Here is a 57,671-nt window from a genome sequence, read left to right as displayed (position 1 = left end):
GTGTTTAAGATAAGTTTCAGAAAGTAGAGAACGATTATAATCCGAATCATAATCAATACTTTGATCCGTTTGTAAACTCCAAGGCAAATCAATAAATTGTATATCAGCCTGTTGCTTTTTTGCCATTTGCATTGCCAACCACTCCGGTGAGTAATGACAAAATGGATAAAATGCTGAATAGGTAATTGATTTAGGTGTTATATCGTCGGTATCATCAGTATCATCTTCCGTTTCTGGCTCGGAACTTGTTATTAGTTGATCAATGTTTTTTTTGGTTTGACATAGTACGGCGATAGGTGGCTTTGTGTCACTATGTAATAATTGCGCCATAATAGCCTCAAAGCTAGATGGCGCTTCTATCAATATATGTGTTGGCTGAACTTCCTTTATCAACTGTTTTAATGCATAGCTGCATGCGGGACTATGATGGCGCACTGGCGCAAAATAGATCTGCTCTTGCTGTAGCGCTTTTAGGCTTTCTACCGCTTTTGATAACCGTTCTGGTAATAGTGAATGGCTGATTGTCATAGCGATTTGTTATTTCCAAAAAGTTTTTGATACTTGATAAAAACTACGCCAAATATCGGATTTTTTAGCACGTTCACGTACCACATTATCCATATAAAACTGGATTCTTTTAATATCATCCGCATTGTCTTTCAAAACAACGCCAATCAGTTGTTTGGCAATTTGTTCACCTGTCAATGTTCCATCACCAAGATAATGGGCATCTAACGCAGATGCATAGGCAATGTTCACTGCCTCGGCCGTTGACATAACTGCATCGGGTGTTTTTAATTTAGCACCCTCTGTGGTTTGACCTTGTCTGAGTTCTTGAAAGGTAGTTACCAACAATTCAATGACATCAATAGGGATAACGATTTGTGAAGTTAATTCGCCTAACTCTTGATTAAGCTGGCGTTGTATTAATTCAATTTCAAAACTTTTATCAGCAATAGGATTAACGGTTTCGAAGTTAAAACGACGCTTCAATGCCGCAGACATTTCATGCACACCACGATCTTGTAAGTTTGCTGTACCAATAATATTAAATCCAGGTTTAGCTTTAATAACGCTGTTAGACCCCATTTCGGGAATCATCATTTGTTTTTCGGACATAATCGATACCAGCATATCTTGAATTTCAGGTTGGCATCGGGTTATCTCTTCAAAGCGGACTATTTTTCCTTGTAACATACCTTGATAGATAGGTGAGCCAATTAATGCCCGTTCAGTTGGTCCTTCGGCAAGCAGTAAAGCATAATTCCATGAATAACGAATATGATCTTCGCTGGTACCTGCTGTCCCTTGAATGGTCAAATTCGAATCACCACTTATTGCTGCTGCCAGTAATTCAGATAACATGGATTTTGCTGTGCCGGGTTGCCCCACGAGCATTAAACCTTGTTTTCCTAATAGTGATACAATTGCACGATCAACTAACGGGTCGTCACCAAAAAATTTACGGCTAATGCCTAATGTGTCGTTACCTAAAATAAATTGGCGAACGGATTTTGGTGATAATAGCCAACCTTGGGGTTTATTATTGTCATTATCGGCTTTGCTTAACGTTGCCAATTCTTGGCTATAACGCTCTTCTGCAGTGAATCGTATTACTTGTTTCTGATTTACCATCTTTTTCATCCTTTCAATCTAAATCAAATTCGCTTGATACGTTGGCAACCACCATATAATCAACAAAACGCTCGGCTAATAACCCAAGCGAGATGTCATTAGTATCGATTTTTGCTGTTATCATTACTTTGAGCAACAATATCAGGCATACTAAACAGTCTATAAATCCGTTTATCATATTTATTCGTTTTTGATAATACCTTTAGATCATCAAGAACCATGGCATCTTTGTCATATAAAATTTAATGACAAATCCATTCAGGTATTAACTGTTCTAAATCATGTAAACCCGCATTGCAATCAAGAAAAACATGATCCCGCAACTTCTAGTCATGTATCCCATATCACTTTATTTTGCCAATTAGGGTCAAAACCATTGGATGCGTCGGCTACTGCTATATAGTTAGCATAACCTTCGGCTAATAACACTTTGGGTAGTTTATCAAGCGCGATTGCGCTATCTTTGAAACCTTTTTTATTACTGAAATAAAGGGTATAGAGTACTGCTGGAATATTCTCTTCAGGTAGCATGTTGCCACTGAATTCAATATTGATAAAGATATTGAGACTGTCAAAGTATTTATAGTAACTATAAAAACATCCGCCATCTTCAGCATTATCACGCTCGTAACCCAATTTCTTTAAAACATCACGTAAGGTAAAACTATCGGTTAACCAACCTAAACGGTCATCAATAATACCATTTTTAAATTTACTCATATCGGGTAATGAAGTACTAAACTGATCAAACAATGTATTTACTTTGTATTCTTTAAGATACGCTTGCCATTGTGCGGTATCATCACTTGAGAGTAAAGCTGAATGAGCAACGGTAATAAATTGATTTTCATAGAGTAAAACTTCTGCACCATATTCATTTGTCGTAAAGTAGCCTTTTTCATTAGACCTAAAACCATTGATGATCTGACCATTTTTATCTAATTGTAACCAAACTAAATCTTGAATTAATCGACTTACCAGTGGATGATGTTGTAAATATTTTTGCCAATCCTTCACTCGCCATCGACGCTTGGTACACATGGCTTGGTAAAAACGGTTAATTAAGAGTGACACCGCTACATTTTCTTCAATACCACAGGTTAACGCTAATATTCCTTTTGCTTTAATGGCTGAGCCAAGATAGGTTGTTAATGTTTCATTTTTAATTTCTTCAAAAACCTGCTCATAAGTTATATCTTTATAGTCAGAATAAAATTCTGGATAACGCTGATAACTTAAAATACGTTGTTGCAATCGTTTATCAGCCTCTGAACTGGCTTTGGCTTCCGCCTCTTCCAGTGTTGGCGTTCGGGTATCTTGATTAATGAAACTGTGTAAAATAAATTCGCCTAATTGCTGCTGACTTTGGGTGCTTAACAAGCGATTATAGATCGTTAACAGCGGATTAATCGGATCTTTTAATTTGAACGCTAAACAGATCCACCACTCAATAATTTGTGAATCAACTTTATCACCATTTTGCCAAGTTAACGTTGGTATTAAGTTAAAATCAAACCAATCAAGCCCGGTGGGTATTTTACCTTTTAAGCCTTGTTGGGCATCCGCCAATAACTTTTTCGGGGTTAAGTGCTGACTAATGTCTTCACCCATTTTTTCCAATGCAACCAATATCGCCGCTTGTACTGTTTCGCATTTTTCTTTTTTTAGCACAGCATTTAATGCATTAATTGAGCTTTTTTGTCCTAACTCGGCCAACCAATTAGCTGCGGCAATACGTACCTTTTGTTTCGGAGAAGATAAAGCTTGTTCAACTTGAATATGTATATTGGGGATCGGTTTTAAAGCATCTTGCGCTGCATATCGTACTTGATTATCTATATCGGGGATCAGTCTTAAGATAAAATATGGTTGCTCTTGTGTATATTTACTTTCGTTTAAAGCTAATTCAAACAGGTAAGCGACATATTTCGCTGGAATCGTTGGAAACATCTGTAATATTTTTATGGGATAAGCTTTATTAATAAAATAAGCTGTTTGTTGAGGAGCCAAACCCAATGCTTCATCAATTAAAAATTCATTTTCAGCAAAAAAAGCCCATAATTTATAGGGTTCATTCTCATAAATGTTATAAAAATAATCACTAGATAAAAACACCCAAGCGATTTTGTAATTAACATCAGGAATATTATTAATTTTTAACAACACATCAGCTACTTGTCTAAGATCGAAATTTTTAACAATGTCATATTTTGTATATACATTTTGAAAATAGTAATAATCATGTCTATCTTCAATTAAGAGTGTCATTCGAAATAAGTGGTATAAAGAAAATTCAGGTAAATTTGATAGTCGATCTTTAGTAGCTAAAAAACTAAAATCAATTTTCTTATCAAGTTTTTTGAATAATGTTGAGTAGTCGATTTTACCATTCAAATAATCAAAGATAATATCCAGAGACTTTGATGTCACTGTTTGCAACAATTTATAACGTTTTTTTTCATAATCCCATGATGTATTATTTTCTCTGTTTTCCGCTAGCTCATTTTCCATCAATTTTTTACATTCGATAAGATGTTCGTTAAAATTCTGCTGTAAAATATTACGAGCTGTGATTGGCAATGGCGTGTCAACAAGTGGTTCAAAATCGGGAATAATTAAATTAGCTTGCTGTTTAACTGTATTGCTAGTTTCTAATTTCAATAAAGCAATTTTAATAGTAGCAATAACTGTTTTATTAGTTTCGTTAGCTAAAGCTTGCTCTAAAATTGTCGGTTCAAGAATGATTCGAGAGAGCAATATTGTGGCATTTGCACGCTCTTTAGTCGTTCCTGAAGTTAAAAAGTGTTGTAATTGGGGTTGAATCAGTTCATGTGGTAAATTAAATAGCATTTCTGTGGCTAATTGGCTAACCTGCTTGAAAGAATTTAACGCCTGCATGGCAATAAAATCAACCAATTGCAACTGAAGCTTTGGATATCGTTGAATGTATCTAAGTTGTTCTATCTGCCCTAAAGGCGCTAAACCCAGTGAGGGGAGTTGTTTAAATAATTCAATGCGTTCTTGAATATAAGTCAATAACCCATCCAACTGCGTAAAATATCCGAAGAATCGATAACGTTCAACCGCAATAAAAGTAATATATTTACGATCAAAAATCGCGAACAGCAACTTATCGCCTAATCCTTCTTGTTCAATTTCAAGTAATTGATGTAATTTGTGGACTGACCAACTTTTGCGCAAATAAATTCCGTTTATACAATATTCTTCATAATATGGTGGTAACTGAGTAATCAGTCCATCATATAACAGATAGATAAACCATGATGGAGTTTGCTTACTTATATGTTTAATAAAATCTAAATGGTCACATAAAATGGCTAAAACCCGGGCAAATCGAATGATTTGCTCTGGTGTATAAACATCCATCCAAAAATTATAAAAATCAATACGGGCTTTTTTCGACGGATGAGTTTTTGGTTCAAATTCATCCCATGTACTATAATAATCAGAAGGTCTTCTCAATAAGTCATAAATGTCATTAGCATTATCGGGCATTTGGCATAATTTATCAAAATCGTCTAACACATCAAGTTCATCACCATGCAAGATATATTGCGTTATCCGTTCTGGTAAAGACTTGTCTAATTCACTTAATGGGTTAAAGATAGTAATGAGTAGTCCATCACATAACAGATAGATAAACCATGAGGGGATTTGCTTATCTATATGTTTAATAAAACCTAAATGCTTACATAAAATGGCAAAAAACCGGTCAAATCGAATGATTTGTTCTGGTGTATAAACATCCGTCAAAAGCTTATAAAAATCAATACAGCCTTGTGTCGACGCATGAGTCTTTAATTCACATTTATCCCATGAATCATGATAACCATAAAGGCTTCTCAATAATTGATAAATTTCATTAGCATTATCGGGTATTTGGCATAATTTATCAAAATCGGTCAACACATCAAGTTCATCTCCATACAAGATATATTGTGTGATCCTTTTTGGGAAAGATTCGTCAAAGTTACTTAATCGGCCAAAGATAGTGCTAATTAAGTGTCTAGATTTATGTGGACTTGTTGATAATTGTTCAGTTGTTTTCATATTCCTTTGTTTTCTCATTAAGATTCAAATCTTAAGTATCCATTTATAATTTCAGGATATTTATAACTTTTAATCGCTATTCATTCCAATCTAATGTCGCCATTTAAATAAACATAAAACTATTTAAATTAATACACATCAATTTTTAATGTTTGATAAGTTTATTGGACGTTATCAAATAATGGCTACGAGCTGGAATTTTATATTCCTTATTATGTTTAGTTTTATTCAATAAATTTATTTTTTACTTTATTGTTTTGCATAATATTTTTACGCGATCCATTTCTGTTATCTACTTAAAACTAAAATGTTTAACATCGAAAATGGTAAATAAGTATTACTACTTTTAGTAGCAATACTTTTGTACACTAATCTCGACAATCATATAACCCATAACCAAATCAAGAATGATGTGTTTCATCAGATTTTGACCATGTTTTACCATATTAATTTATCTTTCCAATTAGGATCAAAACCACTACTAGCATTTGCAACAGCCCTATAATTAGCATAACCTTCGGCTAATAACACTTTGGGTAGTTTATCAAGCGCAATTGCACTATCTTTGAAACCTTTTTTATTACTGAAATAAAGGTTATAAAGCACTGCTGGAATATTCTCTTCAGGTAGCATGTTGCCACTGAATTCAATATTGATATAGATATTGAGACTGTCAAAGTATTTATAGTAACCATAAAAATATCCGCCATCTTCAGTATTATCACGCTCGTAACCCAGTTTCTTTAAAACATCACGTAAGGTAAAACTATCCGTTAACCAGCCTAAACGGTCATCAATAATACCATCTTTAAATTTGCTCATATCGGATAATAGAGCACCAAACTGCTCAAACAATGGATTTACTTTGTAATCTTTAAGATGCGCTTGCCATTTTGCTGTATCATCACTTGATATTAACGCTGAATGGGCAACAGTAATAAAATGATTTTGATCAAGTAAGATTTCGTCATCTTGATTGGTTATTAAGCTGCCATCCTCAGTTGGTCTAAAACTATTGACGATCTGACCATTATTGTCTAATTCCAACCACACTAAACGTTGAATCAATCGTCCTACAATCGGATGTGGTTGCAGATATTTTTGCCAATCTTCCACTCGCCATTGACGCTCGGCACACATGGCTTCGTAAAAACGGCTTATTTGCATAGTGAGCAATTGGCTAAGCTCTTTTTTACTGTTGCTGAACTGTTTTTTGGCCTCTTTAACGAGTTCAGGATTTTCACTTTTACGTGCTTCTGGTAATGCTTTGATCTTTTCTCCATCAGCATTTTTTAATTGCCACTTAAATTTATCATCTAAACTAGCAGTAAAGGTACGCTCACCGTAATCAAGAATTAACAAACCATTATCATCTAACCCTGCGGTCGATATGGTGCGATCGTCCAGTTCATCTGTTGTCCATCCTGAGCGCTCGGCAATACTTTCTACCAAGTGTCTGGCTTTTTCTTGAATGGATGCCGTACGATAGCGACGTGCTAATGATAATAATAGTTGAATGATCATCGGATCATCACTGTTTGCCAGTGGTTCAAGCATCGCTTCAATTTGTGCACGACGTTGATAATGATTTTTCATAAAACTACTTAAAAGTGACACAGCAATTTGGCCTTCAATACCACAAGTTAAAGCTAACATACCTTTTGCTTTAATGGCTGAGCCAAGATAAATTGCTAATGTCTCTTTTTTGATTTCGTCAAAAACTTGCTCATAAGTAATATTGTTATAGTGAGGATAAAGATTCGGATAACGTTTATAATATCCAATATATTGTTGCAATCGCATATTAGCTTCTAAACCGGCTTTGGCTTCTGCTTCTTCTAGTGATGGACTTAGCGTATCTTGCTTAATGAAACTTTGTAAAATAAACTCGCCTAATTGTTGCTGACTTTGAGGGCTTAACAATTGATTATAAAGAGTTAACAACGGATTAGCCGGATCGTTTAATTTGACCGCTAAACAGATCCACCACTGAATAATTTGTGAATCAACTTTATCACCATTTTGCCAAGTCAAAGATGGAATTAAGTTAAAATCAAACCAATCTAGTTCGGTTGGCATTTTACCTTTTACCCCTTTTTGGGCATCAGCCAATAATTTTTTTGCAGTTAAGTGCTGACTAATATCTTCACCCATTTTTTCCAGCGCCACCAATATTGCCGCTTGTACCGTTTCGCGTTTCTCTTTTTTTAGCGCAGCATTTAGTGCTTTAATCGAGCTTGTTTGTCCTAACTCAGCTAACCAATTAGCTGCAGCAATACGCACCTCTTGTTTTGAAGAAGATAAGGCTTGTTCAACTTGATTATGTATATTAGGTATCTGTCTTAAGGCATGTTGTGCTGCGTAACGTACCGGTTTACTTCCACCTAAAGCTAATTCAATTAGGTAAGCAACATATTTAGCTGGAATGGTTGGAAAAAGTTGTAATATTTTTATGACACTCTCTAGACGACTAAGGATTTGTAGAGGAGCAAAACCCAAAGCTTGATCAATTAAATATATATTTTCAGCAAAAAAAGCCCATAATTTATAGGGTTCATTTTCATAAATATCATGATAAAAATCACTGGTTAAAAACTCCAGAGCAATTTCATACTCAACCTGTGGATAGTTGAGTTTTACCATGACATCCGCTATCTGTCTTAAATCGAAGTTTTTAACAATTTCATAATAATTATATATATATCTAAAAGGATAATTACTATTTAGACCGCTCAGTAACTGAGTCATGCGAAGTAAGTGAAATAAAGAAAATTCAGGTAAATTTGCTAGTCGATTTTTGGTAATTAAAAAGTCAAAATCAATATTCTTATCAAATTCTTTCAATAATGCTGAACGATCAATTTTACCATTCAAATATTCAAAGATCTTATCCAGAGACTTTGATGTCACCGTTTGCAACGGTTTATAACGGTCTAGATAATAGGTTGATCGTCTTTTATATTTTTGGTTTTTCTCTTGCTCATCTTCCATCAATGTTTTACGTTCAATAAGGAACTCGTCAAAATTTTGCTGTATAACATCTCGAGCAATTATGGGCAATGGCGTGTCAACAAGTGGTTCATAATCAGGAATAACTAACTCAGCTTGCTGTTTGGCTGCATTGACGGTTTCTAATCTCGATAAAGCATTTTCAATGGTAGCAATAACTGTTTTATTGGTTTCATTAGCTAAAGCTTGCTCTAAAATTGTCGGTTCAGAAATGATTCGTGAGAGCAATATTACGACATTAGCTCGCTCCTTAGCAGAACTGGAAGTTAAAAAGTGTTGTAATTGAGGTTGAACCAGCTCCACTGGTAAGTTAAATAGTATTTCTGTAGCTAATTGACTTACCTGTTTGGAAGTATTTAAAGTCTGCATGGCAATAAAATCAACCAATTGCAACTGAAATTCTGGATGTCGTTGAATGTAATTAAGTTGTTCTATTTGTCCCAAAGGCGCCAAACCGAGTGAGGGAAGTTGCTTAAATAATTCAATGCGTTCTTGAATATAAGTCAATAACCCATTTAACCGAGTAAAATATTTAAAATCACGCAAAGAACTTTCAAAAATATTTTGACGGTCAAAAATCGCGAACAGTAACTTTTCACCTAATCCTGTCTGTTCAATTTCAAGAAATTGATGTAATTGTTGGATTGACCAATTTTCACGATCATCAATTTTATCTTTATTTTCGCTATAAGAGGGTAAAGTAGTAATCAGTCCATCATATAACAAATACATAATCCAAGAAGGAATTTGTTCGCTTATGCGTTTAATGAGACTTAAATGATCAAATAAAATAGCAGAAATTCGGGCAAATCGAATGATTTGTTCCGGTGTATAGGCATCCGTCCAAAGCTTATAAAAATTAATGCGTGCTTTTTGCAACGGATGAATCTTTTGATAATTATATGAACTATAAAAGGCAGCGGGTCCTCGCAATAATTCATAAATTTTATCAACATTAGCTGACTTTTGACATAGTTTATCAAAATCGGCCAACACATCAATTTCATCACCATGCAAGATATATTGTGTGACCCGTTCTGGTAAAGATTTGTCTAATTCACTTAATGGTTTAAAGATAGTATTGATTAACTGTTTAGATGCATGTGGACTTGTTGATAATTGTTCAGCTGTTTTCATATTTCCTTATTCTCCCATTAAGATTCAAATCTTGGGTATCCATTTGCAATTGCAACATATTTGTAACTTTAATCGCTACTCATTTTAATCCAATTTAGCCATTTAAATAAATATAAAACTATTTAAATCAATACAAATCAATTTTTAAAACTTGATAAGTTTATTGGACGTTATCAAAAAATGGCTACGAGTTCGAATCTTATATTCCTCATTATCTTTAGTTTCATTTAATAAATTTATTTTTTGACTTTATTGCAATGCATTACATATTATTCGTACTCGATCCATTTGTGTTATCTACTTAAAACTAAAATGTTTAACATCGAAAATGATAAATAAGCATTACTATCTTTAGCAGCACTCCATTGATACATTAATTTCGACAATCATATACCTATAACTAAATCAAGAATGATGTGTTTCATCAGATTTTGACCATGTTTTACCATATTAATTTATCTTTCCAATTAGGATCGAAACCACTACAGGCTTTTGCCACCGCCATATAATCAGCATAACCTTCTGCTAATAACACTTTAGGTAGTTTATCGAGCGGAATTGCTCTATCTTTGAACCCCTTTTTATTACTAAAATAAATATAATAGAGTACTGCTGGGATATTTTCTTCAGGTACCATGCTGCCACTGAATTCAATATTGATATAAATATTTAGACTACTAAAGTATTTATGATAACCATAAAAACTTCCGCGAAATTCAATATCGTCACGCCCATAACCTAATTTTGTTAAAACACTACGTAGAGTAAAACTGTCGGTCAACCAGCCTAAACGATCATCAATAACGCTATCATTAAATTTACTTATCTCTGGAAATGCATGACTAAACTGCTCAAACAATGGAGTTATTTTGTAATCTTCAAGATGCGCTTGCCATTGTGCTATATCATCACTTGCTAGTAACGCCGAATGGGCAACAGTTATAAAGTGATTTTGATCAAGTAAGATTTCGTTATCTTGATTCGTTATTAAACGGCCATCCTCAGTTGGTCTAAAACTATTGACGATCTGACCATTATTGTCTAATTCCAACCATACTAAACGTTGAATCAATCGTCCCACAATTGGGTGTGGTTGCAGATATTTTTGCCAGTCTTCTACTCGCCATTGACGCTCGGCACACATGGCTTCGTAGAAACGGCTTATTTGCATAGTGAGCAATTGGCTAAGCTCTTTTTTACTGTTGCTGAACTGTTTTTTTGCTTCTTTGACGAGTTCAGGATTTTCGCTTTTACGTGCTTCTGGCAATGCTTTGATCTTTTCTCCATCAGCATTTTTTAATTGCCATTTAAATTTATCATCCAAACTAGCAATAAAGCTACGCTCACCGTAATCAAGAATTAACAAGCCATTATCATCTAGACCTGCGGTTGATATGGTGCGATCAGTTAGTTCCTCAATAGTCCAGCCTGAACGCTCAGCAATGCTATCTACCAAATATCTGGCCTTTTCTTGAATGGATGCCATGCGATAACGACGTGCTAATGATAATAATAGTTGAATGATCATAGGATCATCACTGTTTGCCAATGGTTCAAGCATTGCTTCAATTTGTGCTCGACGTAGATAATGATTTTTCATAAACGTACGTAAGAGAGATACAGCAACCCGACCTTCAATACCACTAGTTAACGCTAATATCCCTTTGGCTTTAATGGCTGAGCCAAGATAGGTTGCTAATGTCTCTTTTTTGATTTCTTCAAAAACCTGCTCATAAGTAGTATCTTTAAAGATAGAATAAAATTCCGGATCGCGTTGATAATATCCAATATATTGTTGCAACCGTTTATCAGCCTCTAAACCGGCTTTCGCTTCCGCATCTTCTAATGTTGGTTTTCGGGTATCTTGCTTAATGAAACTTTGTAAAATAAATTCGCCTAATTGTTGCTGACTTTGGATGCTTAATAATTGATTATAAATAGTTAACAGCGGATTAGCCGGATCTTTTAATTTGACCGCTAAGTAGATCCACCACTGAATAATTTGTGGATCAACAGCTTTACCATTTTGCCAAGTCAAAGTGGGTATTAAGTTAAAATCAAACCAATCGAAATCGGTTGGTGTTTTACCTTTTAAACCTTTTTGGGCATCAGCCAATAACTTTTTCGGGGTTAAGTGCTGACTAATATCTTCACCAATTTTTTCCAGCGCCACCAATATTGCTGCCTGGACTGTTTCGCGTTTCTCTTTTTTTAGCGCAACATTTAGTGCTTTAATCGAGCTTTTTTGTCCTAACTCGGCCAACCAATTAGCTGCGGTAATACGTACCTCTTGTTTAGTGGACGATAAAGCTTGTTCAATTTGACTATGTATGTTGGGGATCTGTCTTAAAGCATCTTGAGCAACATAACGTAGTTGCTTATTTTCACCTAAAGCTAATTCAAACAGGTAAGCGACATATTTAGCTGGAATCGTTGGAAACAGTTGCAATATTTTTATGGTGCGAACTTTATCTACATGAGCATAATAGTGAGTAATTTGTAAAGGAGCTAAACCCAATCCTTGATCAATTAAAAAGTCATTCTCAGCAAAAAAAGCCCATAATTTATAGGGTTCATTTTCAAAAATATCATGGTAAAGATCATGATAAAAATCACTGGTTAAAAACGGCAAAGCAATTGTAAGTTCAACCTGTGGGTGGAAGTTTATTTTTAACATGACATCAGCAATTTGTCTAAGATCGAAGTTTTTAACAAAGCTAAAGAATTCATCTATTATATTATAATAATAAATATTATCTTTACGATTGACCAATCGTATCATTCGAAATAAATGAAACAAAGAAAATTCAGGTAAATTTGATAGTCGATTTTTAATAAATAAAAAGCGAAAACTAATTTTCTCATCAATTTTTTTGAATAATGCTGAACGATCGATTTTACCATTCAAATATTCAAAGATATGATCCAGAGACTTTGATGTCACCTTTTGCAACGGTTTATAAAGGTCTAAATAATAGGTCGATTCCATTTTATATTTTTGGTTTTTCTCTTGCTCATTTTCCTTCAATATTTTAAGTGCAGTAATAAACTCGTCAAAATTTTGCTGTATAACATATCGAGCAGCTATTGGTAATGGTGTGTCAATAATTGGTTCAAAATCAGGAATAACTAGCTCAGCTTGCTGTTTGGCTGCATTGGCACTTTCTAATCTCGATAAAGCACTTTCAAGGGTAGCAATAACTGTTTTATTGGTTTCGTTAGCTAAAGCTTGTTGTAAAATTGTTGGTTCAGAAATGATTCGAGAAAGCAATATTGTTGCATGAGCACGCTCTTTAGCCGAGCCTGAAATTAAAAAGTATTGTAATGGTGGTTGAACCAGCTCCAATGGTAAATTTAGTAGTATTTTTGTAGCTAATCGACTCACCTGCTTGGAAGTATTTAACGCCTGGATTGTAATAAAATCAGCCAATTGCAACTGAAGTTCTGGATATCGTTGAATGTATTTAAGTTGTTCTACCTGTCCCAAAAGTGCTAAACCAAGTGAGGGAAGTTGCTTAAAGAGTTCAATGCGGTCTTGAATATAACTCAATAATCCATTTAATCGAGTAAAATATTGAAAATTATAATAATAATCGACACTAATATTTTGACGGTCAAAAATCGCGAACAGCAACTTTTCACCTAATCCCGCTTGTTCAATTTCAAGAAATTGATGTAATTGTTGTATTGACCAATTTTCACGATCATCAATTTTATCTTTGTATACAGTATTAGAGGATAACGTAGTAATTAGTCCATCATATAACAAATACATAAACCATGAAGGAATTTGTTCGCTTATATGTTTAATATAACTTAAATGGTCAAATAAAGTAGCTAGGACTTGGGCAAATCGAATTATTTGTTCTGGTGTATAGGCATCCGTCCAAAGCTTATAAAAATCAATACGTGCTTTGACTAACGGATTAAACTTGCGATAATTGTATGAACTGTGAAAGGATGCTGGTCCTTGTAATAACTGACTAATTTTATTAGCATTACCCGAAATTTGACACAATTTATTAAAATCGTCCAACACATCAATTTCTTCACCATGCAAGATATATTGTGTGACCCGTTCTGGTAAAGATTTGTCTAATTCACTTAATGGTTTAAAGATAGTATTGATTAATTGTTCTGGTGATAATTGTTCTATTTCATTCATATTCCTTTATTCTCCATTAAGATTCAAATCTTGGGTATCCATTTGTAATTGGGTATCATAGCGATTGGTTATTTTCAAAAAGTTTTTTATACTTGATAATCACTACACCATATATCGGATTTTTGGACGCACTCATGTACTATATTATCCCTATAAAATTAGATTCTTTTGATATCATCCGCCCTATCTTTCAAAACAACGTTAAACTCCACTTACATTAAACCTTGTTTTCTAATAGTGATAAATTGCACGGTCTACAGACAGATTGTCACAAATAAATTACCACTAATGCCTAATGTTCCCAACCTAACTAAATTGAGGAACTGATTTTAATGAAAAAAACAATCTTAAGGCTTATTATTGTCATTATCGACTTTGCTTTATGTTGCCAGTTCTTAACTATAACGCTCTTATACAGTTAGTTGCGTTACTTGTTTCTTATTTACCATCTTTTTTATCTTTTCAATCTGAATCAAATTTGCTTGAAGCATTAGCGACAGCCATATAATCAGCAAAACTTTCGGCTAATAACACCGGGGGGATGTTGTTAGCATCAATTTTGGGTTTTGTATAGACCCTTTTTTGACGAAAAGAGAGATAATAACGTTCTACTGAAATATTGTCTTGAGAAATATAATTCCCACTAAATTGAATGATGGTATACAAATTTAGGTTACTATAGTATTTACAATAATAATCTAAGCATTCACTATCTTCAATATAATCATGTTTATAACCTCTTTTAGTAAGGACATTGCGAATGGTAAACGCGTCCGTTAACCAACCTGTATAATTATTTACTATACCATCATCAATCCATTGGCTCTTTGGTAAAGGGTTAGCAAATTGGTCAAACAATGGCGTAACTTTATAGTCTTTAAGATGTACTTGCCACTGTTTTGTATGACTGGCTGGTAACAAAACATTATGAGCTAGAGTGATATAGTGATTTTGATTCAAAGTGATCTCTTCATCGTGTAAATTAATCAAACTACCATCTTCAGTTGGCCTAAAGCTGTTGCAAATCTTACTTTGTTCATCAACCGCTAACCACACTAATCTTTGCACCAACCGACCGACAATTGGATGGGCAAATAGATATTGTTGCCAATTACTTACTTGCCAACGGCGTTGGGTGCACATGGCTTCATACAAGCGTTCGGTTTGTATTGTAACAATTTGTGCGAGTTCTTTTTTATAATGTGAAAACTGTTTTTTCACTTCTTTGATCACTGTTGGATCTTCATCTTTACGCCCTTCTGGTAAGGTTTTTATATTGTTACCTTCCGAATTTTTTAATTGCCATTTAAAGTTATCATCAATACTGGCCGTAAACATTCGTGCGCCGTAATCAAGTATAAGTTTGCCAGAATCATCCAGCCCAGCAGTTAAAACAGTACGTTCAGTAAGATCATCTGTTGTCCATTTTTTCTGCTCAGCAATTTGGTTTACCAAAGATTTTGCTTTTTCTTGAATAGTTTTTTTGGGATTACAGTAAGGAATAGATAACAAAAATTGTATTATGATGAAATCATCATTAACGGCGATCGCTTCTAACATTGCTTCAATTTGCTCTCGTCTAGTGTAATGATTTTTCATATAAGCTTTTATTATCGATACGGCTATATGGCCTTCAATTCCACCCGTTAAAGCCAATAAACCTTTTGATTTAATTGCCGAACCAATTAAACGAGTTTGCACTTCTTTTTTGATTCTTTCAATAACTTGTTGGAGAGTGATATTTTGATATTCAGGGTATAAGTCAGGATGATTTTTATAACTATTTAAATAGGACTGTAGTCGCACTGGTGCGGTTAATTTTGCCTCATTTTCTGCTTCTATTAAGGTTGGGGTTAAGGTATCTTGTTGGATAAAACTTTGTAATATAAATAAACCAAGCTGTTTTTGGCTTTTATCACTTAACAGACTAATATAAATAGTTAATAAAGGATTGGCTGGCTCTTTTAGTTTTACAGCTAACCACATCCACCAAGTAATAATTCTGCGATCAACCTGATCACCATTTTGCCATGTTAAAGCAGGGATAGTATCACTAACTAACCATTCAATACCCGTCGGTTTTTTACTTTTTAAGCCTTTGATTGCATCATCAAGTAATCGAGATGGTGTTAAATATTGGCCAATATTTTCACCTAAACTTTCTAGCGCGGATAATAGTGCTGCTTGTACCGCTTCTTGTTTTTCTTGATTTAAAGCGGTATTTAAAGCAGCAATCGAAGATTTATTGCCCAATATTACCAACAAGTTAGCTGCTAAAATACGCTGTTTAAATTTATTAGAAGTTAATGCTTTTTCAACTTGACGATGTATACAAGGTGATTTACTTAATGCTTGTTGGGCCAATAAGCGAGGTATTTTGGTATCGCCTAATGCTAACTCTAATAAATGAATATTATATTTAGCTGGAAGTTTTGGAAAAAAAGTTAAGATTTTTAGTCCACGCTTTTTATCAAAAGTATAACCACTATTTTGTGGCTCAAGGCTGGGGATTAATCCCAATGCTTCATCAAGATAGATAAGGTTTTCAGCAAAAAAAGGCCAAACACAATTTGCGTCACTCTCTAAGGTTAGATCATAATAATAATTCATCAAATATGCTGCGGCAACAATACGTTTGACATCGGGCATATCGGATATGTTATTTAAAACCTGAGCGACCAAGCGTAAATCGGTATGCAGCAATATTTCATGTTTTAAAAAACTTAAAGCTAAACAAAACGCTTCAATCTTAGTATAAGTAATTTTTTCTGCGCGTAATAAGTGATACAAATTAAATTCAGGAAATGCTTGCAAACGCCCTTTATGTAAAATAATTTCATTAGTTAGCTTATTTTTAATATCAGATTGCGTTAATTCCCCCTTAGCGTTTAGATAATTAAAAATCGTATCTAAATCATTGTCAGTGAAAGTAGTTAATTGCTCGTAACGTTCCTGCTCATTCGTATATCGGCAATGATATCTTTGATTATCGAGTTTTTCTTGTTGTGCTCTATTTTGCGATTGTATTAACAATTCTTGATAATTTTGTTTCAATATATCGCGCGCTTTCACAGGTAAATCAATTTCAGTAATTGGCATAAAAGGAGGAATGATAAATTCATCCTCTTGCTGCCTAACTAACTTATCATCGTTAACGGAAAATAAAGCACTTTCGATACTTTTAATTACTATTTTATTCGTTTCTTCAGTTAGTATTTTTTCTAATATTACTTTATCAACAGACAATTTAACTAATAGCGCAATTTTTTGACAACGTTGCTTTGGTGTACCTTGTGCGAATGAAGCAATTAAATGATTTTGCGCACTTTCTGTAGAAACACTAAACAATAGCGTTGTCGCTAACTCTCTTATTTTTTTGATGCTACTGGTGGATTGTTTGACTAACAAATCCACTACTTGTTCTTTAAGTTCGGTATGACTGGCAATATATTGCAATTGTTGCAATTGACCAATTGTGGATAATTCTTGATCTGGTAAAGATTTAAACCATTCTAAGTTTTCAGTTATATATAATTTCAACCCTCTAATCGCAAAAACAGTATTAAAATAACGATTGTAATATTTTGGTACTTGTTGTCGATCAAAAAGAGCAAACATAAGTTGGTTTCCCAACCCTGTCTGCTCAATTTCGAGTAATTGATGTAATTGCTCAATGGACCAATTATCACGCTCAGCGATATTTTGCTCAGCATTGAAATTACGCCCTAAAAAAGTAGTGACCAAACCGTCAATAAACAGATATAAAAACCACAAAGGCAGTTTTGGAGTGATAACATTAATATTTATTTTCTCATAATAAACTTGTCCTTGAGGCAGGTCCGGAATATCAGTTGCTGCTAAAATTTTACCAAACCTGATGATCTGTTCAGGTGAATATTGACTCGTCCATAATTGATAAAATTTAGCTCGTACTTTTTGCAGTGGTTCATTACTTTCATCAGAAAAACCAACAAAACCTGGCATACCAAGCAATCTATAAATCTGTTTATATTTATTCGTTTTTGATAATACTTTTAGATCATCAAGAACCATGTCATCTTTGCCATATAAAATATAATGACAAATCCGTTCAGGCATTGACTGTTCTAATTTATTTAGACCTGAGAAGCAATCAAAAATAACCTGTTCCATCAAGTTTTGTTTATGTTTTACCATATTAATTTATCTTTCCAATTAGGATCAAAACCACTACAGGCGTTTGCCACCGCCATATAATTAGCATAACCTTCGGCTAATAACACCTTAGGTAGTTTATTGAGTGCAATTGCTCTATCTTTGAATCCCTTTTTATTACTGAAATAAAGGTTATAAAGTACTGCTGGAATATTTTCTTCGGGTAGCATACTGCCACTGAATTCAATATTGATATAAATACCTAAACTGCCAAAGTATTTATGATAACCATAAAAACATCCGCTATCTTCAGTAGTATCACGCTCATAACTCAATTTGGTTAAAATACCACGAATGGTAAAACTGTCGGTTAACCAGCCTAAACAGTCATCAATAACGCCATCGTTAAATTTGCTTATCTCTGGAAATGCATGACTAAACTGCTCAAACAATAGGGTTATTTTGTAATCTTTAAGATGCGCTTGCCATTGGGCTATATCATCACTTGCTAGTAACGCCGAATGGGCAACAGTTATAAAGTGATTTTGATCAAGTAAGATTTCGTCATCTTGATTGGTTATTAAGCTACCATCTTCAGTTGGCCTGAAACTATTGACAATCTGACCGTTATTATCCAATTGTAACCAAACTAAACGTTGAATAAATCGTCCCACAATCGGGTGTGGTTGCAGATATTTTTGCCAATCTTTCACTCGCCATTGACGCTCGGCACACATGGCTTCGTAAAAACGGCTAATTTGCATAGTGAGCAATTGATTAAGCTCTTTTTTACTATTGCTGAACTGTTTTTTTGCCTCTTTGACGAGTTCAGGATTTTCACTTTTACGTGCTTCAGGTAATGCTTTGATCTTTTCTCCATTAGCATTTTTCAATTGCCATTTAAATTGTTCATCTAAACTAGCAGTAAAGGTACGCTCACCATAATCAAGAATTAACAAGCCATTATCATCTAACCCTGCCGTCGATATGGTGCGGTCTGCCAGTTCTTCTGTACTCCAGCCTGAACGTTCAGCAATACTTTCTACCAAGTATTTAGCCTTTTCTTGAATGGATGCCGTACGATAGCGACGAGCTAATGACAATAATAGTTGAATAATCATAGGATCATCACTGTTTGCCAGTGGTTCAAGCATCTCTTCAATTTGTGCTCGACGTTGATAATGATTTTTCATAAAACTGCGTAAGAGAGACACTGCAATAGAGCCTTCAATACCACAGGTTAATGCTAATACTCCTTTTGATTTAATGGCTGAGCCAAGATAGATTGCTAATGTTTCATTTTTGATTTCTTCAAAAACCTGCTCATAAGTAATATTTTGGTATCTAGAAAATTGTTTTGGATAGCGCTGATAATATCCAATATAGTCTTGCAATCGTTTATTGGCCTCTAAGCTGGCTTTGGCCTCTGCCTCTTCCAGTGTTGGTGTTTGGGTATCTTGATTAATGAAACTTTGTAAAATAAATTCGCCTAATTGTCGCTGACTTTGGGTGCTTAACAATCGATTATAAACTGTTAACAGTAGATTAGACGGATCTCTTAATTTGACCGCTAAGCAGATCCACCACTCAATAATTTGTGGTTCAACTGTCTTACCATTTTGCCAAGTTAACGTCGGTATTAAGTTAAAATCAAACCAATCAAAATCGGTTGGTATTTTACCTTTTAAACCTTTCTGGGCATCAGCCAATAACTTTTTCGGCGTTAAGTGCTGACTAATGTCTTCACCAAATTTTTCCAGTGCAATCAATATTGCTGCTTGTACTGTTTCGCGTTTCTCTTTTTTTAGTGCAGCATTTAGTGCTTTAATCGAGCTTTTTTTTCCTAACTCGGCCAACCAATTAGCGGCAACTATACGTACCTCTTGTTTTGCGGAGGATAAGGCTTGTTCAATTTGATTATGTATATTGGGGATCTGTCTTAAGGCATCTTGCGCAGCATAACGTTCCCGTTTAATTTCGCCTAAAGCTAATTCAAATAGATAAGCGACATATTTAGCTGGAATAGTTGGAAATAGCTGTAATATTTTTATGGTACAAACTCTATCAATACGATCATAACGAGACTGAGCGAATTGTGGAGGAGCAAAACCCAATGCTTCATCAATTAAAAACTCATTTTCAGCAAAAAAAGCCCATAATTTATGAGGTTCATTTTCATAAATATCGTGAAAAACATCACTGCTTAAAAACGGTAGTGCAATTGTATATTCAACATCTGGAATGATATTAATTTTTTTAAACACATCAGCTATTTGTCTAAGATCGGCATTTTTAACAACGTCATAGTTTTCGTATAATCGATTAAAATAATAAGTAACACTTGAATCATCAATTAATCGTCTCATTCGAAATAAGTGAAATAAAGAAAATTCTGGTAAGTTTGATAATCGATTTTTAATAAGTAAAAAATCAAAATCAATTTTCTCGTCAATTTCTTTGTATAATGCTGAGCGATCGATTTTACCATTTAAATATTCAAAGACCTTATCAAGAGACTTTAACGTCACTGTTTTCAACCTTTTATAACGGTACTGATTATAACTCCATGATGTATTATTTTCTTTGTTTTCCTCTAGCTCATTTTGCATCGCTCTTTTACATTCGATAAGGAACTCGTCAAAATTTTGCTGTAAAACATCACGAGCAGTGATTGGTAATGGTGTATCACTAATTGGTTCAAAATCAGGAATAACTAGCTCAGCTTGCTGTTTGGCTTCATTGGCACTTTCTAATCTCGATAAAGCACTTTCAATGGTAGCAATAACTGTTTTATTAGTTTCGTTGGCTAAAGCTTGCTGTAAAATTGTCGGTTCAGAAATGATTCGAGAGAGTAATATTGCGGCATTAGCGCGCTCCTTAGCCGAGCCTGAAGTTAAAAAGTGTTGTAATTGGGGTTGAACCAGCTCATGTGGTAAGTTAAATAGTATTTCTATAGCTAATTGATTCACCTGTTTGGATGTATTTAACGCCTGCATTGCCAGAAAATCAACCAGTTGCAACTGAAGTTCAGGATATCGTTGAATATATTTAAGTTGATCAATCTTCCCAAAAAGTGCTAAACCGAGTGAGGGGAGCTGCTTAAATAATTCAATTCGTTCTTGAATATAACTCAATAATCCATTCAATCGGTTAAAATATTTAAATAAACCAACACGTATAACAGGAATATTTTGACGGTCAAAAATGGCAAATAGTAACTTTTCACCTAATCCTGCTTGTTCAATTTCAAGAAATTGATGTAATTGTTGTACTGACCAATTTTCACGTTCAATAATTCCATTTTCGTTTTCGCAATCATCATAAGATGGTAACGTGGTAATCAGTCCGTCATATAACAAATAGAGAAACCATGATGGGATTTGCTCGTTTATACGTTTAATAAAATGTAAATGGTCAATTAAAGTGGCAAAAACTCGGGCAAATCGAATTATTTGTTCTGGTGTATAAATATCGGTCCAAGACTTATACACGTCAATGCGAGCTTTAAATGATGGATGAAGTTTCTCATAATTAAAGTAATAAAAACGTGAACGATAAATACCTGAGGGGCTTTGCAATAATTCATAAAGATCATTTGCCTTATTAGGTATTTGACATAATTTCTCTAAATCGACTAATACATCAATTTCATCACCATACAAGATATATTGTGTTATCCGTGTTGGTAAAGATTTATCTTGTTCACTTAATGGCTTAAAGATAACGGTAATTAATTCTTCGGATGTGTGAGTTTTAGTTGATAATTGTTTTATTTCTTTCATATTCCTTTATTTTCCTATTAAGGCTCAAATCTTGGGTATCCATTTGTATTTGCAACTTATTTGTAGCTTTTTAATCGCGACTTATTCTAATTCAATTTTGCCATTTAAATAAATATAAAACGATGTAAATCATTACAAATCATTTCATAAGACTAGATAAGCTTATTGGGCATCATCAAAAAATGGCTACGAGTTAAAGCTATATATTTTAGACTATTTTTTAGTTCTATTTAATTAAGTTATTTTTTCTTTATTGTAATGCATTAAAGATTATTTGTACTTGAACCATTTATGTTATCGAGCCAAAACTTAAAGTTTTTAATATGTAAAATGATAAAAAAGTATTACTGCTTTTAATTACACTCCACTCACACATTAATGTCGACAATCACATCTAGGTATAAAATATTCATGTAATGGATGGATAAATTGAAAAAGTGAAGTACAAGCAAATGCTTCACGACTAAAATAAAATATTACTGGAGGTTCATTTTTTAAAATTCTTCTGGCCCATTAAAATATTTCTTTATTATCATCTATTGGGTTGCTCAATGGTAAAGCATTCCCCCTCATAATAACCATGGCTCTCATTTGATAGATATACCTGCCAAATTGAGCAATTTAGTACGGTATGAACCCGTTAGTAAATATTATTTCTTTTTATAAATTTTTCTTTCAGTTCTCGGAATTAAATGGACACTCTATTGGTGTTTGTCATTATATAAATGAATATTTTCAAATATTGAACGTTATCCAGCACCAAGACGCGCGGTTTTTATTTTTAAAAAATAACCATAGCCATTCAATTAATTTTATTTATCGTTTATACTTTCACCTAAGTATTTACTTTGTTTTTAGTAATACTAAATTATTCACACCAAAAATAATAAATTAAAACTTAATATATTTGCTATTTATTGATTTTTATTGCGATTAAATATCTATTATTGATAATTAATTGATATGATAAGGAATATCATGGATATAATACGTTTCATTCTCCGTCTACCCTACCGCATCTTTTGTATCGGTCTAGAAGCGATTCTCTATTTTGTACTGTTTCTACTAATTGTTTTACGATCCATATTATGGCTTATAAGCCCGATTATTGGTCAAATTAATTGGTCGATACCTAATTGGTATCCACGAGCTAAAGATATCTATCAATCATCAATTAAAAGACTCAATAACTATAGTTTAATTATTGGTTGTGTTGTTATTTTGGGAATTGTTGCCTATTTCAGTGGTAATTATGCCTACCATTGGTACTTAAATAGACCAAAACCTATTGAGCCAGCTCCCGTAATTGTGAATACGTATGGTATTTCTTTTTATGCGCCTAAAGAATCCGGTACGCTTACTAATCCTAATCAATCTTATTTAAAAATCAAATTTACTGGACATAGACGATCACCTGCTCCTTTAGATAAAATTGGTAAGGAAATAACTGAGGGTATTCAAATTTCACCTGAAATTAAAGGGACTTGGAGTTGGTATGACGATGAAAATATCTATTTTAAACCAGAACAACCATGGACAATAGGTGAAACCTATACGGTTAAATTGGATGATTCAAAATTACTTAATCCTAACAATTTAATCAGTAATGAAGATAATATTTTTACATTCAAGACAACCGGTTTTTCTTTTGAAATTATAAGCCGTGAATTTTATCAAAATCCTATTGATGCTGAAGAAAAACTAGGTATTTATGAAGTAAAATTCTCTCATCCTGTCGATCCGACAACCTTTGAAAATAATTTAAAACTATCTCTATTTGAAGATACTGATCAAAAATATAAACGTTATGAATTTGTTCGAAATGTAAACTTTACAATTAATTATAATAAAGATAAAACACGTGCTTATATAAAAAGTGATAAATTAGAAGTAGCTGATAGGAATCGGTATTTATCATTAAATATTGCAAAGGGTATAACATCCTCAATGGGAGGATTGCCAACAACCTCAGAAAGTTCGAAAGATCTCCATATACCGAATAAATATAATCTTAATATCAATTCAACTAAAATTTCCTTTGTTGAACTGTCGAATAATGAAATACGCCAAATTATCACAATTAATTTAGATTATAACGTTAAAGCTAGTGATTTACAAAAAGCATTATCAATCTGGCAGTTACCCGATCCAAACACCAAATATAGTGAAGAATATTACGATAAAATCGATAACACATACAAAACTAAATATTTTATTGATAAAAAGGTCTTAGATAAATCGAAACGATTAACAACTAGATACATTGAGTCTGACGACAATAGAACTTATCAAAATCAATTTAGCTTTGAAATAAACGGTGATCAACGTCAACAGATATTTATTACTGTTGATCCATCTTTAACATCCGAAGGTGGCTACACATTTAAAAATAGATATGAGAAATTAATGCAAATTAATGAATTTGATAAATTGCTTAATTTCGCTGCTACAGGTTCCCTATTATCGCTGTCAGGTGATAAAAAGATTCCTGTCGTTTCTCGTAATGTTAGTCAAATAAAGTTAGAACTCAAACGTGTTATCCCATCCCAATTACAGCATTTGGTCTACGATAATGAAAGTAATTTTAGTTCAATGAGTTTTGAAGATTATAAAAGTGATAATTTTGTTGAAAAATATTCAATTATAAAAGATGTTAAGGGTAAATCAGGTGCTGTTCATTACTCTGACTTCGATTTGACCCCCTACCTTAACAAAGATGTGAAAAAAAACGAAGCTAATCGTGGAATATTTTTATTAAATCTCTATGCCCAAAATGATGATGCAAATGAAAGTGATGAACCTTACGATTATTTCACTTCTCGATTCATATTAGTGACAGATTTAGGCATTATAAATAAAAAATCACTTGATGGTTCTTATGATCTCTTTGTGCAATCTATCAACAGTGGATTACCTGTTGCCGGTGCTAAAGTTTCCATACTCGGTGCCAATGGTATTGAAATTACATCTTCAATCACCGATAACACTGGTCATGTCCATTTCGCACCATTATCAGATTACTATAAAGGCATTAAACCGTTGTTATTCTTAATTGAAAAAGGTAAAGATATGTCATTTTTGCCAATTTCTAAAGGTTATCGCTATTATGACAGAAAACTTAATTACTCTCGTTTTGATGTAGATGGTCAATACGAAACAATTGACCGAGGAGAGTTACGCGCGCATCTATTTTCTGATAGAGGAATCTATCGACCTGGCGATACATTCCACATAGGGATGATTATTAAAGCAGATGATTGGACTAAATCATTGAATGGAATTAAGTTAGCCGCCAACATTTATGATGCTAAAAATAATCTTGTTACAACTAAAAAAATCAAAGTTGATGATTACGGTTTTAATGAGATTTCATTTAAAACGGAAGAAAGTTCTCCAACTGGACAATGGCACGTATATCTATACATTGATGATGATAAAAATTATTCGGAGGATGATGATCAAAATTTCCTAGGTTCTACTTCAGTGACTATTCGAGAATTTGAACCAGATAAAACTAAAGTTACCGCACAAATAGTAACTGAAAACAAACAAGGGTGGATTAATCAATCGGATATAATTGCCAAAGTGACTGCAAAAAATCTCTTTGGAACCGCAGCCCAAGACCGTCGAGTTGAGAGTAAATTATATTTACAACCAACGAGATTTAGTTTTAAAAAATATGAAGATTATCAGTTTTATCGCGTAGGTAATAACCGTAGTAATTTCAAAATTGAACTTGAAGACAATTTTACAAATGAAGAAGGAATTGCTGATATTGATCTGCATATTGAAGACTTTGAAGGTCAATATGTAGCCAAATTCTTGACTGATGTATTTGAACCAAATAGTGGTCGTAGTGTTGCTGCAACTGATTCAATTTTGATTTCTGCATCTGATTATTTAGTTGGGGCAAAATCTGATGGTCGGTTAAGTTATATCAAACGGGATAGCAAGCGTTTGCTTAATCTCATTGCAATAAATCCAGCTTTAGATCAAATTACACTAGATAACCTCAAACTTGTTACCCTTGAGAAAAAATATCTTTCAATATTAGTTGAACAGTCCTCAGGTGTTTATAAGTATGAATCTAAACAAAAAGATGTGGAAATTTCACAAATTCCTTTTGAAATTGATAATAAAGGAACTGTTTATCAGATTCCAACTAAAACCCCGGGTAACTATATTCTTCAATTGTTAAATAACCAAAATGAAGTAATTTATCAAACCGAATATACGGTAGCAGGCTCAGCAAATGTAACACGTTCATTAGATCGTAATAGTGAATTAATGTTAAAAATTGATGCTAATGAATATAAACCGGGTCAAGATATAGAAATTGCAATAACCGCACCTTATATCGGTAGTGGTATCATCACTATCGAAAGGGATAAGGTTTATGCATGGAAATGGTTTAAAACAGATACTACCAGCTCAGTACAAAAAATCACTTTACCTGAAGAAGTGGAAGGAAATGCCTATATCAATGTGCAGTTTATTCGTGATCCAAATTCAGAAGAAATATTCATGAGTCCGCTTAGTTATGGTGTTGTTCCATTTAAGGTTTCAGATGATAGATTTATGGAAAAAGTAACATTAGAAACACCTGAATTAATCAAACCTGGAGAGACAATTCCAATCACAATTAAAACCGCTAGTGAACAACGTGTCGCAGTTTTTGCAGTTGATGAAGGTATTTTACAAGTTGCTGGCTATCAATTAAAAAATCCAATTAAAAACTTTATACGTAAAAAAGCCTTATCTGTAAGAACGGATCAGATTTTAGATCTTATCTTACCTGAATATAAACGTTTACTAACTTTATCTGCACCAGGTGGTGATCAGGAAAGTGATGATCTACTTAATGCTCATTTGAATCCATTTAAACGTAAGACAGATCAGCCTGTTACCTACTGGTCCGGAATTATAGACGTTAATGGTGAAAAACAACTTAATTATAAAGTACCTGAATTTTTCAGTGGAAAAATTAGAGTGATGGCTGTGACAGTCGGTAAGAAAACAATGGGTGTTACACAAACGTCTACTACAGTTCGTAATGACTTTGTATTAAGCCCTAATGTACCTTATTTCGTCACGCCAAACGATGAATTTGAAATAAGTTTATTAGTTGCAAATAACATCACTGAAATCGGTAATGAAGAAATCCCAATTAAGGTTAAGCTAACCACAACGCCTCATCTAGCTGTTTTAGATGAGTCAATTAAAACTATCAAGTTAGCGTCAATGAAAGAAGGTACTTTGAGTTTTCGTTTAAAAGCAACCGAACAATTAGGTAGTGGTGATTTACTCTTTACAGCAACTTATAAAGATAAAACGATAACAAGACAAGTAAGTACTTCTGTTCGTCCGATAACTCCTTATCGAATAAAAACAATTATGGGGCGAATGGATGGTAAAACACAAACATTTTCTGGGTTAAGACAAATGTATCCAGAATTTAATGAACAAAATGCTAGCGTCTCTTATTCTCCAATGATCTTAGCTAAAGGTCTTACCGAATACTTAGATGGTTATGAATATTTCTGTTCTGAACAGATTGTTAGTCGTGCTTTACCACTGGTGATTGGCAATAAATATCCTGAATTCAATTTAATAACCGATAAAACAATACCATTTACCGCAGTAATACAAAAACTACAAAGCCGCCAAAATAGTAAAGGCGCAATTGGTTTATGGTATTCAACATATAATGTTGATCCATTTATTACACTTTATACGGTTCACTTCCTACTGGAAGCAAAAGATGCAGGATTAGTAATACCAAAAGATCTACTAGAAAATGCAAATAAATATGTCAAATTAGTTGCTTCTGGTAGTTTAACTGATAGTTACAACTTACGGTTACGAGCTTATGCAATTTACTTGCTAACTAGACAAAATATCATTACAACTAATCAAATTGCTTCAGTCATTGAGGATTTAAATCATAATTACAAATCTTGGTCTACTGATATTACGGCATTGTATTTAGCATCATCATACAAAATGCTGAAAATGGACAAACAAGCTGATAATCTTTTAAAACCAATTTGGAAGGATCTCTCCAAAGCCTATGATAATGCATGGTGGAATCACAATTATTATGATCCATTAGTCATTGATGCTGGGAAAATCTATCTAATTTCAAAACATTTTGATAATAAAATCGATGATATACCTGCTCAAGCGCTTGAAAATATGACGTTAATGCTAAGTGAGGAACGTTATACTACTCAATCGGCTGCCATGACTATGTTGGCTTTAGATAGTTATAATTCTGCAATTAAAGCTCATGGGTTAGATGAAAACGATCTTACTGTCACAACAAAATCTAACGACCAACAGGCAAAAATTGCAACTATAGCTAAATTGAAAAATTTGTTAGCTAAAGGAAAATTCAATGATTCGGTAGAGTCTATTAGTCTCCACAACGCTAAAAATTTGCCAGCATGGTATTCAATATCGCAGAAAGGCTTTGATCGTTCAATTCAACAAGAACCAATTAATAAAGGGCTTGAAATTTACCGTGAATTTACCGATAACGATGGTAAGCAAATTGATACGGTGAAATTAGGTGATACTATCAATGTAACCGTTAGAGTCCGTTCAATATCTAAAGAAGGATTAACCAACATTGCAATTGTTGATATGCTACCAAGTGGTTTTGAAGTTGTTCAACAAAAAGCAATTAATAATCATGCTGAATCTGAAAACAATGAGCAAAGTGATGCTAGTGAAAATGATAATTATGATTCTGGAGAACAGTGGATATCACCAATTGCCACAGGTAAATATACTTGGTATCCAGACTATACAGATGTTAGAGAAGATCGCGTGATTATTTATGGTTCGACTAGAAATGATCATGTACAAACATTTAGTTATCAGATAAAAGCGACCAATATTGGTCAGTACGCTGTTCCTCCAGCTTATGGTGAAGCAATGTATGATCGAGATATTCAAGCGGTATCTAAAGGTGGAAATAAGATTATTATTGAGCCTCGTTAATTAACCATTGGCAGAGGGTAAATGTCTTCCCTCTGCTATTTTGTATTTATTACATGATTACTAACATTAGCTTTCTAATTTTTATATCATTATTGGTGTAACTTAATAAAATGGTAAAACAATTTAGGTATATTGGGAATATTATTGTTATTTTTATTATTCTTTTTTTAATCATCATTGCCTTTCGTTTAACCCCTAACCCACCGTTAAACCAATCGCTAAATTATTCCACTATTTTGTATGATGAAAACGACAAACTACTGCGCATAACATTAGCAAACGACCAACAATATCGAACATGGACACCTCTGGAAAAAATTTCTCCACACATCGTTAATGGTCTTCTTTTACATGAGGATCAGTGGTTTTATTATCATTTTGGATTTAATCCGCTTAGTTTGATAAGGGCATTTTGGGCAACCTATATCGGGGGTGGTAATCGACAAGGAGCATCGACTATCACTATGCAACTGGCACGTATGCATTGGAAAATCAATACGAAAACAATAGATGGTAAATTGCTGCAAATATTTAGAGCGATTGAATTAGAGTTAAAATACTCCAAACATGACATATTAGAAGCCTATCTTAATTATGCCCCTTTTGGTCGAAATATAGAAAGTATCGGAGCGGCATCGTTAATTTATTTTGATAAAACGGCTGATAAAGTTAACTTACCTGAAGCGTTAACGTTGACAGTTCTTCCTCAATCACCTACTTATCGTATAGACAAGAAAAAAGGAATTGCAGGAAAAGCATTAGTTGATGCTAGGCAACGATTATTTGAACGTTGGCAAGAACACTATGAAACCGAAGATAATATAGCTGCACTATTTGATTTACCACTATTGATGCGTCAACCAGAGCAATTACCGTTCATCGCCCCTCATTTCACCGACCAAATACTGCAACAACAAATTCAAAAAAACAATACTGAACAACAAATCATTAAAACTACATTAAAAATAGATCTACAAACAATTATTGAACAGCAAGTCAGCGCATTTATTGAGCGCAATAAAATAAATGGAATTTATAACACTTCAGTGTTATTAGTTGATAACAACACAATGGAAGTGAAAGCATTAGTTGGATCGGCCAATTATTTTAATCGTAGCATTCAAGGGCAAGTTAACGGAACTGATGCTAAACGTTCACCCGGCTCAACACTAAAACCTTTTATTTATGCCTTAGGTATGGATCAAAGTATTATTCATCCCAAAACAGTATTAAAAGATGTTGCAACAGATTTCGGATTTTATACGCCAGAGAATTTTGATCACCATTTTAAAGGTCCTATCTCTGTTACCGATGCACTCATTCACAGTCGTAACATTCCTGCGGTATATGTTGCTGGTAAATTAAAAAAACCTTCATTTTATCAATTCTTAAAACAAGCTCATATTCGCGAAATGAACACAGAAGATCATTATGGTTTAGCTTTAGTTCTTGGCGGAGGTGAAGTGACAGCCCAAGAATTAGCAACCCTATATGCAATGTTAGCTAATCAAGGTATTTGGCAACCGTTAAGAATGACAAGAAATACCGATAATCATACACATTTAAGTCAGCGTCTGTTGAGTCCTGAAGCGAGTTTCATGACATTAGATATGTTATTAAAAAATACGCGCAATGAAGATATTTTAGCTAAAAAACAGCAATCTCTAACACCTATATATTGGAAAACAGGCACATCTTGGGGATTTCGAGATGCATGGACCGCGGGGGGATTTAATAATTATACTCTTATTGTTTGGATGGGTAATTTTGACGGGCATAGCAATAATGCTTTTGTTGGCGCTAATGCCGCAGCTCCCCTATTTTTCAATATTATTGATTCAATAACTGCTTATTATCCAAATCATAAAGGTTATCAAAACACAATTCCATCTAACTTAACGCAAGTCGATATTTGTTTACCTAGTGGGAATTTAGTTACGCAATGGTGTAAGATAAAGGGTAAAACGTGGTTTATACCAGGAGTATCACCGATTGATGTTGATACAGTTTATCGTCCTGTTGTAATTGATAATAAAACGAATAAAGTTGCTTGTCCTCCTTTCAATCCGGAGGATACACATGTAGAAGTTTATGAATATTGGTCATCAGACTTAGCTAAAGTATTTGCTAAAGCGGGGATTCCCAAAAAAACACCACCTAATAGAGCACATTGCGAAACAACACAAAATTATATGGGTTCTCCACCCCGTATTACTTCACCTTTAAAAAACGTTGTTTACAAATTAAGGTTAAGTAATAAAGAAAATGAGAAAATTGTGCTAAATGCCATTGCTGATGGAGAGGTTAAGAAATTATATTGGTTTGTCGATAAAAATTTTCTTGGTAGTAGTTCAGTTGAAAATACACTAGATTGGGTTCCCAACAAAAGTGGCATTTACAAAATATCTGTAATCGATGATCTAGGGCAAAGCGACAGCAGAAAATTAAAAGTAGACTTAATTGACTAATTAAAACAAGACTAATACTCTTACTAACGCTATAACAACATGATGTATAACGTTAAAATATAAATTACCAACTTGATATTAGTCGAAATTACTAAAGACATTAAAATATATTATGTCCTTTAATTATTGCTTTTGTTTAAATTATCCCAACAAGGATCCAAGATCATCATAAAACCAATCGATTATGTTCAGTATGCTAATTTAAGTCCATTTGAGTTAAAAGATAACTTAATTAAACAGGTGCAAAGCCATACTGACCGAATTAGGTTGAACTCAGTCCGTGATATTTCTAATTTCATCGCTACTTAGCCTAGACAGTATTTTTTCAACTCGGCTTTTTTGCTATTGCAGAGTCTGAAATATCCTATTCTTATTTAAATGGTTGTTTAAAATCTTCAGTATGCACTACACCTATAAGGATGATAGCAGCTTAGTTTTATGTCATATCTAGAAAAAGATGAATCAATAAAGTCTATCACTGGGCAGTTCATTTCTAAGAAAAAATCAAAAACAAATAACGATTTATTTTTAAACAACTTTCCGATCAATTGTTTTTTGTATTTATGATCGTTATCTTTGCCATTTAAAGGTAGACCACCGTATAATGAACTTAGAACATGGTCATCATTACGTAATGATTTTATTCTTCTCATTCTTAATTAATAGCTCCCCCACATTCAGGGTAATCTCAGCTCAAAAAAGATTGCCTTAAATAGTAATGTAATCCATGAACTTGAGCTAAATAATCATACTCTTAATTGCTAATTTTTTGCCAGTCTAATAAAGTTAGTTGCTATTGAGCAAAAGGACTTTTTTTTCCAATATAAACAAACGTTGTATCATTAGAAGCGTAATCTTAAGGTAGTTGGTTCAACGCTAATGCAAATCCAAAGTGATAATTTCTTTCATCAGTAGGAAAACAATCGCTTTTTATTGCAAATACCTCTAATTTACTAATGGGAAAACTATACAATTTATTGTATTCATAATTATATACGAATAAGTTATCCGTTTCGGATATGCCACTTGCAGTCAAAAAATTTTGTCGATATTTTGGGGTAATTGGTATTTATCCTTTTTATAACTATCCTTTATATCAAAAATATTGGTTGAATGGATTGTTTTTATTGCCATTTTTGTTATAAATAACAATATGCCTGCTTTCGAGTACCGATACAAAATAGAATTTTGGCTCACTATTATCAATAAGATTAAGCTTAAATATCTCTAATCGCTCTCGTGTATTGCCAATTGCATAAAAGCGACAACTTAAGAACAATATACATATCGGTACTATTTTCATTTACATTTTATTATTTTTCCTGTTGTTTTAACCAAGCAATCTCCTGAGCCCAAATATCTGGGTCAATGGTTTCAAGAATGAGTGGTATTTCGTCAATTCGCGGATCTTGCATGATAAATTTAAATGCCGTTTGACCGATGTTACCTTTACCTAAACTATCATGGCGGTCAACATGGCTGGCAAGTTCGCTTTTGGCATCGTTTAAATGCATGCCCCGTAAATATTTAAAGCCAACAATCTTTTCAAATTCATCAAACGTTTCTTTACAGGCTTTTTCGGTACGTAAATCATAACCAGCAGCAAAGGCATGACAGGTATCAATGCAAACACCTACACGAGTTTTATCTTCAACTTTGTCAATGATTTGTGCTAGATGTTCAAACTTATAACCTAAGTTAGATCCTTGCCCAGCCGTATTTTCAATCACAGCAACCACATTTTTGGTTTTATCTAAAGTGATATTTATCGATTCAGCAATACGCGCTAAACAGTCATCAACCGATATTTTTTGTAAGTGACTACCCGGATGAAAGTTTAATAAGGTGAGTCCCAACTGTTCACAGCGTTGCATCTCATCTAAAAAAGCCGTTCGTGATTTTTCGAGTTGCTCACTATCAGGACTACCTAGATTTATCAGGTAACTATCATGCGGTAAAATCTGTTTACTGGTAAAGCCATATCGTTCACAGCGTTTTTTGAAGCTATCGATTATGGCTGATTCAAGTGGTTTAGCATGCCATTGTCTTTGATTTTTTGTAAATAAGGCAAAAGCTGTTGCGCCAATTTGATAGGCGTTAATTGGAGCATTATCGACTCCCCCTGCTGCGCTAACATGAGCACCAATGTATTTCATATTTTTATGTTCCTGATAATTGGATGTGATGATTAGTTTGAACCGCTATTACGTTGTAATTGATCGCGTAAATTTGGTGGAACACCTTTAATCACTAGTGTATCAGTTTGCGGATCCCATTTAATTCGTTCACCTAATAAGTCAGAATCAAAACTTAAGGTTAATCCACCGCCACTACCTGAGAATTTTTTGAGTTGACGCAACGCACTACGATCAACTGGAAAGGTCTCTTCTAAATCGTAATCGCTATTTTTCACAAATTCAGCGAAATTATTTTCACCATTAGCCGGCAATTCATTAGCCAGATTTTTGAGTTCGATCTCTTCGCCGGCTTGTAATTGAGCTTGACAATAATTATAGACATTTTCACGGGCGCTGGTCTTGTCTTGTTTATCAAATTGCATTTCTTGGCAATAGTCATCCACCGCTTTCACTAAAGTTTTATTTTGCGCTTTCGCATCTAATCCTTCACTGGCGCCTAAATAGTCCATAAAAAAGTCAGACACTTTGCGCCCAACTCGCCCTTTTAAAAAGGTTAAATAGCGTTTTGAATCGGGTGTGGTTTCCCATTCAGTGATATCAATTCGTGCAATAATATCAGCATGATCAATATCCAAATATTGGGTTTCGGTTATATCAAGCTGTTCATTAACTAACATACTTGAACAGCTATTTAATACTGCAATAATTAAGTATTCAACAGCTAGATAACGGTAATGACAAAAGACCACCGTGCCACCTTCGGCAAACGGGTATTTAGCGAGTTCATTGCGTAGTTGTTTGGTCGATTCTTGACTAAAATGCAAAAAATCTTGGTTGCCTAAACGTAATTCTTTAAGCGATTGTTCAAACAGACTTTCACTATTAAAGAGCCCATAAGCTTTGCTTTTATTATTATAAATACGGTTAATATCCTCAATTAAATTGACAACCGCTTGTTGATTGCTTAGCATTGAATCACGAAGTTGCAGTTCAATTTCAGTGTCATTTTTTCTGATTAATTTATGTAAAATAACTTTTTCTATTTGTACACTCATTTAGAATTCCTGTTTGGATGGCAAAAGTAAGACTACCACTATTTTATCAAAGCACTAAAAAAGTGCTATCCACAATTTATTAGTCTGATTAGATAACAAATGATAATTAGTTAGATTTTATACTAAAACGTATAGTTAACCTGAAACTTCTTTACAAAATCTAATGGTATTTAAGAAATATTAATAACGATAACTTGAGTCTTAGTGGCTAAAAAACCTCACCAACTCATTTTTGATAAGACAACTTCATAAGTGCCATTAGCATAGTGATAAATAGTGTAATTAACAATAATATTTTTTACTGAAACGTAATGTTAATCTGAAACTTTTTTACAATCTGTTATATTTGGAATAAATAATATGGCAAATCCTCAAGATATTTATAATGATTTTAAGAATAAAAAAATCAGTTTATTATTTTGGCAATATGCACTTCCCTCCATTATTGGGACAACCGTCAATACCCTGTATAACATTATTGATGGGGTTTTTATTGGGCATTGGATTGGGCGCGAAGCATTGAGTGGTGCAGGCATTATTTTACCCGTTATGAATCTTGCTGCGGGTATTGGTATGTTAGTAGGTATTGGTTCGGCGAGCCGTATTTCTATATTTTTAGGTCGAGGCGAAATCGATAAAGCTGAAAAAGTTGCGGGTACTTCGTTCATGTTAACGGCGGTACTTAGTGGTATTACTTTAGCGTTATTGCTTTATTTTATTGACCCTGTTTTACATTTTATTGGTTCAAGCCCAACCAACCATATTTACGCTCGTGAGTTTTTAGAGGTATTTTTGCCGGGTAGTATTTTTATCACATTGACTTTCAACTACAACAATATGATGCGAGCAAGTGGTTATCCTTTTAAAGCTATGGTAACTATGTTTATTAGCGTGATTGCCAATATTATTCTTGCCCCAATTTTTATTATTGCTTTAGGTTGGGGCATGCGAGGCGCAGCTTTTGCAACCACCCTATCGATGTTCATTAGCTTTTTGTTTGTAATGCAGCACTTTGTTAGCAAAAACAGTAATATCAAGCTATATCGTCGTAATTTTAGACTTGATATAACTTATATTAAATCGATTCTATCAATTGGTATGTCGCCATTTGCCATGCAAGTTGCTGCGTCTGTGGTAGTGGTATTTATAAACTGGCAATTAACTCACTATGCGCAGATTTCTCATGTTTCAAGTGACGATGCTATTGCCGGTTATTCAAATGCAAATCGATTAATAACCCTGATTATTATGATTGTCATTGGCGTTAACCAAGGAATGCAACCAATCATTGGCTATAACTATGGTTCAAAGAATTATAAACGCGTGAAAGAGACCTTTTTCTACGCAGTAAAAATCGCTACTGTGATCACGAGTGCTGGGTTTATATTAGGTTGCTTTATGCCTGATGTACTGGTTAGAGCATTCAGTTCCGAAGCGGATTTAGTTGCTATATCAGCTATTGCACTAAGGTATACAACGCTTTCATTTGCGTTTGTTGGGTTCCAAATGGTGACAACAAGCTTTTTCCAATGTATTGGTATGGCTAGAGTTTCTATTTTACTCAGTCTTTCAAGACAAATTTTAATTTTATTGCCAACGCTTTATATTTTACCGCTATTTTTCGATTTAGATGGCGTTTGGGCATCATCACCTACTGCTGACCTTTTATCAACCGGTATCGCTTATGCAGCACTCTACTGGTATTTTAAATCGATTAAAAGTCGGCATTATCCTAAACAAGTTAATCCGTAATATACTAAAATTAAAAAACAAAAGGGGCACTTTGCCCCTTTTAAATTTTATAAAGCCGTATTACTTATTGCTATTAACTTTACTGATTATAATTTATAAATCGATAAACAAACTCATTGACAAATTGGGTGTTCTACACCGCCTTCACATCCTTTTTCAATCAATTCCATTGCTTTGTTATGATCTTTTGTTAGACCTGCTGCTCCATTTTCATACATGACCCCTAAATTAAACTGAGATTCTGGTTGCCCTTGTTCGGCTGCTTTTTCAAACCAATATCGAGCTTTATTGATATCTTTATCTATACCTGCCCCCGTTAAATACATATCCCCTAAATAATACTGCGCATTTACAAGACCTAGCTCGGCTGATTTTTCAAATAATTCTTTTGCTTTTAAGGGATCTTTAGCTACACCTCGGCCTTCTTTGTATAAACTAGCTAGATTATATAGAGCATATTCATCATTTTTTGCAGCACCTTTTTCATAAAACTCTTTGGCTTTAGCATAGTCTTGATCAACTGTTATGCCATTCTCATACATATATCCTAAATTAGATTCAGCTCCAGAATGGCCTTGTGCAGCTGCCTTTTCATACCATTGTCTGGCTTTCAATGGATCTTTTTCAACCCCCTCACCTTGAAAGTAGCGAACACCTAAATCATATTGCGCTTTTGGGTCATTATTTTCCGTTGCCATTTTTAGTACTTCATCATAAGGAACATCTTTTAATGACTCTTTAACTGCTTGTGCACCAGCAGGTCCCGCCAAAAATAGAAATAACAAACCAGAAGTAAGTAATTTTTTCATATTTATCATCCCCTTTTATTATTTGTGATTATCTATGATTTACTATATTTTGATTAAAATATAGTCTGTTTATTTTAACAACATCTATTTAATTATCCAGTATCGTAAAATATTATTTTTTAAATTCTTATTACATGTGTAAAAAGTTGAAAGGTCTATTTAATCTGTATGAATTTTATTATTGAGATAGAAAGAGTTAGAGATTTTTTCTTGATTTTAATCTGTCAGAAATAATTAATATTTTTACTATTTCATCAAAATAAGAGGTCTGTTATTTATTTTAGAAAAATATTCTTGGCTTACTTATTAAAGAAAAATTGTAGAAGACAAAAAACAGTATTGATGAGTAGCGGATTGAATTAATTTTTTTATTAAATAGCTAAAGAAAAAATACCAAATATTCAGTTCTTAGCCAAACTTGATAAGGTTACCATAATCAGACAAATAAAGATCAACAGCATGCCAATCCAACCAATTAATGATAAGTATTCACCCACAATTAACATAGCAAGAATCGCAGCAATAACGGGTTCAAGTAAGGTAATGGTTGTTGCCATACTGGCCGAGGTTTTTGATAATCCAAAACCGTAGCAACGATAACCTAAAAACATCGGTATCAATGCCATATAAAATCCAACTGCCATGTTATTCCATGAATTAACAAAAGCAGAGCCCGTTATTAACATAACAGGAATTAATAGTAATCCCCCACAACCAAAAGTAGCGCCCATTGCCGCTTTAGTATTAACGCCTTTTAACATTAATTGCCTTGCTGACCATGAATAGAGCGCGTAAGTCAAGCCCGCAACTAATCCTAATAAAATACCTAAATTAACATGAGTATATTGGATTGTTGTACTTGCATTGTCAGAAAAAGCTAACATCACCATTCCAATAATCCCCAATAAAGCACCCATAGCCCACTGTTTATTGAGTTGAAAATCACGACTAAAATATTCAATTATCGCCGATAAAATGGGTGCTGAACCAATAGACACAACGGTACCAATGGTTACACCAGATAAACGCATAGAAGAATAAAATGCTAAAGGATAGATAGCTACAGCAAGTGCCCCCACGATCAAGAATCTGCAATGTACCGCTAATAAAGCACGATCATGAACAATCTTAACGGTAGCCAATCCACATTGCAAAATCCCGCCAATACCCATAGCAAACGAGCCGATAAATAAAGGTGATAAAGCTGGGGCAAACGTGGCTGCCGTACCTGTCGTGCCCCATAATAGTGATGCCAAAATAACGGCTAAAATCCCTAAATACTTATTCATTAAATAACAGTTTATTCAATATTTTGTACTTGTTCTCGGATTTGTTCAATTAAGACTTTAAGTTCAATGGCGCTAGCGGTTACATCTGCATTAATTGATTTTGAGGCTATGGTATTGGATTCGCGGTTAAATTCTTGCATCATAAAATCAAGTCTGCGCCCGACTGCTTCGTTTTTCTTTAAAATTGCGTAGGTTTCTTTAACATGAGTCATTAAACGATCAAGCTCTTCAGCTACGTCAATACGTTGAGCCATCAATACGATTTCTTGTTCTAATCTTGACTTGTCGAGTTCAATATTCGCTTCAGCCAATTTGTTTTGCAGGCGCTCTTTTTGCCATTCGAGTATTTGTGGCATCCATTGACGAATTTTTTCAACTTCTGTCGTAATACTGTCTAAACGTTGGATGATAAGATCACGTAACACTTGTCCTTCGCGTTCACGCACAGCAATTAATTCATTAATGGCTTCATCCAATAATGCTAAGATTTCTTGTGATATGCTATCAAGATTTTGCTCTTTAGCTGATAGCACACCCGGCCAACGTAAAACATCAATAGGATTAACGTCACCAGATTTATATTCAGTTTTAATCCAGTTAACCGCACTAAGAACCTGTCTTGCAAGATCCTCATTTAAAGATAATTCTTGATGCTGCGAAGCAGGATCAAGTTCAAAGCGTAAATTGCATTCAATTTTACCGCGTGTTAATCGACCTCGAAGTCGTTCTCGAATAATCGGTTCAAGTGATCGAAACTGTTCAGGCATACGAATATAGGTTTCTAAGTAGCGTTGATTAACCGAACGCAACTCCCAAGAGGCCGTCCCCCATGATTGGTTAATTTCTTTTCGGGCATAGGCAGTCATACTTGAAATCATAATTGGATCCTAAATTTATAAAAAACTTGCTGGGCATTGTATCATAAATTCTGTATAATGCGCTCTTAGCTTAGGCTAAACATCAATCCTTTCTTTAATTGATGTCCTCCTAAATGATAAATTCAAACATTTTTTTATATAATAGCTGGAGAATTGCATGCGCCCGTCTGGTCGAGCTGCGGAACAAGTCCGCCCAATCAAAATAACCCGTCATTATACTAAGCATGCAGAAGGTTCTGTATTAGTTGAATTTGGTGAAACCAAAGTACTGTGTAACGCAACGGTTGAGGAAAGTGTACCTCGCTTTTTAAAAGGTCAAAATCAAGGTTGGGTTACAGCAGAATATGGCATGTTGCCACGCGCAACCAATTCAAGAACTCAGCGTGAAGCGGCAAAAGGGAAACAAACAGGTCGTACAATGGAAATCCAACGACTTATTGCCCGTTCATTAAGAGCCATGATTGATCTTAAATTACTTGGCGAATATACCATTACCCTAGACTGTGATGTCATTCAAGCCGATGGCGGAACACGAACAGCATCCATCACTGGTGCATGTGTGGCTCTTAATGATGCAATTAATAAAATGATTGCTGATGGTAAATTAAAACAGAACCCAATTAAATCATTGGTTGCAGCTGTGTCTGTTGGAATTGTCGAGGGTCAAGCAGTATGTGATTTGGAATATATTGAAGATTCTAATGCAGATACAGATATGAATGTCATTATGACTGATGACGGACGTATTATCGAAGTACAAGGTACTGCCGAAGGTGAACCATTCAGTCATGAAGAATTATTAAAACTGCTAGAACTAGCAAAAAATGGTATTGCAACAATTATTGATGCACAAAGACAAGCCTTAAAAGATTAATTGGAGAGGATCGATGAAATCATATAAAAGTGAGTTTATTGAATTTGCTTTAGATAGGCAAGCACTAAAATTTGGTGAATTCACCTTAAAATCAGGACGTAAAAGCCCTTACTTTTTTAACGCAGGATTGTTTAATACAGGTAAAGATCTGGCTTTATTAGGTCGCTTTTATGCTGCCGCATTGATGGATGCAAATTTAAACTATGATGTCATCTTCGGTCCTGCCTATAAAGGGATTCCGATTGTTTCATCAACAGTAGTGGCCTTATCTGAGCACTATAATGTTGATGTTCCTTATTGCTTTAACCGTAAAGAAGCTAAAGACCATGGTGAAGGTGGTAATCTAGTTGGTAGTACTATTTATCAACAACGTGTTATGTTAGTTGATGATGTAATTACTGCGGGTACCGCAATTCGTGAATCAATGCGAATTTTAGAAGATAATCAATCAAAACTGGCTGGTGTATTGATTTGCCTTGACCGTCAAGAAAAAGGTCGCGGTGAGTTATCTGCCATTCAAGAAATAAAGCAAACCTATCATTGCGAGGTTATTTCAATTATCACATTAGATGATTTGATTCATTATCTTTATCAAGATCCCTCACGAAAAAACCAAGTTAAACTGGTCGAAGACTATCGAACTCAGTATGGAATTTAAAAGGCGTCTTTTGACGCTTTTTTATACTTTTTTACAACTTGATGTATTTTTTTTACATATCTTAAATTAAACTGTCTATAATTTTTTCGTCCGTAAAGAATACTTTTACCTAACTTAAAAGTAACCAATAAAAAATTAACTAATAAAATAATGGGATATAGAATGAAAAAAATACTAATGCTTATTACATTACTCAATATTGGTACAACCTTTACCTGCCATGCAGCAAATCTTAAGAATATCAATAATAACGAACCTAAAGTTGAACAATTCATATATGGCAAAAATTTAATTCCCATTGGAGAAATTGAAGCAAGTATTACAGATTCGATTAAACTAAAACCTGATACGGTTGAGTTTACAGTTACATTGGATACTGACGCTTCAACACCTAGTGAGGCATCAAATATCAATGCTAACACGATGAAACAATTTAAGGATTATTTAGCGACACTCGCCATTAAAGATAACAATTTAATCACAACCGATTATGGCAACTATATACAGGATTCTTATGAAGAAGTCAGTGAAGATAATGCTCAATATAAAGCCACTCTCACTCTTGCTATCAATATCAATGATAACGAAAAATTTTTAGAATTAAATAAATTACTTGATAAATATAACATTAATAATGTCCAACAATTATATAATAGTGAAACAAATAATGCGTTCTCATTTAGTATTTTTGAAAATGCAGTTACTGCAAACAAAGCAAAAGACATGGTTTATCAAAAATATACAACTATAACTAACGAATTAAAAAACCTACAACTTGATAATTTTTCGATTACTCAATCAAATACCGAACGCACTTCACCAAAAAAAATCGACAAAAAACAGCATCATGTATATAATACCGTACAAATAAAGATTAACAAACTTGATGTGGTGAGTAAAATTATTACTAAAGCACAAGAATTAAAAATAAAAGTTAATGATGATATTTTTTATAGTGTTTCACCAGATGCGATTGAGCGAGCAATTAATGATCATGAAAGACTTTTATTAAATAAGTTAATTAATAAAGTTGAACGGTTATTGACTAAACAATATTTAGTTGGTGATCCAAAATATCTCGATATGAGAAAAGCTGACTACGAACAACAATCACCAAAAAGACGAGAAAGATTTTATGGAGCAATGAATATGGCGATGGCACCCGGTTCAGATGATAATGCAACAAATAAAATTAATATCTATGCTCCTTCCGATTTTGAAATACAACTCACTTTATTAGGAAGATTTGAGATAATAAAAAAAGTTACACAATAATTGACTCTAAAAAATCATCGATTAATAAAAAGTTCGTCCTTAATTAAGTAATATTTGAATATATTTCTAATTAAGGAGAACTAAACTAGATAAACTGCTAATAAAATACATTATTAACTTGTTTAATAACCAATGAGTTACTCCGCATCGTGTTAATAAACTAAAAATAAATCATTTAGAATTACTTTGCACGTAAAACTTAGCATTGTCGTAATGATATATGATTGTTGAAAAATCGAATGGTTCACCAGCATTGGTGTAAAAAATTTCTTCCACACACAGGGCAGGATCCCCCGCACTCAATCCTAAATAGTCCGCAGTCTGTTCATCTAATTTAATCGCTTTGAAATATTTGTCAGAAAAACCAATATTAATTTTCAATATATCTTTTATGTAACTGAATATGGAGTGTTCAGCAATCTCTTTGTTTAAATAACCCACCATTTTTTTTCGATAGTAGGATCTTTCAAGCGCATAAACTTTATCTTCGAACTTACGTAACCGTTTGATAAAATAGACCTCTTCTCCATCTTCACATTGTAGGTTTTGTTTGACTTGTGAACTTGGTTGAACGATATCTACATTAAACACTTGTGAGGAATTTGGTGCATTGTTTAAATCAACACTAAAACCATGACTTTCCAAAAAATTCAAATATCCATGTTTTTGCGGTTGCCGCACAAAAATACCACTCCCTTGGACTTGATATATGACGCCGTGCCTTTCTAAACAGTTCAGTGCTTTAATGATGGTCGTACGACTAACTTGATATTGATTAATTAAACCTTCGATATTAGGCAGCTGTGTATCTTTAGGCAAATTTTGTTGATAAATTGCTTGCTGGATTTTCTTTGCCACATCTTGGTATTTTAACATTCGTACTCTTTATTTTTATTGCGATAAATAGACCCCATTTTATCCCTATGAATAAATTAATAAATTGAAATCATTTTAAAATGCGATCTAGATCACAAACAATAAAATTGGTCATTAACAATTTTTTATTTAGGGATAAGATAAGCTTTCTCATCTGATGAAAGGAGCTTAATGAATGTCATCTAAAATTAGAGACTATAATAAATTAGCCGTTGATATTTTAAATGAATTGTATTTGTTGGACCAATTATTCTTATCCAAATTTTTGGCACTAATGAAAAGAACCAAAGCAATGAAAACATTGAAAATGAAACATCTGACATTGAAAACGATACACCTAAAATTGTAATTGATGAAATCGATGTGACTAGCCCAATGATCGGTAAAGCATTACCACTTAGTGAAGTACCAGACCCTGCTTTTTCGCAAAAACTTATGGGTGAAGGTATTGCTATTGAACCAACAGACAATCATGTTTATGCACCTTATGATGGCGAAGTAACCGCTGTGTTTGAAGCATCAAAACACGCTATTGGTTTGGTCTTAGATAATGGGGTTGAATTATTAATTCATGTGGGTATTGATACAGTTAATTTAACTAACAATGAATTTGAATACCATGTGAAGTTGAATGAAAAAGTGAAAAAAGGTGATCGGTTGATCAGCTTTGATCCTCAAGCAATTAAACAAGCAGGTTACCCTTTAATTACTCCGGTTATTATTGTTAATACTGATCAATACCAAGTAATCACATTAACAGAAAAAACGGAAGTAAATCTTGATGATAACCTTTTTGAAATTAAGCAATAACAAGGAACCAAAAAATGACTAAAAAACCATTTTTATGGGGCGGTGCATTAGCCGCTCATCAATTCGAAGGCGGTTGGAACGAAGGCGGCAAAGGACCAAGCGTGGTTGATGTTATGACAGCGGGCGCACATGGCGTTGCAAGACAAATTACCCAAGAAATTGAAGCAGGTAAATTTTATCCAAACCATACTGCTATCGATTTTTATCATCATTATAAAGACGATATTAAGCTGTTTGCCGAGCTAGGTTTGAAATGCTTACGTACATCCATTGCTTGGACTCGTATTTTTCCAAAAGGTGATGAACTAGAGCCAAATGAAGAAGGGTTACGTTTTTATGATAATGTATTTGATGAGTTAATTGCCAATGGTATCGAACCGGTTATTACTTTATCCCATTTTGAGATGCCATTACACATTGCTCGTCATTACGGTGGCTTTAGAAACCGTAAAACAGTTGAATTTTTTGAACGTTTTGCAACAGCGTGTTTTGAACGTTATAAAAACAAAGTGAAGTATTGGATGACGTTTAACGAAATTAATAACCAAATGGATACCAGTAATCCGATCTTTTTCTGGACTAATTCAGGTGTGCAGGTTCAACCAGGCGAAAATCCACAAGAAGTACTTTATCAAGTGGCACATTACGAACTATTAGCCAGTGCCAAAGCGGTAATTGCTGGTAAAAAAATCAATCCTAACTTTGAAATTGGTTGTATGATTTCTCACGTACCGATTTATCCGTATTCTTGTAATCCAGAAGATATGATGGCATCTGAAATTGCTATGCATCAACGCTTCTTCTTCCCTGATGTGCATGTTCGTGGTTATTATCCATCTTATGCTTTAAAAGAGTTTGAACGAGAAGGCTATAAGCTTGATATCACCGATGAAGATTTAGCGATTTTAAAACAAGGTACCGTTGATTACATCGGCTTTAGTTATTATATGTCAACCGTTGTTAAAGCTGATGCTAAAAATGATCATCGTGACAATATTGTCAACGGTGCTTTACCTAATGCTGTTGAGAATCCATACATTAAAAGCAGCGATTGGGGTTGGCCTATTGACCCAGAAGGCTTACGTTATACTCTTAATCGTTTATATGATCGTTATCAGTTACCACTGTTTATTGTGGAAAATGGTTTTGGCGCGATAGATGAATTAGAAAACGGTAATAAAGTTCATGATAAACCACGCATCGAATATCTTGGTGCACACATCAAAGCAATGTTAAAAGCTATCGATTATGATGGGGTTGATGTTATGGGATATACCGCGTGGGGTATTATTGATGTCGTCTCATTTACAACTGGCGAAATGAAAAAACGTTATGGCGTGATTTACGTTGATCGTGATAATGAAGGTAACGGTACTATGAAACGCTATAAAAAAGATTCTTTTGATTGGTATAAACAAGTCATTAGCAGTAATGGTACTAATTTAAAATAGATTTAGTATGAAGTCGTAAGTTTTGGGGGTGATGTGGTAATGCACACATCCTCTTTTTTTATCAATCTTGATAATTAAAAATTGAAGAGTAACTGTTTATCAAGTTGTGGATCGATTAAAGTGACATGAAAACCAATCAAACGCACTCCACGATCATTTCGACGTTCTTGCCAAACTTTATAGGCTTGTTCAATTAAATCCTGTTTATCAAGTTTAGACCAAACATGTTCTTGTGTAGTAAGTTGGAAATCATCAAATTTAAACTTAACACCTTGTCGAGCGATTGACAAATCAGAACGAACTTTACTCAACCGAGTTTTCAGCTCTTCAAATAACGGTTCAAACTGTAATAAACACTCATCCCAAGTATGAATATCGTTAACTAAGGTGCGCTCTACCCCTACAGATTTACGTTGCCTATCATTACAAACTTCACGTTCATCAATGCCTTGACATCGTTCATATAAGACTCGCCCAAATTTACCAAATTGATTAAGTAATTTACTCACATCATAATTAACGACATCCTGACAGGTGATTAGCCCTAATTCAGCTAATTTTTTCTCGGTCACTTTACCTACACCCGGAATTTTTTTAAGTGGTAATTGAGCGATAAAGCTTGTAACAGCATCGGGTGTAATCACATATTGCCCATTAGGTTTATTCATATCTGAAGCAATTTTGGCTAAAAATTTAAGTGGGGCAACGCCTGCGGATGCGGTCAAATCAAGTTCTTTATATATCGCTTGGCGAATATCTTGAGCAATTAAAGTGGCTGAACCATGACAAAGCTTACAATCGGTCACATCTAAATAAGCTTCATCCAATGACAAGGTTTCAATTGCTTTAGTATAGCGCTGAAATATTTGATGAATTTGATTAGAAACTTCTTTATAAACAGCATGCCGACTTGGAATGACTTTAAGATTTGGGCACAATTTTAGAGCTTGTGACATCGACATCGCACTATGTACGCCATATTGACGAGCTAAATAATTTGCAGTAGCAACAACACCGCGTTTGCGAGGATCGCCCCCTACTGCTATCGGCAAATTACGATAACGGGGATTATCTCTCATTTCAACTGCGGCATAAAAACAATCCATATCAACATGAATAATTTTTCGCATAAATAACTGTTTCACTGCATTTAAAATATGACTGTATAAATATACAATAACATACCTTAAATGCTGGTGTAAACAGTCTAAAGAGTTACTTCGTTAATTTATCAAAATCAATTAAGCCATTTTTATCATAAGGATCACCAATCCAGCGTTTTCCCTCATAATAATTGGGGTTGACCAAACTTTTTTCTGGCACATATAAGTTATAATTGAGTCCAGCTAAATCAGACCAAGTATGGATTAAATCCTGAGTACTAAATTTTTGATTCACATAATCTTGATAGTGATTAGGGTGAGATGCGATCCAACTCGGTGATTGCCATAACATAAACGGTACAGTATACATGGTGCGGGTTGGCACCTTTTCATTACGCCCTAAAATATCATGTGGTGAAGTTTCGTAAACATCTTCGCCATGATCAGAAAAATATAACATAAAACCATTTGTATGACTGTTTTTAAATAGATTGAATAACGTGGTTGTCACAAAATCATTATAACTTATTGCATTATCATAAGAGTTATATTCATCCACGTTCTCATCATCAATTTTAAATGGGATATTTGCATTATCTTTAAATCTATCATGTTCCCCATCTTTTGGATAACGAAACTCATATTTCATATGTGTACCGAGCAGATGAATAATGATAAATTTCTTTTCTTCTGGTTCAGCAAGCACTTTCACAAAGGGTTCAAAGACCGATTCATCATATTGCCTTGAACTTTGATTACGATCGTTATTCATATAAAACTGTTCATCTGCTTGTTTAGAAAACATTGTCAACATCGTATTTCGTTTCGTCATCGTTTGTTGATTTGTTATCCAATAGGTTTTATACCCTGCCTGTTTCATTAAATGTATTAACGAAGGTTGAGTAAGGTAAAGGTCAGGATGTTGTTCATCTGCAAAAGTTAAGACTTGTTGCAAAACCTCTATGGTATAAGGTCTTGATGACACAACATCTTTAAACACTAAAAATTCAGGATTATCCTTTTTAAATTGCTCGATTTGTGGCGTTGTGTTACGTGGATATCCATAAATACTCATTCGATTACGAGTAGTTGATTCACCAATAATTAACACCAGTGTTCTGGGAGTATTACCATTGGCATCTTTTAAATTTTCAACGGGAGGTAAAGTATTCAAATGATGAATTATATCTTCCATATTCGAAAGTTGAGAGCGATAAGCGATATAACTATTAATCAGTTGCCAAGGTACAGTGGTTTCCATTCGACCTAATAGATGTGTTGTTGCTTTTTGCAAGGAGGAATTTTTGATTGTAACACTAATAACCAGTGGCATAATGGCATAAATGGCAATTAATAATGACGTAACCCATTTGGTTGTGTTTTTAACATAGACAGGTCTTACTTTTCGCCAAAGATAAATACCAATCAAACAATAAATAATCACTACAGCCATTAATTTCGAACTGAAATACTGTTGAATAAACTCATTTGATTCAGTCAAATTCGATTCAGCCATGACAAAAAATACACTTTGTGAAAATTCCTGACGATAAATTATAAAATAACTTATTGAAATCAGTGATAAACTTCCGACAATCAAACCATAGACAGTGGCAATTTTTCGAGTCTGATTTGGAAATATTAAAGCGGGGATCAACCAAATTAAACTATAGATGATTGAATCACGTAAACCTATCACATTGGCGTGTCCAGAAATGAAGATATAAAGTTGTAAACCACTTGAAAAAAAAGTAAAAAATAAAATAGTAAAGATAAGCGCTAACCAGCTAAATTTTTTGTTTTCTTGTATATTCGTCATGAAAATTTATTTGATATTATAGGTTATAGAAGTGTATAAATTACCCCTCCTACATTAATAAAACCTTAAGTGATAACAATTTTATATTTAGAAATAAATTAGCAAACAATCGTTTTAGCTTTTATTTATTGGCAAACCTAATAATTGAGCAATAACCTTATTTTCGGGTTCCTTAAGTTGATCAGGAGGATTATTAAATATGATCTTTCCATTATCAACAACTAAACAGCGTGAAAAGTTTTCTAAAGACTCATCTAGATAATGTGAAACCATAAGTAACGTTAAATCAAATTCATCACAGATATGATTAACCAGTGCTAGCATTTCAAACCGTAAAGCTTGGTCTAATGCCGAAAATGGTTCATCCAATAATAAAATAGGACGATGTTGAATTAAACAGCGTGCCAAAGCAACTCGTTGACGCTGTCCACCGGAAAGTTGATTGGGATAGCGATCATTAAAGCCCGATAAACCAACTTTAGCCAACATATCGGCAATATTTTGCTTCTCAAAAGTCGTTAGTTTTAATGACGGTTTAATGCCTAAAGCAATATTTTGCTCAACGGTTAAATGATCGAATAAGTTATTATTTTGAAACAGCATCGAAACTGGGCGCTTACCCGGTAAAGTTTGCGTCATATTCTGATTATTAAGAATGATTTGCCCTGAACTTGGAAAAATAAATCCTGCGATCAAGCTTAATAAGGTACTTTTACCCGCACCACTCGGTCCAACAATGACTACTTTTTCTTGGGTAGCAATTTGCATATTAAAATGCATTTTAAAATCATCATATTGATAATTAATTTGATTAAGTTCGATCATAATCCATCACAATTAATAAACTAAAAGATAAGATTAACAAAAATGCAGCCGTCACGGCGCTCTCTTGATAATGATAATGCGCTATTTGTTGATACAAATAATAAGGTAATGTGGTAACGGCTTGCCCGCCAAACAACGCAATAATACCAAAATCACCCATTGACAATAATGCCGAAAAGGCCAAGCTCAACGTAAGAAGTTTTTTTAATGATTTATATTCAATTAGATAAAAATGCCTAATACCTGCAATGTTTAAAGATTGACATAATTGCCAATATCGTGATGTAACATCAAACATTGGCACTTCAAGATTTTTTAAGATAAAAGGTAAGGCCATTAGACCATTGCAAAGCATCATTAAACCACAGACAAACACGGCATTATCAGCATACTGAAATAACAAAATAAACAATCCTGATGCAAGTACCATGCTTGGAATGGTTAATATCAATGACCCCACTAACATTAAACGATTGCTCCATTGTTGCTGATTGCCAATCAATAGACGGCTATTGGTCCAAAGTATTAATAAAGCAAGTAACATAGCCACCAAAGCTGAACCAAGGGCAATTATTAACGAATAGATAACAGCTTGCTGAAAAGCCCAATTTAACTGCGACCATTGAAAATAACCAATACCTTCAATCAATAACGTAATCATTGGCAAAAATATATACATTGCTCCCAAAATCACAATAACAGCACTAACTAAACCTATAGTCACAGTGTTGGGTAAACGATATTGGTAGCGAATATACTGTGCACTAAGATCGCGATAATGATTTGTTTTTCGCAGTATCCAAACAAAACTCATACAACAAATGAGCTGTATGATTGCTAACATAACAGCTTGCATAAAATCAAAATCGCGAATCGATTGGTAAATAGCAACTTCAATAGTGGTATACTTCGGCCCTCCTCCTAATGCCAACACTATAGCAAAGCTGGTAAAGCAAAGCATAAAAATCAGTCCTGACATGGGTAAAAGCTGCCGACGCAATAATGGCCATTCTACTAATTTAAAATAAGTAAAATGAGAAAAATTAAGCTGAGCAGCCAGTTGTTTTTGCTCAACAGGAACACTCGTTAATGTTTGATAAAACAGACCGCTCGCATAAGGAAAATTCAAAAAAACATGAGCCAATAAAATCCCAACCAGTCCATAAATTGAAGTTGAAAAAGATAAGCCTAAATAAGCAAAACACGTAGCAAATAAACCTTGTTGACCATAAACAGATAATAGCCCGGTTACAACAACTAATGTTGGTAATATAAAGGTAACGGGCATGATTCGTATCAGAAAGCTTTTTCCCCAAAAATCGATAATGGACAACGCTTTAGCCATAACAACGGCCAAAAATACCGACAAAAACGTCGATAATATCGCTTGCATGAAAGTGATCCAAATAATGTGAAATAAATAATTATCAATATAGAGCGTTAAATTATCGGACTTTATGGCTGTATAACAAAGCGCAAACAATGCAGTGCCTAAAACTGCTATTATCAAATTAGCAGCGCTGATACCTGGCAGTAACGTTTTAAAATTTAACATTGCTTTTTATTATAAAATTAACAATCTTTTTTATTACTGACTAATGGCTGATTGCCATTCTCGTATCCAAGCTTTTTGATTATCAACCACTTTCTCTGCATCAAATTCAAGCGCTTTACTGACTTTATTAATCTGATCAAACGCAGGGGGTAATGGCGTATTTATAATAGGATACATAACATTTTTTTCAGCAAATTGCCGTTGTACCTCGGGTGTTAATAGATATTTTAAAAAGCGACGTGCTAATTGTGGTTGTTGACTATATTTGGTGATACCTGCTATTTCAACTTGACGATAATGCCCCTCATCAAAAATAGCGGCATTATAACGATAATCTTGATCATTAATTATATGTGCAACTGGCGATGTGCTATAACTCAGTACCAAATCAGCTTCACCTTTTAAGAACATACCGTATGCTTCACTCCACCCTTTAGTAACTGTAACAGTATTTTTAGCAATTTTTTGCCATGCCGATACCGCATCCTTACCGTAAATATTTTTTACCCAAAATAACAATCCTAATCCGGGAGTACTGGTTCTAGGATCTTGATAAATAATTTTCCAATTGGCTTTATTGTCAACTAACTCATGTAATGAGTGGGGAGGATTCTTTATTTTTTCTTTATTATAGATAAAAGCAAAATAACCGAAATCATACGGCATAAAATCCTCATTCCACCAATCAGTATTAAGATTGTTAGGTTTGGCTATTTGATGAGGTGCCATGATATTAGCCTGTTTAGCTTGTCCTAAAAGATTATTGTCTAAACCTAAAATAACATCAGCATTGGTTTTATTACCCTCAAGGCGAAGACGATTTAAAATCGACACACCATCGCCTAGCGTTACAATATCAAGTTGGCAATCACACTGCGCTTCAAAGCCCTGTTTAATTGCTTCACCTGGTCCCCACTCGGAAATAAAAGAGCTATAACTATAAACAGTTAAAATAGGTTTTTCATGAATTTTAGCATTAGCAGAAGTTGCTACAAAGAATACAGAAAATAAAAATGACAGTAAGAATTTATTACAAAACATTTTGCCTCCAAAAAAGCGAATAAAAGACAAAAGGTTTGAGCAGACACGATAACTCAAATCCCTCCGCTGGCATGACCCAGTTCAGGTTCGACGAGTTGCATTAGTAAACCTAACACTCTCAGCCCATAAGGCACCCCGTTGAGAACGATATTAGTTTAGTAGTTAGTTGGAAAATTGTAAATAAAGAAAGTGGTAAGTTATTTTTAAGGTATCATTTTCTGGTAAAAAATCATCAGAAAATCCATTATTTTTAGTTAAATTTAAATCATATCAAACATTAGTAACCAGTTGCTCCTCATTTAGGTATAAAAAACGGTGATGCTTAAAATAAAAATAGTGATTTTTGTAAAAAATATTCAGGAGTCTATACCGTTTCGTCTATTTTATTATTAAATTTATAATAGAATTTATGTGAATAAAATGACTTTTTATTACTGTTTTTGTTTACTTTCATTTTAAAGATAGTCATATTTTTTAATATCAATTAAGCTAATTTATTTTTACCAAATAACAAGCAACTTCAATCGTATTATTCAACGCTAATTGAACAAGTAAAAGTAAACTGGTAAAAATATTTCACAAAAAAAGATAAATTAATATCAATGAGTTATAGATTCCTGATTTTGCAAATAATCATTTGAAAGCAATGAAATATTATTCATTCTCATTAAGAATCTATCTAGCAAAAAATCCGAAATAACACACGGACAAGTTGGTTAATAAACCAGCCATCATGGCTGATTTATTAAAATTTTTTTATTTAATTGATCTAACCTGTTGTCTACGAGCTAAATCTTCTGTAATTAGTTTTAAGGCATCATATTCATTAAAGGTGGTGTTTAGTTCTTTATCAGTTTTTGTTGATAATTCTGATGTATTTAATTTAGCAATAATTTTATTTTGGTTATTTATTTCAACATCTGACTCTTTAATTCCAAACATTGATTCCAATACTTTTTTAAATTCAGAGCGCTGTTTAGATACTAAGTGATAAGCTATATGATCACTTCGATTCGTGCCTAGTGCACTATATTTTATCCATTCTTCTAGATCATTGTCACTTAGGTACCAAATCAACCCTTCTATAAGTAAAATAATAATACTAAACCAAAGTCCTAAACCTAAAAATAAAATCCTTTTAGCCAATATTTGGGTAGTATATTCACCAATAGCATAGAAAAGTAATGTTCTAGAGGCCTTATCCGTTATAATTTTTTCTAAAACTTTATTTCTTAAAGCACTAGTCAACCATTTTATATGATAAGTGGAAGAAGCCATCAATCCTAATATGGCGTTGGTAGAATGTCCCGTAGCAACAAGTAAATGCAACACTGCTAAACACACATTCCCTTTTTCTACTTCATCTTTAACTTTTGAAAGTCGCTGACACGCGACAAATACTCCTGTCGCGGCACCTAAAAATCCCGATAATACCTTTATACGCCCAGCTGCTACTGTTTTATCACCCGCTGTTACTTTAATAAATTGGTACAAAAGTTCAGTTGTTGCAGCCGACATACTCAGTGAACACGCTATCATTTCCGCTGACCAAAAACTATCGTCCTTTTGCCCCTTAGTTTGTTCTTTAATTTTAAGCCAATTAAATATTTCAAATATACCAATAATAAAAGCTAAACGGAGATCTTTAAAACCTTGACTTTTTTCTACTGCCTTATTATTAAGATTTGATAAATCGGTATCTTTTGTTTTATTTAATCTAGGTAAATTATTTCTGTGATTATAATTTAGAACATTTGAAATAATATCATTTTTCCTATTTTGACTTTTTATGTAATCACGTTTTTCTTTAAGTATCTCAACTCGTTCTCGAGTAGTTAAATTAACCACTTTACCATTATCCAAAGTTTTAGTTTTTGGTAATTTTCCTTTAAACCAAGATGATTTAATTACAGTTTTTCTTACTTCATTTTGTGCTTTTAGAACAACTTGTGTTCCTTTTTTATATAGGCCTAATACAGATGTATGAAATGCCAAACATAATGAAGCATTCATATAACTGATTAGCTTACTACTATTGATTGGATAAAACATTATATTACATAGACGAACAGCTAAATTATTAACTTTTAAAAATCGTCCAGTAAAAAAGATTGTTAATAAACGTTCATTATTATTTAATTTTATTCCGAAGTCTTTCAATTGTTTTGGTGCTTCAGGATAATTTTTTAAAATTTTATTGGCTTCTTTAATTGATTCATCATAACTCTTCACTGCATTTAAAAAACCTTGAACTTTTTTATAATAAGCCGCAATTTTACCGATTTTAGTCGAAGTCATCACTTCATTAATATCGATTTCTTCAGATGAATTTGAATTTTGAATTTTTTCTAACAACATCTGAATGTTTTCTAAAACCATATCACTATTATTTGCTATTCCTCGCACAATGATACTGTCAGGTTTATCTTCATTAGCATTATTAAATTTTATACATGAATTTAAATAATTTTTTCCTATCTTGGTTAACTCTAAACATGATGTACAATTATCAACTATAGACGAATAAATCATCCCATAAGGATTAATCTGCTTTGATATTATCTGCGCTTCATCTTTGGTAATCTCATTATCGGAAAGGGCTTCATTTATCTCAAATTGATTATCAAGTATGTCTTTTTTCTCGTTATTTGCTATTACATCACACCAAATATTACCATCTAAATCTTTCATATGAAGATAAAAATTACTTTTTTGCAACCAATTAATTACTTGTGATGCTCTCTCTTCTGCAATCGATGCTATTCTTTCTTGCAAATTCTTATATTGCTGTTTAAGCATATTTAACATATTGTTATCTAGGCATTTTGCATATTTTTCTTGGATATTTTTAATTTTATCTTTTTTATCTTGTTTAAACTGTTCTTCTCTATTTTCATAACTAATTAATTTATCTTCAAAATATGATTGGATAGAATTATAACTAATTTGATTTTGGAGGTTTCTAACTGGTAAAGGCGATTCAATATAAGATTTACAATTTAATTTTAATCTATCCTTAGAGTAAATTTTACTGTAATCATCAACATTAAAATTATAAAGATTGTAATCTTTGCCATGTAAATAATAATTTCTTTCCCAATCATAATGTTCATTTTGATTGGAAATAGCTCGGAAATTGTCATCAACTTGTATATAAGGCAAATAGTTTCCACTGAACGGTTTCCCATACAGTTCATGACTAACCAACACAGATAATTGATTAAAAGTTGAAAATATAGGTAACTCTTCCGCTTGTGGTATAGCTTTATCTTTCATTACTTGTTTTAAATAAGGATGTGTAGTAAAGTTATTCTGATAATCAGAGACAAATTCTTTTTGGATCAAAAGTTCTAATGCATATTCGTAAGATTCTAATGCATCAAATTCAAATTCCAAATCACGTCGATAGTGATTAACTTTATCAAAAATATCAAGATAATATCCATTTAATTCTTGGGCTATACCTATTGGATCTTCAATAGCAAAAATCAAAGGCGAATAATCTTTACTGTATTCCTGCATACTACTAACTACTTTTTTTACCAGATTATTTTGCCTAGTCCAAACAAAATTAGTCGTATTACTTTTTAAAATTTTTTCATCATACCCAAAAGGTTGAAGTCCGATTGTCCCATCATTTTCATTCACACCCATATGAGTGTAAGCAATATATCCACTATATAATGGATAAAATTCTTTTTTATTTTCTTTTTGGTCATCAGTCTGATAGCTTGATTGCCATTTATGTTTCTCATCGTACGGTAATTTTTTTTCGTCAAAATTCGGATCAAAATCTAAAATTTGTTTTATGGTTTGCTCTGTTGCTGTTGTTGAGCTAATCATTGTTTTAAATGTGTTCCCTTTCCATTGATCCATAATAATTTTTTGCATGCGTTTTTCGGGATCTTTTTCATGTAATTCAATAACTTTTTCATCCCATGGTATATCACTAAACGCAATATAGACTTCTTTTTGCTCTTGAGGACTGGAAATGGTGATAAATTTATTATGGCTTTCGTTACTTCTTAAATTTGGACATTGAAAACCACCGTTTTCAATTATTTCATCTGGTAATTTAACTGTATAAGGATTGTGTTGTTTATAAAGATTACCATTATCATCTGTTGTATACGCTTGCCATTTATTCTCACCGATCTCATTTGGTAGATAAACATACAAAAATCCTTTCCTAAGTGATCTAGCATGATATTGATATTCTTTATCTAAAGGAACGTTAGTTACAGATGATAAATTCACCCAATCGGGTTGAGGACAATTAAGTGCTTTCGGTACTACGGTGTATATTACAGGAAAAATAGCTATTCCCTGTGTTTGGCATCCACATTGTTTTACTGACATTATTTAATTCCTCAATTACTTTATTTATTTGTTTGTTCACTCAGATCTTGATTCAATATTATTTGCCAATCTGGACTATTTATTTTGTTTAATAACGTAGTGAAATCAAAACGTGTTTTCATGTTCTGGATTTTATTTTTTACATAAGGGTGTAAATCAAAATCTTTCCCCCACATATATGCAACTTTTGCCCATTCGACTAACAATGCATTATCAGTAAAACCACGAGACATTAGACGTAATAAACATGGTTTTATTTTATTTAACGATTCACATTCATTTATCTTTTCCAGAGGATGGGTTTTTCGATATTTTTTTAAGAATTGGTTATTAATGCCAATGCAATTAATTTCTTGTTCTAATTGTTTTGTTATACCCAATTGTCCTGTATATACCATACTTGGTTCATCATTATGTCGATAAAACAGATCACCGTTACCATCTAATAGCGTCCATATTTCAATATGCCCTAATAGTTTTATTTGTAATTGGGTATTTAATATGGTTAATAGTTGAGGTAAAACAGCCGGATCATAAAATCTTAGTAACTGATTAGTTTTATAAATTTTTTGCAATGAGAGATAAGCAAAATCTTCTGCTATATTTTGAATATTACTGTGTGTAAATACCCAACCACTATAATGTCTTGTTCCATTTTTACATAAATTTTGTGGGTTTAATTCTGATAATGCTTGATCAATAGTATAACGCAATACATCACGTTCAAAAGTGTCTTTTAAATTTAATGCTAAAAGCAAAGGTCTTTGCCACGCTAATACTGAAGGATGCTTAATTTTTACTTGAGTAATTTTGAATTTTTTATAAAAAAATTGAATTATTTTATCCTCTAATACTGATATGAAAGGATCTAAAATAACAATACAACGTGATTGATAAGGTTTAGCAAATTCACATAACTGTTCGGTTATCGCATCAATTTTTTCTATATCACCCGACAATTCAATTTTAGGTTTTGTAGATAACATCATTTTTCTTATTAACTCAGTTTTATCAAAGCTGCTTGATTTTGTGCACCACTATTGGTTGTTTGCTGACAATTAACTTCTCCCGGTAAGTTTAAAGAAAACTCCAGATTTGCTGGTCCCATTTTTTGCATAGCATTACTTTTTATATAAACATTATCTGCCGTGCCCAGTTCAATGCCTGCACTACTGAGTTTGATGTATGAACCACCACACATTAAGGTGATTTCTTTTACAGCTGACAAATCAACACTGCCATCGACACTGTCTATTTTAATATCTTGCTTGGCAGCCATATTCAGGTTGGCATTTTGTGCCTGCACCTCAATATCACCCTGATTGGCAAAAACTTTCATTCCTGATTTATGGGCAAATAGACCGATGGATTCACCGGATGAAACGGTAATGTTTTTTAACGCATTGATGTCAGTCTGGTTTTCACTGGTCATTGAAACGCTGTTTGATGTGGACAGTTGAATGTTTTCCGGACTGGTTAAAGCGATGCCCTCTTGTGCATAAGCAAGAATGCCACTTTGGGCTAATTGGGTTAATGTCGTTTTAAGTTGCTCCTGACTGTCGGTGTCCGCGCCATGGGCTTCAGATGAGGTTGCTGCATTTTGCAGTGCTTTAGCAATTGATAACGCATTTTCAAGCTGGGTAATGGCACCTTGCATATCCAGTTGTTTACCCTGTGCCTTAGGCTCGGTCTGACTGG

At 33.5% G+C, this 57,671-nt stretch carries 29 protein-coding genes, 1 pseudogene and 1 riboswitch (1 of these 31 running past the window's edge); of the genes and pseudogenes, 9 read left to right on the top strand and 21 right to left on the bottom strand.

The genetic code is table 11. The features are described from left to right. The 7 genes from H3T96_RS02400 to H3T96_RS02370 all read right to left on the bottom strand — a co-directional run. On the bottom strand, nucleotides 1–528 hold the 5' end (the start) of the coding sequence (locus tag H3T96_RS02400; protein ID WP_144091125.1) for a DUF5682 family protein. 2,046 nt of this gene lie to the left of the window's left edge; the window shows 528 of its 2,574 coding nt (coding positions 1–528); its start codon is at nucleotides 526–528; the stop codon falls past the left edge of the window. A 9-nt stretch (nucleotides 529–537) separates the two neighbouring features. Then, a complete protein-coding gene (locus H3T96_RS02395) occupies nucleotides 538–1,644 on the bottom strand; it encodes an AAA family ATPase (RefSeq protein WP_144091123.1) in 1,107 nt (368 codons plus the stop codon). Nucleotides 1,645–1,965: 321 nt separating this feature from the next. Further along, the gene (locus H3T96_RS02390) at nucleotides 1,966–5,706 is read right to left on the bottom strand and encodes a DUF4132 domain-containing protein (protein WP_186279197.1); all 3,741 of its coding nucleotides are present in this window, start codon (nucleotides 5,704–5,706) and stop codon (nucleotides 1,966–1,968) included. 438 nt (nucleotides 5,707–6,144) lie between these two features. Further along, nucleotides 6,145–9,852, bottom strand: a complete 3,708-nt coding sequence (locus H3T96_RS02385) for a DUF4132 domain-containing protein (protein ID WP_144091119.1) — start codon at nucleotides 9,850–9,852, stop codon at nucleotides 6,145–6,147. Between the two features lie 442 nt (nucleotides 9,853–10,294). Beyond that, nucleotides 10,295–14,017, bottom strand: a complete 3,723-nt coding sequence (locus tag H3T96_RS02380; protein ID WP_144091117.1) for a DUF4132 domain-containing protein — start codon at nucleotides 14,015–14,017, stop codon at nucleotides 10,295–10,297. Between the two features lie 462 nt (nucleotides 14,018–14,479). Next, the gene (locus tag H3T96_RS02375; protein ID WP_144091115.1) at nucleotides 14,480–18,193 is read right to left on the bottom strand and encodes a DUF4132 domain-containing protein; all 3,714 of its coding nucleotides are present in this window, start codon (nucleotides 18,191–18,193) and stop codon (nucleotides 14,480–14,482) included. Continuing rightward, nucleotides 18,187–21,933 carry a DUF4132 domain-containing protein gene (locus H3T96_RS02370; RefSeq protein WP_144091113.1) on the bottom strand — a complete coding sequence of 1,249 codons (3,747 nt, stop codon included), beginning with the start codon at nucleotides 21,931–21,933 and terminating at the stop codon, nucleotides 18,187–18,189. Before H3T96_RS02370 ends, H3T96_RS02375 begins: the two co-directional genes overlap by 7 nt. 978 nt (nucleotides 21,934–22,911) lie before the next feature. Between H3T96_RS02370 and H3T96_RS02365 the strand changes: the two genes are divergently transcribed. The 3 genes and pseudogenes from H3T96_RS02365 to H3T96_RS14960 all read left to right on the top strand — a co-directional run. Beyond that, nucleotides 22,912–28,938: an alpha-2-macroglobulin gene (locus H3T96_RS02365; protein WP_186279196.1), complete on the top strand. Its 6,027-nt coding sequence runs from the start codon at nucleotides 22,912–22,914 to the stop codon at nucleotides 28,936–28,938. 110 nt (nucleotides 28,939–29,048) lie between these two features. Next, complete coding sequence (pbpC, locus tag H3T96_RS02360; RefSeq protein ID WP_144091104.1) at nucleotides 29,049–31,406, top strand: penicillin-binding protein 1C; 2,358 nt, start codon at nucleotides 29,049–29,051, stop codon at nucleotides 31,404–31,406. A gap of 168 nt (nucleotides 31,407–31,574) precedes the next feature. Next, nucleotides 31,575–31,783: pseudogene (locus H3T96_RS14960) on the top strand (bifunctional aspartate transaminase/aspartate 4-decarboxylase); the annotation flags it as partial. 936 nt (nucleotides 31,784–32,719) lie between these two features. On the opposite strand, the gene nfo reads toward H3T96_RS14960, so the two are convergent. Further along, a complete protein-coding gene (gene nfo / locus H3T96_RS02355; protein WP_039127110.1) occupies nucleotides 32,720–33,562 on the bottom strand; it encodes a deoxyribonuclease IV in 843 nt (280 codons plus the stop codon). Nucleotides 33,563–33,594: 32 nt separating this feature from the next. Next, on the bottom strand, nucleotides 33,595–34,599 hold the full coding sequence (yejK, locus tag H3T96_RS02350; RefSeq protein WP_086327586.1) for a nucleoid-associated protein YejK: 1,005 nt from the start codon (nucleotides 34,597–34,599) through the stop codon (nucleotides 33,595–33,597). Between the two features lie 360 nt (nucleotides 34,600–34,959). Between yejK and H3T96_RS02345 the strand changes: the two genes are divergently transcribed. Beyond that, nucleotides 34,960–36,351 (top strand): MATE family efflux transporter, encoded by a 1,392-nt coding sequence (locus H3T96_RS02345; RefSeq protein ID WP_144091102.1) that lies wholly within the window; start codon nucleotides 34,960–34,962, stop codon nucleotides 36,349–36,351. 113 nt (nucleotides 36,352–36,464) lie between these two features. On the opposite strand, the gene H3T96_RS02340 is transcribed toward H3T96_RS02345, so the two are convergent. The 3 genes from H3T96_RS02340 to H3T96_RS02330 all read right to left on the bottom strand — a co-directional run bounded on the left by H3T96_RS02340 (nucleotide 36,465) and on the right by H3T96_RS02330 (nucleotide 39,327). Next, the gene (locus tag H3T96_RS02340; RefSeq protein WP_172398411.1) at nucleotides 36,465–37,160 is read right to left on the bottom strand and encodes a tetratricopeptide repeat protein; all 696 of its coding nucleotides are present in this window, start codon (nucleotides 37,158–37,160) and stop codon (nucleotides 36,465–36,467) included. A 401-nt stretch (nucleotides 37,161–37,561) separates the two neighbouring features. Next, nucleotides 37,562–38,449 carry a DMT family transporter gene (locus H3T96_RS02335; RefSeq protein WP_144091100.1) on the bottom strand — a complete coding sequence of 296 codons (888 nt, stop codon included), beginning with the start codon at nucleotides 38,447–38,449 and terminating at the stop codon, nucleotides 37,562–37,564. 11 nt (nucleotides 38,450–38,460) lie between these two features. Further along, a complete protein-coding gene (locus tag H3T96_RS02330) occupies nucleotides 38,461–39,327 on the bottom strand; it encodes a YicC/YloC family endoribonuclease (RefSeq protein ID WP_144091098.1) in 867 nt (288 codons plus the stop codon). 157 nt (nucleotides 39,328–39,484) lie between these two features. On the opposite strand from H3T96_RS02330, the gene rph reads away from it, so the two are divergent. The 3 genes from rph to H3T96_RS02315 all read left to right on the top strand — a co-directional run bounded on the left by rph (nucleotide 39,485) and on the right by H3T96_RS02315 (nucleotide 42,134). Continuing rightward, complete coding sequence (gene rph / locus H3T96_RS02325) at nucleotides 39,485–40,201, top strand: ribonuclease PH (RefSeq protein WP_039127094.1); 717 nt, start codon at nucleotides 39,485–39,487, stop codon at nucleotides 40,199–40,201. 13 nt (nucleotides 40,202–40,214) lie between these two features. Then, complete coding sequence (gene pyrE, locus H3T96_RS02320; protein WP_086327325.1) at nucleotides 40,215–40,859, top strand: orotate phosphoribosyltransferase; 645 nt, start codon at nucleotides 40,215–40,217, stop codon at nucleotides 40,857–40,859. Between the two features lie 162 nt (nucleotides 40,860–41,021). Beyond that, nucleotides 41,022–42,134 (top strand): SIMPL domain-containing protein, encoded by a 1,113-nt coding sequence (locus H3T96_RS02315; protein WP_186279195.1) that lies wholly within the window; start codon nucleotides 41,022–41,024, stop codon nucleotides 42,132–42,134. Nucleotides 42,135–42,305: 171 nt separating this feature from the next. On the opposite strand, the gene H3T96_RS02310 is transcribed toward H3T96_RS02315, so the two are convergent. Further along, nucleotides 42,306–43,010, bottom strand: a complete 705-nt coding sequence (locus H3T96_RS02310; protein WP_086326610.1) for a GntR family transcriptional regulator — start codon at nucleotides 43,008–43,010, stop codon at nucleotides 42,306–42,308. Nucleotides 43,011–43,373: 363 nt separating this feature from the next. Between H3T96_RS02310 and H3T96_RS02305 the strand changes: the two genes are divergently transcribed. Both H3T96_RS02305 and H3T96_RS02300 read left to right on the top strand, forming a co-directional pair. Continuing rightward, nucleotides 43,374–43,820 (top strand): PTS glucose transporter subunit IIA, encoded by a 447-nt coding sequence (locus H3T96_RS02305; RefSeq protein WP_198248579.1) that lies wholly within the window; start codon nucleotides 43,374–43,376, stop codon nucleotides 43,818–43,820. A 14-nt stretch (nucleotides 43,821–43,834) separates the two neighbouring features. Next, entirely contained in the window at nucleotides 43,835–45,271 is a 1,437-nt protein-coding gene (locus H3T96_RS02300) for a 6-phospho-beta-glucosidase (protein WP_086308982.1), read from the top strand. Nucleotides 45,272–45,345: 74 nt separating this feature from the next. Here H3T96_RS02300 and dinB read toward each other — a convergent pair whose 3' ends face one another. The 8 genes from dinB to H3T96_RS02260 all read right to left on the bottom strand — a co-directional run. Beyond that, the gene (gene dinB / locus H3T96_RS02295; RefSeq protein WP_144091094.1) at nucleotides 45,346–46,401 is read right to left on the bottom strand and encodes a DNA polymerase IV; all 1,056 of its coding nucleotides are present in this window, start codon (nucleotides 46,399–46,401) and stop codon (nucleotides 45,346–45,348) included. An 85-nt stretch (nucleotides 46,402–46,486) separates the two neighbouring features. Continuing rightward, nucleotides 46,487–48,193, bottom strand: a complete 1,707-nt coding sequence (gene cptA / locus H3T96_RS02290) for a phosphoethanolamine transferase CptA (RefSeq protein WP_144091092.1) — start codon at nucleotides 48,191–48,193, stop codon at nucleotides 46,487–46,489. A 114-nt stretch (nucleotides 48,194–48,307) separates the two neighbouring features. After that, nucleotides 48,308–49,018, bottom strand: coding sequence for a thiamine ABC transporter ATP-binding protein ThiQ (thiQ, locus tag H3T96_RS02285; RefSeq protein WP_144091090.1), 711 nt, complete (start codon nucleotides 49,016–49,018; stop codon nucleotides 48,308–48,310). Then, entirely contained in the window at nucleotides 49,005–50,573 is a 1,569-nt protein-coding gene (gene thiP, locus H3T96_RS02280; RefSeq protein ID WP_144091088.1) for a thiamine/thiamine pyrophosphate ABC transporter permease, read from the bottom strand. The genes thiQ and thiP overlap by 14 nt, the downstream gene beginning before the upstream one ends. Nucleotides 50,574–50,606: 33 nt before the next feature. After that, a complete protein-coding gene (gene thiB, locus H3T96_RS02275) occupies nucleotides 50,607–51,614 on the bottom strand; it encodes a thiamine ABC transporter substrate binding subunit (protein WP_144091087.1) in 1,008 nt (335 codons plus the stop codon). 40 nt (nucleotides 51,615–51,654) lie between these two features. Continuing rightward, a riboswitch (TPP riboswitch) is annotated at nucleotides 51,655–51,762 on the bottom strand. Nucleotides 51,763–52,370: 608 nt separating this feature from the next. Beyond that, nucleotides 52,371–55,973 (bottom strand): T6SS effector BTH_I2691 family protein, encoded by a 3,603-nt coding sequence (locus tag H3T96_RS02270; RefSeq protein WP_305040916.1) that lies wholly within the window; start codon nucleotides 55,971–55,973, stop codon nucleotides 52,371–52,373. 20 nt (nucleotides 55,974–55,993) lie between these two features. Then, nucleotides 55,994–56,959: a hypothetical protein gene (locus tag H3T96_RS02265; RefSeq protein WP_144091083.1), complete on the bottom strand. Its 966-nt coding sequence runs from the start codon at nucleotides 56,957–56,959 to the stop codon at nucleotides 55,994–55,996. 11 nt (nucleotides 56,960–56,970) lie between these two features. Further along, nucleotides 56,971–57,671, bottom strand: a 701-nt coding sequence (locus H3T96_RS02260; RefSeq protein ID WP_198248578.1) for a DUF2345 domain-containing protein, incomplete at its 5' end; no start/stop codon positions are given.

Source organism: Gilliamella sp. W8136, from assembly GCF_016101285.1.
In the GTDB taxonomy this organism is placed as follows: Bacteria; Pseudomonadota; Gammaproteobacteria; order Enterobacterales; family Orbaceae; genus Gilliamella; species Gilliamella apicola_N.
This window is presented reverse-complemented; position numbering and strand designations above follow the sequence as displayed.

What these genes read in the sequence shown, in the direction of transcription:
- thiB (WP_144091087.1), bottom strand. Translation starts at nt 51,614, where the DNA reads ATGTTTTGTAATAAATTCTTACTGTCATTTTTATTTTCTGTATTCTTT.
- thiP (WP_144091088.1), bottom strand. Translation starts at nt 50,573, where the DNA reads ATGTTAAATTTTAAAACGTTACTGCCAGGTATCAGCGCTGCTAATTTG.
- H3T96_RS02265 (WP_144091083.1), bottom strand. Translation starts at nt 56,959, where the DNA reads ATGTTATCTACAAAACCTAAAATTGAATTGTCGGGTGATATAGAAAAA.
- cptA (WP_144091092.1), bottom strand. Translation starts at nt 48,193, where the DNA reads ATGACGAATATACAAGAAAACAAAAAATTTAGCTGGTTAGCGCTTATC.
- H3T96_RS02270 (WP_305040916.1), bottom strand. Translation starts at nt 55,973, where the DNA reads ATGTCAGTAAAACAATGTGGATGCCAAACACAGGGAATAGCTATTTTT.
- H3T96_RS02345 (WP_144091102.1), top strand. Translation starts at nt 34,960, where the DNA reads ATGGCAAATCCTCAAGATATTTATAATGATTTTAAGAATAAAAAAATC.
- H3T96_RS02300 (WP_086308982.1), top strand. Translation starts at nt 43,835, where the DNA reads ATGACTAAAAAACCATTTTTATGGGGCGGTGCATTAGCCGCTCATCAA.
- H3T96_RS02395 (WP_144091123.1), bottom strand. Translation starts at nt 1,644, where the DNA reads ATGAAAAAGATGGTAAATCAGAAACAAGTAATACGATTCACTGCAGAA.
- H3T96_RS02390 (WP_186279197.1), bottom strand. Translation starts at nt 5,706, where the DNA reads ATGAAAACAACTGAACAATTATCAACAAGTCCACATAAATCTAGACAC.
- H3T96_RS02330 (WP_144091098.1), bottom strand. Translation starts at nt 39,327, where the DNA reads ATGATTTCAAGTATGACTGCCTATGCCCGAAAAGAAATTAACCAATCA.
- H3T96_RS02365 (WP_186279196.1), top strand. Translation starts at nt 22,912, where the DNA reads ATGGATATAATACGTTTCATTCTCCGTCTACCCTACCGCATCTTTTGT.
- thiQ (WP_144091090.1), bottom strand. Translation starts at nt 49,018, where the DNA reads ATGATCGAACTTAATCAAATTAATTATCAATATGATGATTTTAAAATG.
- yejK (WP_086327586.1), bottom strand. Translation starts at nt 34,599, where the DNA reads ATGAGTGTACAAATAGAAAAAGTTATTTTACATAAATTAATCAGAAAA.
- H3T96_RS02315 (WP_186279195.1), top strand. Translation starts at nt 41,022, where the DNA reads ATGAAAAAAATACTAATGCTTATTACATTACTCAATATTGGTACAACC.
- H3T96_RS02375 (WP_144091115.1), bottom strand. Translation starts at nt 18,193, where the DNA reads ATGGTAAAACATAAACAAAACTTGATGGAACAGGTTATTTTTGATTGC.
- H3T96_RS02340 (WP_172398411.1), bottom strand. Translation starts at nt 37,160, where the DNA reads ATGAAAAAATTACTTACTTCTGGTTTGTTATTTCTATTTTTGGCGGGA.
- nfo (WP_039127110.1), bottom strand. Translation starts at nt 33,562, where the DNA reads ATGAAATACATTGGTGCTCATGTTAGCGCAGCAGGGGGAGTCGATAAT.
- H3T96_RS02385 (WP_144091119.1), bottom strand. Translation starts at nt 9,852, where the DNA reads ATGAAAACAGCTGAACAATTATCAACAAGTCCACATGCATCTAAACAG.
- dinB (WP_144091094.1), bottom strand. Translation starts at nt 46,401, where the DNA reads ATGCGAAAAATTATTCATGTTGATATGGATTGTTTTTATGCCGCAGTT.
- pyrE (WP_086327325.1), top strand. Translation starts at nt 40,215, where the DNA reads ATGAAATCATATAAAAGTGAGTTTATTGAATTTGCTTTAGATAGGCAA.
- H3T96_RS02380 (WP_144091117.1), bottom strand. Translation starts at nt 14,017, where the DNA reads ATGAATGAAATAGAACAATTATCACCAGAACAATTAATCAATACTATC.
- H3T96_RS02310 (WP_086326610.1), bottom strand. Translation starts at nt 43,010, where the DNA reads ATGTTAAAATACCAAGATGTGGCAAAGAAAATCCAGCAAGCAATTTAT.
- rph (WP_039127094.1), top strand. Translation starts at nt 39,485, where the DNA reads ATGCGCCCGTCTGGTCGAGCTGCGGAACAAGTCCGCCCAATCAAAATA.
- pbpC (WP_144091104.1), top strand. Translation starts at nt 29,049, where the DNA reads ATGGTAAAACAATTTAGGTATATTGGGAATATTATTGTTATTTTTATT.
- H3T96_RS02335 (WP_144091100.1), bottom strand. Translation starts at nt 38,449, where the DNA reads ATGAATAAGTATTTAGGGATTTTAGCCGTTATTTTGGCATCACTATTA.
- H3T96_RS02370 (WP_144091113.1), bottom strand. Translation starts at nt 21,933, where the DNA reads ATGAAAGAAATAAAACAATTATCAACTAAAACTCACACATCCGAAGAA.